This is a genomic window from Massilia phyllostachyos, from assembly GCF_021044825.1.
In the GTDB taxonomy this organism is placed as follows: Bacteria; Pseudomonadota; Gammaproteobacteria; order Burkholderiales; family Burkholderiaceae_D; genus Telluria; species Telluria phyllostachyos.
The window spans coordinates 1-56,902 of the sequence record NZ_JAJNOC010000011.1 but is presented as its reverse complement, the minus strand read 5'-3'; the positions used below and the strand labels follow the sequence as shown (position 1 = coordinate 56,902).

50 protein-coding genes and 1 tRNA gene (1 of these 51 cut by a window edge) are annotated in these 56,902 nt (G+C 67.7%); 31 read left to right on the top strand and 20 right to left on the bottom strand.

Features of this window, described 5'->3' with window-relative positions:
* On the top strand, positions 1-1,473 hold the 3' portion of the coding sequence (locus LQ564_RS23085; RefSeq protein ID WP_231060467.1) for a penicillin acylase family protein. The gene continues 927 nt to the left of window position 1, outside the view; only the last 1,473 of its 2,400 coding nucleotides appear in the window; its start codon lies off the left edge, out of view; it ends in the stop codon at positions 1,471-1,473.
* 96 nt (positions 1,474-1,569) lie between these two features.
* Here LQ564_RS23085 and LQ564_RS23080 read toward each other — a convergent pair whose 3' ends face one another.
* The 5 genes from LQ564_RS23080 to LQ564_RS23060 form a co-directional block, all read right to left on the bottom strand.
* The gene (locus LQ564_RS23080; RefSeq protein ID WP_231060466.1) at positions 1,570-3,684 is read right to left on the bottom strand and encodes a putative bifunctional diguanylate cyclase/phosphodiesterase; all 2,115 of its coding nucleotides are present in this window, start codon (positions 3,682-3,684) and stop codon (positions 1,570-1,572) included.
* Between the two features lies 1 nt (position 3,685).
* The gene (locus LQ564_RS23075; RefSeq protein WP_231060465.1) at positions 3,686-6,529 is read right to left on the bottom strand and encodes a hybrid sensor histidine kinase/response regulator; all 2,844 of its coding nucleotides are present in this window, start codon (positions 6,527-6,529) and stop codon (positions 3,686-3,688) included.
* 344 nt (positions 6,530-6,873) lie between these two features.
* Complete coding sequence (locus LQ564_RS23070; RefSeq protein WP_231060464.1) at positions 6,874-7,911, bottom strand: S41 family peptidase; 1,038 nt, start codon at positions 7,909-7,911, stop codon at positions 6,874-6,876.
* Between the two features lie 116 nt (positions 7,912-8,027).
* Positions 8,028-8,234, bottom strand: coding sequence for a YbdD/YjiX family protein (locus LQ564_RS23065; RefSeq protein ID WP_231060463.1), 207 nt, complete (start codon positions 8,232-8,234; stop codon positions 8,028-8,030).
* Positions 8,234-10,300, bottom strand: coding sequence for a carbon starvation CstA family protein (locus tag LQ564_RS23060; protein WP_231060462.1), 2,067 nt, complete (start codon positions 10,298-10,300; stop codon positions 8,234-8,236). The genes LQ564_RS23065 and LQ564_RS23060 overlap by 1 nt, the downstream gene beginning before the upstream one ends.
* Before the next feature lie 208 nt (positions 10,301-10,508).
* On the opposite strand from LQ564_RS23060, the gene LQ564_RS23055 reads away from it, so the two are divergent.
* The 6 genes from LQ564_RS23055 (at position 10,509) to LQ564_RS23030 (ending at position 16,728) form a co-directional block, all read left to right on the top strand.
* Positions 10,509-11,873: a cache domain-containing protein gene (locus LQ564_RS23055; RefSeq protein WP_231060461.1), complete on the top strand. Its 1,365-nt coding sequence runs from the start codon at positions 10,509-10,511 to the stop codon at positions 11,871-11,873.
* Positions 11,870-12,514, top strand: coding sequence for a response regulator (locus LQ564_RS23050; RefSeq protein WP_231060460.1), 645 nt, complete (start codon positions 11,870-11,872; stop codon positions 12,512-12,514). The genes LQ564_RS23055 and LQ564_RS23050 overlap by 4 nt, the downstream gene beginning before the upstream one ends.
* 92 nt (positions 12,515-12,606) lie before the next feature.
* Entirely contained in the window at positions 12,607-13,776 is a 1,170-nt protein-coding gene (locus tag LQ564_RS23045; protein WP_231060459.1) for an HDOD domain-containing protein, read from the top strand.
* On the top strand, positions 13,769-15,829 hold the full coding sequence (locus LQ564_RS23040; protein WP_231060458.1) for a putative bifunctional diguanylate cyclase/phosphodiesterase: 2,061 nt from the start codon (positions 13,769-13,771) through the stop codon (positions 15,827-15,829). Before LQ564_RS23045 ends, LQ564_RS23040 begins: the two co-directional genes overlap by 8 nt.
* Positions 15,830-15,877: 48 nt before the next feature.
* A tRNA-Ser gene (locus LQ564_RS23035) sits at positions 15,878-15,967 on the top strand.
* A gap of 155 nt (positions 15,968-16,122) precedes the next feature.
* Positions 16,123-16,728, top strand: a complete 606-nt coding sequence (locus LQ564_RS23030) for a type IV toxin-antitoxin system AbiEi family antitoxin domain-containing protein (RefSeq protein WP_231060457.1) — start codon at positions 16,123-16,125, stop codon at positions 16,726-16,728.
* Between the two features lie 127 nt (positions 16,729-16,855).
* Here the strand turns inward: LQ564_RS23030 and LQ564_RS23025 are convergent, their stop codons facing one another.
* From LQ564_RS23025 to LQ564_RS22970, 12 genes are all read right to left on the bottom strand, one after another.
* The gene (locus tag LQ564_RS23025) at positions 16,856-17,749 is read right to left on the bottom strand and encodes an STM4011 family radical SAM protein (RefSeq protein ID WP_231060456.1); all 894 of its coding nucleotides are present in this window, start codon (positions 17,747-17,749) and stop codon (positions 16,856-16,858) included.
* Complete coding sequence (locus tag LQ564_RS23020) at positions 17,743-19,122, bottom strand: STM4012 family radical SAM protein (RefSeq protein ID WP_231060455.1); 1,380 nt, start codon at positions 19,120-19,122, stop codon at positions 17,743-17,745. Before LQ564_RS23020 ends, LQ564_RS23025 begins: the two co-directional genes overlap by 7 nt.
* Complete coding sequence (locus tag LQ564_RS23015) at positions 19,119-19,955, bottom strand: STM4013/SEN3800 family hydrolase (RefSeq protein ID WP_231060454.1); 837 nt, start codon at positions 19,953-19,955, stop codon at positions 19,119-19,121. Before LQ564_RS23015 ends, LQ564_RS23020 begins: the two co-directional genes overlap by 4 nt.
* A complete protein-coding gene (locus LQ564_RS23010; RefSeq protein ID WP_231060453.1) occupies positions 19,945-21,048 on the bottom strand; it encodes an STM4014 family protein in 1,104 nt (367 codons plus the stop codon). The genes LQ564_RS23015 and LQ564_RS23010 overlap by 11 nt, the downstream gene beginning before the upstream one ends.
* A gap of 28 nt (positions 21,049-21,076) precedes the next feature.
* Positions 21,077-21,991, bottom strand: coding sequence for an STM4015 family protein (locus LQ564_RS23005; RefSeq protein ID WP_231060452.1), 915 nt, complete (start codon positions 21,989-21,991; stop codon positions 21,077-21,079).
* A gap of 141 nt (positions 21,992-22,132) precedes the next feature.
* The gene (locus tag LQ564_RS23000) at positions 22,133-22,546 is read right to left on the bottom strand and encodes a hypothetical protein (RefSeq protein ID WP_231060451.1); all 414 of its coding nucleotides are present in this window, start codon (positions 22,544-22,546) and stop codon (positions 22,133-22,135) included.
* Positions 22,547-22,579: 33 nt separating this feature from the next.
* Positions 22,580-23,479, bottom strand: a complete 900-nt coding sequence (locus tag LQ564_RS22995) for a hypothetical protein (RefSeq protein ID WP_231060450.1) — start codon at positions 23,477-23,479, stop codon at positions 22,580-22,582.
* 38 nt (positions 23,480-23,517) lie between these two features.
* Entirely contained in the window at positions 23,518-25,038 is a 1,521-nt protein-coding gene (locus LQ564_RS22990) for a T6SS phospholipase effector Tle1-like catalytic domain-containing protein (RefSeq protein ID WP_231060449.1), read from the bottom strand.
* Positions 25,039-25,114: 76 nt separating this feature from the next.
* Entirely contained in the window at positions 25,115-25,903 is a 789-nt protein-coding gene (locus LQ564_RS22985) for an SGNH/GDSL hydrolase family protein (protein ID WP_231060448.1), read from the bottom strand.
* 424 nt (positions 25,904-26,327) lie between these two features.
* The gene (locus LQ564_RS22980) at positions 26,328-26,978 is read right to left on the bottom strand and encodes a PAAR domain-containing protein (protein WP_231060447.1); all 651 of its coding nucleotides are present in this window, start codon (positions 26,976-26,978) and stop codon (positions 26,328-26,330) included.
* A 15-nt stretch (positions 26,979-26,993) separates the two neighbouring features.
* Positions 26,994-27,656, bottom strand: coding sequence for a hypothetical protein (locus LQ564_RS22975; protein ID WP_231060446.1), 663 nt, complete (start codon positions 27,654-27,656; stop codon positions 26,994-26,996).
* Entirely contained in the window at positions 27,653-28,327 is a 675-nt protein-coding gene (locus LQ564_RS22970; RefSeq protein ID WP_231060445.1) for a T6SS effector amidase Tae4 family protein, read from the bottom strand. The genes LQ564_RS22975 and LQ564_RS22970 overlap by 4 nt, the downstream gene beginning before the upstream one ends.
* 205 nt (positions 28,328-28,532) lie before the next feature.
* Between LQ564_RS22970 and LQ564_RS22965 the strand changes: the two genes are divergently transcribed.
* Positions 28,533-29,303 (top strand): alpha/beta fold hydrolase, encoded by a 771-nt coding sequence (locus tag LQ564_RS22965; protein ID WP_371873536.1) that lies wholly within the window; start codon positions 28,533-28,535, stop codon positions 29,301-29,303.
* Positions 29,304-29,310: 7 nt separating this feature from the next.
* Here the strand turns inward: LQ564_RS22965 and LQ564_RS22960 are convergent, their stop codons facing one another.
* On the bottom strand, positions 29,311-30,231 hold the full coding sequence (locus LQ564_RS22960; protein WP_231060444.1) for a LysR family transcriptional regulator: 921 nt from the start codon (positions 30,229-30,231) through the stop codon (positions 29,311-29,313).
* Between the two features lie 108 nt (positions 30,232-30,339).
* On the opposite strand from LQ564_RS22960, the gene LQ564_RS22955 reads away from it, so the two are divergent.
* From LQ564_RS22955 to LQ564_RS22940, 4 genes are all read left to right on the top strand, one after another.
* On the top strand, positions 30,340-30,666 hold the full coding sequence (locus LQ564_RS22955) for a nuclear transport factor 2 family protein (RefSeq protein ID WP_231060443.1): 327 nt from the start codon (positions 30,340-30,342) through the stop codon (positions 30,664-30,666).
* On the top strand, positions 30,663-31,442 hold the full coding sequence (locus tag LQ564_RS22950; protein ID WP_231060442.1) for an SDR family oxidoreductase: 780 nt from the start codon (positions 30,663-30,665) through the stop codon (positions 31,440-31,442). Before LQ564_RS22955 ends, LQ564_RS22950 begins: the two co-directional genes overlap by 4 nt.
* Positions 31,443-31,470: 28 nt before the next feature.
* Complete coding sequence (locus tag LQ564_RS22945) at positions 31,471-32,457, top strand: GMC oxidoreductase (RefSeq protein WP_231060441.1); 987 nt, start codon at positions 31,471-31,473, stop codon at positions 32,455-32,457.
* A gap of 152 nt (positions 32,458-32,609) precedes the next feature.
* Positions 32,610-34,052, top strand: coding sequence for an HD domain-containing phosphohydrolase (locus LQ564_RS22940; RefSeq protein WP_231060440.1), 1,443 nt, complete (start codon positions 32,610-32,612; stop codon positions 34,050-34,052).
* On the opposite strand, the gene LQ564_RS22935 is transcribed toward LQ564_RS22940, so the two are convergent.
* Together LQ564_RS22935 and LQ564_RS22930 are read right to left on the bottom strand one after the other, a co-directional pair.
* Complete coding sequence (locus LQ564_RS22935) at positions 34,049-35,140, bottom strand: sensor histidine kinase (protein ID WP_231060439.1); 1,092 nt, start codon at positions 35,138-35,140, stop codon at positions 34,049-34,051. The genes LQ564_RS22940 and LQ564_RS22935 overlap by 4 nt on opposite strands.
* Before the next feature lie 153 nt (positions 35,141-35,293).
* The gene (locus tag LQ564_RS22930) at positions 35,294-37,816 is read right to left on the bottom strand and encodes a chemotaxis protein CheW (protein WP_231060438.1); all 2,523 of its coding nucleotides are present in this window, start codon (positions 37,814-37,816) and stop codon (positions 35,294-35,296) included.
* A 339-nt stretch (positions 37,817-38,155) separates the two neighbouring features.
* Between LQ564_RS22930 and LQ564_RS22925 the strand changes: the two genes are divergently transcribed.
* The 19 genes from LQ564_RS22925 to LQ564_RS22835 all read left to right on the top strand — a co-directional run.
* The gene (locus LQ564_RS22925; RefSeq protein WP_231060437.1) at positions 38,156-39,289 is read left to right on the top strand and encodes a TRAP transporter substrate-binding protein; all 1,134 of its coding nucleotides are present in this window, start codon (positions 38,156-38,158) and stop codon (positions 39,287-39,289) included.
* Positions 39,290-39,483: 194 nt separating this feature from the next.
* Positions 39,484-40,062, top strand: coding sequence for a TRAP transporter small permease subunit (locus LQ564_RS22920; RefSeq protein WP_231060436.1), 579 nt, complete (start codon positions 39,484-39,486; stop codon positions 40,060-40,062).
* Entirely contained in the window at positions 40,059-41,966 is a 1,908-nt protein-coding gene (locus LQ564_RS22915) for a TRAP transporter large permease (RefSeq protein ID WP_231060435.1), read from the top strand. The genes LQ564_RS22920 and LQ564_RS22915 overlap by 4 nt, the downstream gene beginning before the upstream one ends.
* A gap of 233 nt (positions 41,967-42,199) precedes the next feature.
* Positions 42,200-44,038 carry a sensor histidine kinase gene (locus LQ564_RS22910; RefSeq protein ID WP_231060434.1) on the top strand — a complete coding sequence of 613 codons (1,839 nt, stop codon included), beginning with the start codon at positions 42,200-42,202 and terminating at the stop codon, positions 44,036-44,038.
* Positions 44,035-44,424, top strand: coding sequence for a response regulator (locus LQ564_RS22905; protein ID WP_231060433.1), 390 nt, complete (start codon positions 44,035-44,037; stop codon positions 44,422-44,424). The genes LQ564_RS22910 and LQ564_RS22905 overlap by 4 nt, the downstream gene beginning before the upstream one ends.
* Positions 44,425-44,434: 10 nt before the next feature.
* Complete coding sequence (locus LQ564_RS22900; RefSeq protein ID WP_231060432.1) at positions 44,435-45,949, top strand: HD domain-containing phosphohydrolase; 1,515 nt, start codon at positions 44,435-44,437, stop codon at positions 45,947-45,949.
* Positions 45,946-47,973, top strand: coding sequence for a GspE/PulE family protein (locus LQ564_RS22895; protein WP_231060431.1), 2,028 nt, complete (start codon positions 45,946-45,948; stop codon positions 47,971-47,973). Before LQ564_RS22900 ends, LQ564_RS22895 begins: the two co-directional genes overlap by 4 nt.
* 16 nt (positions 47,974-47,989) lie before the next feature.
* Positions 47,990-49,129, top strand: a complete 1,140-nt coding sequence (locus LQ564_RS22890) for a type II secretion system F family protein (protein ID WP_231060430.1) — start codon at positions 47,990-47,992, stop codon at positions 49,127-49,129.
* Between the two features lie 123 nt (positions 49,130-49,252).
* Complete coding sequence (locus LQ564_RS22885) at positions 49,253-49,825, top strand: prepilin-type N-terminal cleavage/methylation domain-containing protein (protein WP_231060429.1); 573 nt, start codon at positions 49,253-49,255, stop codon at positions 49,823-49,825.
* Positions 49,826-49,843: 18 nt separating this feature from the next.
* Positions 49,844-50,398, top strand: a complete 555-nt coding sequence (locus LQ564_RS22880) for a pilus assembly FimT family protein (RefSeq protein ID WP_231060428.1) — start codon at positions 49,844-49,846, stop codon at positions 50,396-50,398.
* Positions 50,395-50,823, top strand: coding sequence for a hypothetical protein (locus LQ564_RS22875; RefSeq protein ID WP_231060427.1), 429 nt, complete (start codon positions 50,395-50,397; stop codon positions 50,821-50,823). The genes LQ564_RS22880 and LQ564_RS22875 overlap by 4 nt, the downstream gene beginning before the upstream one ends.
* On the top strand, positions 50,820-51,299 hold the full coding sequence (locus tag LQ564_RS22870; RefSeq protein ID WP_231060426.1) for a type II secretion system protein: 480 nt from the start codon (positions 50,820-50,822) through the stop codon (positions 51,297-51,299). The genes LQ564_RS22875 and LQ564_RS22870 overlap by 4 nt, the downstream gene beginning before the upstream one ends.
* Positions 51,296-52,198: a DNRLRE domain-containing protein gene (locus LQ564_RS25975; RefSeq protein ID WP_231060425.1), complete on the top strand. Its 903-nt coding sequence runs from the start codon at positions 51,296-51,298 to the stop codon at positions 52,196-52,198. The genes LQ564_RS22870 and LQ564_RS25975 overlap by 4 nt, the downstream gene beginning before the upstream one ends.
* A 2-nt stretch (positions 52,199-52,200) precedes the next feature.
* The gene (gene pilM / locus LQ564_RS22860; protein ID WP_231060424.1) at positions 52,201-53,313 is read left to right on the top strand and encodes a pilus assembly protein PilM; all 1,113 of its coding nucleotides are present in this window, start codon (positions 52,201-52,203) and stop codon (positions 53,311-53,313) included.
* The gene (locus tag LQ564_RS22855) at positions 53,306-53,965 is read left to right on the top strand and encodes a hypothetical protein (protein WP_231060423.1); all 660 of its coding nucleotides are present in this window, start codon (positions 53,306-53,308) and stop codon (positions 53,963-53,965) included. The genes pilM and LQ564_RS22855 overlap by 8 nt, the downstream gene beginning before the upstream one ends.
* Positions 53,962-54,543 carry a GspMb/PilO family protein gene (locus LQ564_RS22850; RefSeq protein WP_231060422.1) on the top strand — a complete coding sequence of 194 codons (582 nt, stop codon included), beginning with the start codon at positions 53,962-53,964 and terminating at the stop codon, positions 54,541-54,543. Before LQ564_RS22855 ends, LQ564_RS22850 begins: the two co-directional genes overlap by 4 nt.
* Positions 54,540-54,944 carry a hypothetical protein gene (locus tag LQ564_RS22845; RefSeq protein ID WP_231060421.1) on the top strand — a complete coding sequence of 135 codons (405 nt, stop codon included), beginning with the start codon at positions 54,540-54,542 and terminating at the stop codon, positions 54,942-54,944. The genes LQ564_RS22850 and LQ564_RS22845 overlap by 4 nt, the downstream gene beginning before the upstream one ends.
* Positions 54,945-54,946: 2 nt before the next feature.
* Entirely contained in the window at positions 54,947-56,287 is a 1,341-nt protein-coding gene (locus tag LQ564_RS22840; protein WP_231060420.1) for a type II secretion system protein GspD, read from the top strand.
* 76 nt (positions 56,288-56,363) lie between these two features.
* Positions 56,364-56,902, top strand: a 539-nt coding sequence (locus LQ564_RS22835; RefSeq protein WP_231060419.1) for an IS607 family transposase, incomplete at its 3' end; no start/stop codon positions are given.

Genomic DNA, 56,902 nt, shown 5'->3' with positions numbered 1-56,902 from the left:
GGCCAGCGCCGCATCGCCGGCGTCAGCCTGCCGGGCGCCCCGCCGACCGTCATCGCAGGCAGCAACGGCCAGGTGGCCTGGGCCTTCACCAACAGCTATGCCGACCTGATCGACCTGGTGGCGCTGGGGCGCGACCCGGCGCGTCCCGGCCAGGTGCGCCTGCCGGGCGGCTGGGAAACCCCGCTCAGCCACGTCGAGACGATCGCCGTGAAAGGCGCACCGGGCGAACGCTTCGTGGTGCAGGACACCTCGCTTGGCCCGATCCGCAGCATCGGCGGACGCGACTACGCGATGCACTGGGTGGCGCACGACGAAGCCGCGGTCAATATGCAGCACCTGAAGCTGGAGGCGGCCGCGAACGTGGAGGAGGCGCTGGCGATTGCCGCCGTCGACGGCATCCCGGCCCAGAACATGGTGGCCGGCGACGCGGCCGGCAATATCGGCTGGACCATCGCCGGCACCCTGCCGGCGCGCGCCACGCCGGCGTTCGCGGCCACCTTCCCGCTCGCGGGCGAGGCGCCGACCTGGAGCGGCCTGCTGCCGGCCGCGCGCTATCCGCGCATCGTCAACCCGGCGGACGGGCAACTGAGCAGCGCCAACAGCCGCCAGCTGATGGGCGAGGGCGCGGCCGCGATCGGCGACGGCGGCTTCGACATCGGCGCGCGCCACCGCCAGATCGCATCGAACCTGCGCGCGCTCGGCGCCCAGACCGGCGTGCGTCAGGTGTTCGAGGTGGCGCTCGACGACCGCGCCCTGTTCATCGCACCCTGGCGCGAACGCGCGCTGCGCGTGCTGGATGCCCGCGCGCTGCAGGGCCAGCCGCGGCGCGCCGAGTTCCGCCGCCTGCTCGAGCAAAGTTGGGATGGCCGCGCCAGTGTGGACTCGGTCGGCTACCGCCTGGCGCGCGGCTATATGTGGGCGCTGCACGATCTGTTCTACGGCGGCGCCGCCAAGGCCATCACCGCGCTCGACCCGAAGGCGCCGGTCGCCGGCACCACCCGCTGGCCCGACGTGGTCGCGCGCCTGCTCGATGCGCGTCCCGCCGGCTGGCTGCCCGCGGGGTATGCCGACTGGCGCGCAGTGGAACTGGCGGCGGTGGACCGTGTCATCGCGGACCTGACGCGGGACGGCGCGCAGCTCGCCGAAGCGAGTTGGGGCGCGCGCAACACGGCGGAGATCGCGCATCCGGTCAGCCTCGCGGTGCCGGCGCTCAAGCCCTTCCTCGCCGCACCGGCCGACCGCCTGCCGGGCGACGCCAACATGCCGCGCGTGGCGGGGCCGAAGTTCGGGCAGTCGGAGCGCATGACGGTGTCGCCGGGGCGGGAAGAGGAGGGGCTGTACAACATGCCGGGCGGACAGAGCGGGCATCCGTTGTCGCCGTTCTTCCTGGCGGGGCACCGGGAGTGGGTGAAGGCTGAGCCGGTGCCATTCTTGCCGGGTAAAGCGAAATACACGCTACGCTTCAAACCGTAGGGTGGGCGGTCCTCTGCCCACGCGTTCAACCAGCCGATGAATAGCTGTATCGTATGATCATCGTGTATTTGGACGCGTGGGCGGGGACCGCCCTCCCTACTTGGCCGGCAGCAGCGGCGCTTCCAGCATCCCCGTAATCGCCTCCGCACTCGACGGATGCCCCAGGTAGTAGCCCTGCACCATATCGCAGCCATACTGCTCGAGCAGCAGCAGCTGTTCGCCGGTTTCCACGCCCTCGGCCACCACCATCATCTTGAGCCCGTGCGCCATCGCGATGATGGCGCGCGTGATCGCCGCGTTCTCGGAATCCTGCGGCAGGCCGTTGATGAAGCTGCGGTCGATCTTCAGCGCGCGCACGTCGAACCGTTTCAGATAGTTCATCGACGAGTAGCCGGTGCCGAAATCGTCGATCGACAGGAACACGCCGATGCCGCGCAGCCGCTCCAGCGTCACCAGGGTCGCGCGCGCATCGTCCATCAGGGTGCCCTCGGTCAGCTCCAGCTCCAGCAGGCGCGGTTCCAGCCCCGCATCCAGCAGCGCCGAATGCACCATCTGCGACAGGTTCTCGTCCTTGAACTGCTTGGCCGACAGGTTCACCGCCATGCGCAGGGTGCGCTGGGCCTGGCGCTGCCAGACCCGGGCCTGGCGGCAGGCGGTGCGCAGCACCCATTCGCCGATCGGGACGATCAGGCCGGTCTCCTCGGCCAGCGGGATGAACTCGGTGGGCGGCACCAGGCCGCGCTCCGGATGGCGCCAGCGCACCAGCGCTTCGACGCCGACGATCTCGGAGGTGCGCACGTCGCGCTGCGGTTGATAGAGCAGATACAATTCGTCGTTCTGCAGCGCCTTGCGTAGCCCGACTTCGAGCTTCACGTGGCTCATGATCTGTATGGTCAGCGAAGAGCTGTACAGCTTGGCGTTGTTCTTGCCGCAGTTCTTGGCGTGGTACATCGCGGTGTCGGCGTACTTCAGCAGCGAGCCGCAGTCGTCGCCATCCTCGGGGAACAGCGAGATGCCGATGCTGGCGGTCACAAAAATCTCGTTGCCCTCGATGAGGAAGGGCCGCCGCATCGCTTCTTTTACACGCGTGGCGACGTTCAACGCATGCTCGACCCGCTCCAGGTCCGGGATCAGGATGGTGAATTCGTCGCCGCCCAGGCGCGCCAGGTTGGTGGCGTTGTCGCCGCGCGAGACCAGGTCGCTCGGGCGGGTGGTCTCGCGCAGGCGCTCCGACACCATCTTCAGCAGCTGGTCGCCGGCGTTGTGGCCGAGCGTGTCGTTGATGCGCTTGAAGGCGTCGAGGTCCATGAACAGCACCGCGAACTTCTTGTTGCCGATCTTCGAGCGCTGCAGCTCGCGCTCCAGCGTTTCCAGGAAAGCCTGGCGGTTCGGGATGCCGGTCAGGCTGTCGCAGTAGGCCAGGCGCCGGATCTGTTCCTCGGCGCGCTTCCTTTCACTGATGTCGCGCACCAGGCCCAGCACCTGGGAGGCGCTGGTGGCCACCAGGCGCGCCTCGAAATGCTGGGACTCGCCGCAATGTTCGAGTTCGTACTCGACCGAGCGCACCTGCTGGGTCGCCAGCACGGCGCGCATCTGCTCGATCATGCGCTGGGCGATCTCGGGCGTCAGCACGTCGGTGATGTGCTTGCCGACGCAGGGCTGCGGCTGCGGCGACATGCGGCCGCGCCCCGGGCGTTCGTTGCCCGGTTCGTAATCGAGATAGAAGCCGTCGCGGTCGAGCCGGAAGAAGGTGTCCGGAATCGCCGCCAGCACCGCGCGGTTCTGGGCGTCGGCGATGCGCAGGCGGGCGATCGCATCGCTGGCGCGCAGCACGTAGAGCACGCGGTGGCCCAGGATCGGCCAGTTGATCGGCTTCGACACGAAGTCGGTGGCGCCGGCCTCGTAGGCGCGGGTGACGGCTTCGATGTCGTCGCCGCCGGTGACCATCACGATCGGCGCCGCCGCGCCATCCTGCTCGGCCCGGCGGATCGCCTCGGCGGCCGCGAAGCCGTCCATGCGCGGCATGTCGACGTCGAGCAGGATCAGGTCCGGGCTGTGTGCGGCCGCGAGCTGCACGGCCTCGGCGCCGTCCACCGCCTCGATCGCATCCAGCCCAACCTGGGCCAGCATCTCGAGCATCAGCAGGCGCATCACCGGGTCGTCGTCCGCGACCAGGACCGTTCCGCGCTTCGGGGGAGAAGAGGCTGGCATTCTAGGTTTCCTTTTCGAGCATGGCGTGAAGCGACTGGCGGACCGACTGGAATTCGCGCTCCATGTCGGTGAGGATGCGCCCGGCGCCAGTGACGGACTCCGCGCGGCCGAGTTGTTCGAGTTCCTTGCACAGCGTGGCCAGGTGGGCGGCGCCGACGTTGGCGCTGGCCGACTTCAGGCTGTGGGCGACGCGGCGCACGCTGCCCGCGTCCGCGCCGTCGATCGCCTGGCGCAGGGTGGCGAGGTGGCGCGGGGTGTCGCCCATGTACGCCGCCACCACCTTCTGCACCAGGGCGTCGCCGCCGTCGCGGCTCAGGGCCCGGATGTTGTCGAGCGCCGCGCGGTTGACGGCGTCGCGCCGGATGACTTCCACCGCTTCAGGCGGCAGGCGCGGCGGCGCGCGCAGCGGCGCATCGTCGTGGTGGCTGGTGGCGGCCATCGCCGCCCCCACCCAGCGGCCGATCACGGCGGCCAGCTGCTGCTGGGTGAAGGGCTTGGACAGGTAGTCGTCCATCCCGGCCGCCAGGCAGGCTTCGCGGTCGCCCTGCAGCGCGTTGGCCGTGATCGCGATGACGGGCAGGGTGCGCGCGCGGCCGGCTTCGCGCTCGTGGCGGCGGATCGCGCTGGTGGCGGCGAAGCCGTCCATCACCGGCATCTGGCAATCCATCAACACCGCGTCGAATGCGCCGTGGCGCACCGCATCCAGCGCTTCCTGGCCGTTGCGCGCGCAGGTCGCTTCGATGCCCAGGCTTTCCAGCATCGCCTTGGCGACTTCGACGTTGACCGGATTGTCCTCGGCCAGCAGCACGCGGCGGATGCGTGCACGCGCAGGCGGCACGTCGGGAAGGGCAGGCGCCAGTACGGGCGCCGCGGCGTGAGCAGCTACAGGCATCGGCGGCGCATGCAGGCGCGCCGCGCAGGCCGCGAGGCAGGCATACAGGTCGGCCCCGCGCGCCGGCTTGACCAGCTGGTAGGCGACGCCGGCGGCGCGCCGCTGGGTCGGGTCGGCCGCCTGCGCTTCGGGACTGAGCAGCACCAGGTGGGTGGCGCGCGCCGCGGCGTCCGACTTGATCGAAGCCGCCAGCGCCAGGCCGCTGGTGTGGGTCAGTTCCATGTCGAGGACGGCGGCGTCGTAGGGTTTGCCGGCGCGCGCGGCGCTCAGGATGCATTCGTAGGCCGCGGCCGCGCTGGCGGCGCCGTCGGCCTGGGCGCGCCAGGCGCGCAGCTGCTCGAGCAGCTCTTCGCGGCTGTTCTCCGCCTCGTCCACCAGCAGCACGCGCAGGCCCTCCAGGGTGTGCTGCTGGTGGCCGGGCGCGCTCGGGTCGACGCGGCGCTTGTCGAAGCTGACCGTGAACCAGAAGATCGAGCCCTGCTTGGGCGCGTTGTCAACGCCGATCGCGCCCTTCATGAGTTCGACCAGCTGCTTGGAAATCGCCAGGCCCAGGCCGGTGCCGCCGTAGCGCCGCGTGGTCGAATCGTCGGCCTGCGAGAAGGCTTCGAACAGGCGCGCCCGCGCCTCGCGCGAGATGCCGATGCCGGTGTCGTGCACTTCGAAGCGCAGCATGACGGACTGCGTGTCTTCGCCGGCCACGCGCACTCGCGCCAGGATCCGGCCCTGGTCGGTGAACTTGATGGCGTTGCCGAGCAGGTTGGCCATGATCTGGCGCAGCCGGTTCGGGTCGCCGCAGATCGCGACCGGGATGTCGTTGGCGATGTCGAAGTCGAAGCCGATGCCCTTGTTCGCCGCCTGCGGCGTGTAGACGTTGTGGATGTCGTCCAGCAGGTCCCACAGGTTGAAGTTGATGTACTCGATGGTCAGCTTGCCGGCCTCGATCTTCGAAAAATCCAGGATGTCGTTGATGATCACCAGCAGGTGCTCGCCCGAGCGCTTCACCAGGGTGGTGTAGTTGCGCTGCGCCTCGGTGAGGTTGGTCGCCAGCAGCATCTCGGTCATGCCCAGCACGCCGTTCATCGGGGTCCGGATCTCGTGGCTCATGGTGGCAAGAAAAGCGCTCTTAGCGCGGCTGGCCGCTTCGGCCGCGTTCTTGGCCTTTTCCAGCTGCCCGGTGCGCACGCCGACCTGGCGTTCCAGCTCGTCGCGGTGGTGCAGCAGGGCGGCGCCGCGGTCCTCGATCTGGGCCATCATGGTGTTGAAGCTGTCGATCAGGATGCCCAGTTCATCGGTGCGCTGGTGGGCGATGCGCAGGCTGTAGTTCTGGCTGCTGGAGACTTTCTGGGCGGCCGCGATCAGCTTCGTCACCGGCTCGGCGATGCTGCGCTTGAAGCGGCCCGCCATCGCCACCGACACCAGCAGCGAAGCCATCATCGCCAGGCTCATCACCGCCAGGCCGGCGAGGATGTCGATCCAGGTGTTCACCAGGTCGGTCTCGATCATCACCACGCCCACCTGCAGCTCGCCGTCCAGCACCGGCCGGTACAGGCGCATGCTGCGCGACAGCAGGCGCTGGCCTTCGCGGTTGGCGGCGGCCAGGCCTTCGGCGTCGACGTGTTCGAGCGGCTCGGCTTCCCATTCACCGTCCGACGGGTAGTGGGCGAAGGGCTGGCCGTGGCGGTCGTACAGCACGGCGCTCGAGATGTCGCGCTTGGCGGCCAGGGTCGACAGGGCGGCGACGGCGCGCTTGCGGTCGCGCAGCACCAGCTGGTCCGCGCTGGTGGCGCCGATCACCTGGGCAAAGGTGGCCAGCTGCATCGCTTCGTCCTTGCGATGGTTGGCCACCGAGGTCGCGGCGAAGGCGGCGAACACGAAGGCCAGCGCGGTCGCGGTCGACATCAGCGAGATGATGGTCAGCTTCTGGTTCAGGCTGGAGCGCTCGAAGTTCGGCATGCTGATCCCGCAGGCACGGCGGAGCAGACCTGCAACGGACGAAGCAGGGCCTCCTTTGCGGAATGCAAATTCCCGCAAGAAAAAAATATACGGTCAGGGGGGAAGGGGGGCGTTGAGGGAGGTCAACGGGGTGTCTGGGGGAATTGTGGCGTCAGGCACGCTGCGTACCACTTCCTACGTCTTCACTGATAACGGTTGATCCGTCATCCCGGCGAATGCCGGGATCCAATTTCCTACGCAAGCCGCCACCGCTTGCGTGCACCCACCAACGTGACGCAACGAAATTGGGTTCCGGCCTTCGCCGGAAGTCGTAGGCGCCAGTGGCGCGTACGACGGTTTTTCGGTTAGTGGTTTATGGAAGCGACCAGCGGGGTACTCTCGCGTAACCGGCGCCGCATCAAGTCCTTGGCCACCGCAAGCGTCCGATCCCGCGTCGTTGCAACATCCGGCTTCACCCCCGTGCCTTCCCAATTGGTGCCGGTAATCGGACTGATGCTGCGCTGGTTCGGTATCGACGCATAGAAATGTCCTCCGAGCGGATAGATCTGGGTGGGATGCGCGCCGCCCCAGGTCGGCTCGCCAATCACGGTGGCCCGTTTCAAGGCCTGCATCGTGTACGCGACATCCTCGCCGGCGGAGCCCGTGCCGGAATCCACCAGGATCATGACCGGCTTCTTGCCGCCGTAGCGTGGTCCGGCAAGCTCCTCTTGCGTCCAGTGCTGGATCGTGTTGCCGGTATCGCGTTCCCAGATATCGTTGAGGCGGGTGCGGCGGTCGACGAAATAGCTGATCAAGTGCGGCACCGCTTGCGGATCGCCGCCGCGGTGCCCGCGCAGGTCCATGATGAGGCCCTCAGTGCCGGCAAGTTCATCCATCGCTTCGGCGAATTTTTCGCGCATGAGTGAAGCATGCGGGAAGCTGGAGATCTTCAGGTAGCCGATCTTGTCGCCCAAGCGACCGACCAGTTCGACGCCACGGTCTGCCGCCGGGCGGCGCTGCACCAGGCGCGTGAGGAAGTCGAGGTCCGGCGCAGGCCCCTCCGCTTCGTCCGTCATCGCGGGATGGTAGCCCACCTTCATGTGCAAATCCCTGGCAACATCATGCAGGTCGGCCGTGAGCTGTTTCGCCAGCCGATAGCCGTTGTCGATGCCATCGTACCTGCCTTCCTGCTGGCGCCGCTGCAAGACCGCTGCCATCTGCGTGGCCTTGTTGGGAAAGACATAGTGCGCGTTCAGCTTCGCCGCCAGGGCGTCGATCGTCTTCGCCCGCATCGCGCGATCGAGCACGGGTTCCGGGTCCGGCCGTACGGCTGATACGGCGGCGACGGCGCCGCATATGGCGAGGACAATCAAGGACAGTTTGACAGCCGATTTCTTTTCCATGCATTGAGAGTAGCACAACTATTTCCATCTGGTAGCATTTTTCATTGCTATCCGCATCTCCTCCCGCCAAAGAAAAGGGACGCCGCAGCGTCCCTTCCCGGTTCAATGCGCCGCCATCAGCAGCACGTCGCCCGCTTCCCGCCATACCTCGCTTCCTGGCGCTCGCGGAAGAACTCCTCGTACGTCATCGGCGTCTGGTCCGGATGCGTCCTTTCCATGTGCGACACATAGGTGTCGTACTCGGGCAGGCCGACCATCAGGCGCATGCTCTGCCCGAGGTACTTGCCTGCCGTTTTCCCGGCTTCGAGGAGGTCGCTGAACATCACTGCACCTGCGGATTCGGCATGGCGACGTACGGGGTCTCCCTGGCGGTCGGGCCGCCTTGCTTGCGCGACGCCAGGATGGTGCGCACGCCGTAGAACAGCACCGCCAGCACCACGATGATGAAGAAGCCGGCCAGGGTCGCATCGACGTAGTCGTTGAAGATGATGCGCTCCATCTGCTCGACCGTCTTGGCCGGCGCCAGCACCGTGCCGGCATCGTGCGCGGCCTGGAACTTGTTGGCGTGGGCCAGGAAGCCGACCTTCGGATCGGCCGAGAACACCTTCTGCCAACCGGCGGTGAGCGTACAGGCCAGCAGCCAGATGGTCGGCACGATGGTGACCCAGGCGTACTGCGCGCGCTTCATCTTGAACAGCACCACGGTGCCCAGGGTCAGCGCGACGGCGGCCAGCATCTGGTTGGCGATGCCGAACAGCGGCCACAGGGTGTTGATGCCGCCCAGCGGATCGACCACGCCCTGGTACAGGAAGTAGCCCCAGGCGGCGACGCACAGGCCGGTCGCCAGCAGGTTGGCCGGCAGCGAGTCGGTTTTCTTGAGCGACGGGGCGAAGGCGCCCAGCAGGTCCTGCAGCATGAAGCGGCCGGCGCGGGTGCCGGCGTCCACCGCGGTCAGGATGAACAGGGCCTCGAACAGGATCGCGAAGTGGTACCAGAAGGCCATCATGGCCTGGCCGCCGACCACGTTCGACAGGATGTGGGCCATGCCCACGGCGAGCGTCGGGGCGCCGCCGGCGCGCGAGATGATGGTGTGCTCGCCGACGTCCCTGGCCATCTGCTCCAGCAGTTCAGGGGTGATCACGAAGCCCATGTTCGATACCGCCAGCGCCGCGCTCTGGGCGGTGGTGCCGAGCACCGCGGCCGGGCTGTTCATGGCGAAGTAGACTCCCGGGTCGATGGTGCTTGCCGCGACCAGGGCCATGATGGCCACAAACGATTCCATCAGCATGCCGCCGTAGCCGATGAAGCGGGCGTGGGTCTCGTTCTCGATCATCTTCGGCGTGGTGCCAGAGGAGATCAGGGCGTGGAAGCCGGACACGGCGCCGCAGGCGATGGTGATGAACAGGAAGGGGAACAGGTTGCCCGACCACACCGGGCCGGTGCCGTCGATGAACTTGGTCACGGCCGGCATGCGCAGGTCCGGCGCCACGATCACGATGCCGATCGCCAGCGCCACGATGGTGCCGATCTTCAGGAAGGTCGAGAGGTAATCGCGCGGCGCCAGCAGCAGCCACACGGGGATCACGGAAGCGACGAAGCCGTAGCCGATCAGCATCCAGGTCAGCTGGGTGCCGGTGAAGGTGAACATCGGGCCCCAGGTCGGCGAGTCGTGCACCCACTGGCCGCCGATGATGGCCAGCATCAGCAGCACGAAGCCGATGATCGAGACTTCGCCGATGCGGCCGACGCGCGCATAGCGCGAGTACAGGCCCATGAACAGCGCGATCGGGATGGTGGCCATCACGGTGAACGAACCCCACGGCGAGCCGGTGAGCGCCTTCACGACGATCAGCGCCAGCACGGCCAGGATGATCACCATGATCATGAAGGTGCCGAGCAGCGCGATCAGGCCGGGGATCTCGCCCATCTCGGACTTGATCAGGTCACCGAGCGAGCGGCCGTCGCGGCGGGTCGACATGAACAGCACGATGAAGTCCTGGACGGCGCCGGCGAAGACGACGCCGGCCAGGATCCACATCATGCCCGGCAGGTAGCCCATCTGGGCCGCCAGCACGGGGCCGACCAGCGGGCCGGCGCCGGCGATCGCGGCGAAGTGGTGGCCGAACAGCACGTAGCGGTTGGTCGGGACGTAGTCCAGGCCGTCGTTGTACTTGTAGGCCGGGGTCTGGCGGGTCGGATCGAGGCCGAGCGCCTTGTAGGCGATGTACTTGCTGTAGAAGCGGTAGGCGATCAGGTAGACGCAGACCGCCGCGGCGACGATCCAGATCGCATTGATGGTCTCGCCGCGCTTGACCGCGACGTACCCGAGCGAAAAGGCGCCGAGGATCGATAGCGCGATCCAGCCGAGCATGCTCGACATTCGTTTCATGGTGCTCCTCCGAGGATGGAATTGTTGTGGCCCGCATCGCGACAGCCTCTGCGGGCGGATTTCTGGACAGGCTACCTGTGAGTATGTTGCATGATTATCAGCACGACAAGCGCATGATTACGGAGGCGCTGCGTAATAGTACGTATGCGGATGAGTTGGCCCGGGCTTAAAATGCGCATTTGGTTTTTACCGCCGTCCGGCGCAATACATGAAACTCCGGCAAAAGGTCATCGTCCTGGCCATCGCCCCTCTCATCGTCGCCCTGTGCGCCATCGCCCTGTTCGTGCGCCAGCAGGCGGTCGACCTGGCGCGCCAGCAGCGCGCCACCATCCAGCGCGCCTACCTGGCCAGCAAGGAGGCCGAGCTGCGCCACTACGTGGCCCTGGCCAGCCAGTCGATCGGCCACCTGGTGCAGTCGGGCCGCAGCGACCCGGCCACGCGGGAGGAAGCCATGCGCATCCTCGGCTCGCTCAGCTTCGGCGACGACGGCTACTTCTTCGTCTACGACATGAAGGGAACAAGCCTGATGCACCCGCGCCAGCCCGAGCTGGTCGGCACCGATATGTGGAACTGGACCGATGCCAACGGCGTGCCGACCATCCGGCGACTGATCGAGCGCGCGCAGAGCGGCGGGGGCTTCCACCGCTATATGTGGGAAAAGCCATCCTCGCACCGCCCGGCGCCCAAGCTCGGCTACGTGGTGCCGGTCGCGAACTGGGGCTGGATGATGGGCACCGGGATCTACCTCGACGACGTGGAGAGCGCGCTGGCCCAGATCGACGCCCAGCAGTCGCGCAATATCGACGAGACCCTGCTGTGGATCGCGGGCCTGGCGATCCTGGTCTCCTGCGCGGTGGCCGCCGGCGGCCTGGTATTGAACCTGCGCGAGCTGCGCGTGGCCGACGCCAAGCTGAAGGCCCTGGCCCAGCGCGTGGTCGACTCGCAGGAGCAGGAGCGGGCGCGCCTGTCGCGCGACCTGCACGACGGGATCAGCCAGGCGCTGGTCTCCGTCAAACTGCAGCTGGAAGCCGGCATCATCCGCCTTGGCGGCGACGGCGCGCAGCAGCAGGCCGGCAAGGAAGGGCTGGAGCGCACGGTGGAGCAGGTGAAATCGGTGCTGGGCGAGGTGCGCCGCATCTCGCACGACCTGCGTCCGGCCCTGCTCGACGACCTGGGCCTGGCCCCGGCGCTCGATTACCTGGCCAGCGAAGCGGGCCGCCACAGCGGCACGCCGGTGCGCTTCCGCGTCGAAGGGGCGGTGGACGCGCTGCCCGAGACGGCCGGCACGGTGCTGTTCCGCATCGCCCAGGAAGCGCTGACCAATGCCGAGCGCCACGCCGGCGCGCGCATCATCGACATGTCGCTGGCGCGGCGCGGCCGCTGCCTGACCTTGACGATCCAGGACGACGGCGCCGGCTTCGACGCCGACAAGGTGGCCGGCCACCCGCAGCGCGGCATCGGCCTGCGCAATATGATGGAGCGGATGGAAGCGATCGGCGGACGATTCGCCATCGCTTCCAGCGCCCAGGGCACCCGCGTGGTGGCCAGCATCGACCTCGAGGAACACGCATGAGTGACGCGGACATTTCTATTTTGCTGGTGGACGACCACCCCCTGGTGCGCGACGGCCTGCGCGCCCGCCTGGAAGCGGCGCCGCGCCTGCGCGTGGTGGGCGAGGCCGGCTCCGCCGAAGAGGCGCTGGAGCAGGCCGGCCTCCTGCAGCCCGACCTGGTGCTGATGGACGTGAACATGCGCGGCGGGAGCAACACCAGCGGCATCGAAGCCACCGCGCGCCTGCTCGAGCGCTACCCCGACATTGCGGTGCTGATGCTGTCGATGCACGACCGCCCCGAATACGTGACCCAGGCGATCCAGGCCGGCGCGCGCGGCTACGTGCTCAAGGATGCGCCGGGCAAGGACATCGTGCTGGCGATCGACACCGTAATGGGCGGCGGCATCTACTACAGCGCCGCCCTGGCGCGCCAGCTGGCCAGCCCGCCGGCGGCCTCCACCGGCGTCGGCGAGGGCCTGACCGCGCGCGAACAGGAAATCCTGCGCTTCATCGCGGCCGGCCAGTCGAACAAGGGCATCGCGCGCGAGCTCGACCTGTCGGTGCGCACGGTCGAGACCCACCGCCTGAACATCAAGCGCAAGCTCGGCATCGAGGGCCAGGCCGAGCTGATTCGCTATGCAATACAACATGCGGGGCTATAAAGTCTGTATGTAAGTGTCCTCGGGGCAATACAAGTGTTGCTTTCTCGTAAGCACTACAATAAGATTGACTGAATATCATTGATACACCTGTCATGGCCGAGTTCGACCACAATGCATTTCCGCTGGTAGCAATCGATCCGGTCGCCAATGGGCAGAACGAATGGGTGGCGCTGTGCCTGCGGGTGCCCGCTGGTCCGGGCATGCCGCAGCGCCTGCAGGCGGTCTTCGGCACGCCCGACCTGCTGGCCGCGATCGCGCCGCTCGACGGCCTCCTGATGCTCGACGATCCGCACGCCCTCACGCCGCCGGTGCTGGCCCTGCTGCCCGCCAACCGGATCGGCTTCGTGGTCGCTGCAAGCGCGCTGGCGCAGGACGGCGTGGCGCGCCGCCTGGCCGAACTCCATGAATTCGGCTACCGCATCTGGCTCGACGGCGCCGTACCCGAAGGCGCCAAGGCGCCGGCGGCGCTGCGCACCGTCGCGCGCGACTGCAGCCTCGACGCACCGCCGCCCGGCCGCCTGGTCGCCCTGTTCGGCCCGCACCTGGCCACCCGCGTCGACAGCGCGCAGCGCTTCGGCGACTGCGAGACCTCCGGCTTCGACTGGTTCAGCGGCGACTATCCCTATGACCCCGTGCTCGCGGCGGAGGGCGGCGACGGCAGCTCGCGCAAGCGCATCCTGACCTTGCTCGGCCTGCTGGCGCGCGACGCCGACTCGCGTGAACTGGAGAACCAGCTCAAGCAGGACCCGGCGCTGTCCTTCCACCTGTTGAAACTCGTGAACTCGGCGGCCTTCGCGGTCAGCACCCAGATCACCAGCTTCAACCAGGCCATCAGCCTGCTCGGACGGCGCCAGTTGCAGCGCTGGCTGCAGCTATTGTTGTATGCGCGCCAGCAGCCCGACGGCCTGCCAAATTTGCTGCTGCCGCTGGCCGCGCGCCGCGGCGCCCAGCTGGAAGCCTTGTGCAAGGAAGGAGGAGGGGAGCGCGACGACTGCGACCTGGCCTTCATGACCGGCGTGTTCTCGTTGCTGGACCGCCTGCTGCAGATGTCGATGCAAGACATCGTCGCGGAGCTCTACCTGCCGGAGCATGTGGAAGACGCTCTGTTGACGCGCGCCGGAGAACTGGGAAGCTGGCTGCGGCTGGCAGAGATCCGGCCGTCGGAGGCGGACCTCGCCGACGCGGGCGTCAGCCCCGGCGCCTGGTGGCACAGCCAATTACACGCCTATCACTGGGCAATTCAGGTAGGCCGCAATGTCTGACGTGCACGCACTGGTCCCCGCCCATACGTCGCTCGACTTCGTCGGCGCTTCCAGTGCAGTGTGCGATGCGGTGCTGCGCCTGCGCGGCGACACCCTGTACGCCGCCCTGGGCGGCGCGGCCGCTGGCCTGCTGGACAGCGCGCGCGGCCGCTTCCTGCCCGGCGCCGCCGTCGCCGCCCCCATCGCCCCCGGCCCGGTGCTGCGCCAGGTGGTGGCGGGCGTGTCCGAGCAGTTCGGCTTCTACGAGGTGGCGGGCCGCCCCAGCTACAGCGCCGAGGATGCGCGCCTGCTGGCAGGCCTGGCGCACCTGACGGCATCGCTGATGCAGGTGCACTCGCTGGCGCAGCGCTCGACCCACGCCTATGCGCAGATGGAAGCGCAGCTGGCGCACCAGTCGCAGATCCTCGACCAGATCCACGAATCGGTCCTGACCATGGACCAGATGGGCTACATCACCAGCTGGAACCGCGGCGCCGAAGAGCTGTTCGGCTACACGGCGCTGGAAGCGATCGGCCGCAACATCCTGTTCCTGTACGCGGACGAAGACGAAAACGAGGACATGCCGGATGCCTTCGCCGAAGGCGGCGGACGCATGATGGAAGTGAAGCGCCGCAAGAAGTCGGGCGAGGTGTTCTGGGCCAGCCTGTCGCTCTCTCCCTTGCGCGACCTGGCCGAGCGGCCGATCGGCCTGATCGCCTATCTCACCGACATCACCGAACGCAAGCAGGCCGAGGAACAGCTGCACCACCTGGCCTATTACGACGAACTCACCGGCCTGCCGAACCGTACCCTGTTCGCGCGCCTGGTCGACCAGGCCCTGATGGTCGCGCAGCGCAACGAGGCTTCCGGCTGTGTGCTGTTCATGGACCTGAACCGCTTCAAGCGCATCAACGATACCCTGGGCCGCCGCATCGGCGACGAGCTGCTGCGCCAGGTCGCCCAGCGCCTGCGCGACACCTTGCGCGACGAGGACGTCGTGGCGCGCCTGTCGGGCGACGAATTCGCGGTCGGCCTGTTCGACATCCGCCAGCATTTCGAAGCGACCACGGTGGCCCAGAAGCTGCAGCTGGCGCTCGACGCCCCCTTCCTGATCGCCGGCCACGACCTGCGCGTGGGCGCCAGCATCGGCATCAGCGTGTATCCGCAGGACGGCAGCGATGCCGAGACCTTGCTCGGCCTGGCCGACATCGCGATGGAGCGCGCCAAGCAGGCGGCCGCCAATCCGGACCGCAGCGTGGCCTTCTACAGCCAGGACATGAACCAGGGCATGCAGGAGCGCATGCGCATCGAATCCGGCCTGCGCCAGGCGCTGGGCAACGGAGAGCTGATCCTGTACTACCAGCCGAAGTTCGAGATCGGCAGCGACCGCATCGTCGGCGCCGAAGCGCTGGTGCGCTGGGTCCACCCGACCCGCGGCATCGTGCCGCCGGGGGAATTCATTCCGCTGGCCGAGACCACTGGACTGATCGTGCAGGTGGGCGAGTGGGTGCTGGAGCAGGCTTGCGCGCAGGCCGCGATCTGGCAGCGTGCGGGCGTGCCGCCGTTCCGCCTGGCGGTGAACGTGTCGGCGCGCGAGTTCACGGCATCGCTGCCGGAGCGTGTGGCCGATACCTTGGCGCGCTACCAGCTTGATCCCTCTTGGCTGGAGCTGGAGATCACCGAGAGCACGCTGATGCACGACTTCGAACGCGTGACGGGGATCATGGACCATATCAACACGCTTGGGGTGGCGCTGTCGCTGGACGATTTCGGGACCGGGTATTCGAGCTTGTCGTATCTGAAGCGCTTCCCGATCGATACGCTCAAGATCGATCGTTCGTTCACGACCGGGATTCCGGCGGACGGCAGCGACTGCGCGATCGCGGGGACCATCATCAGCATGGCGCGCCAGCTGGGCTTGCGCGTGATCGCCGAAGGCGTGGAGACCGTGGAGCAGCTGGACTTCCTGCGCGAGGCGGGGTGCGATGAAGTGCAGGGCTACCTGTACAGCAAGCCGCTGCCGCCGGTCGACTTCGAGCGCGGCCTGCGCGAGAACTGGTTGCTGGTGGCCTGATTGTCCTGACCGGCGTTGATGATTTATGTATAATGCCAGCTCTTCACAGGAAGCGTGGCCGAGTGGTTGAAGGCAGCAGTCTTGAAAACTGCCGACGGGGGAACCCGTTCGTGAGTTCGAATCTCACCGCTTCCGCCAAGCATACTGAACAAGAGCGCCACGTGCCGGAGCTCTTTTCATTCCGCCGGTCGTAACTCTGCGAGCAATACATCAGAAACCGGTCTGAAATGCACATCTCAAACAAAATGTCGGCAAATATAAATAAATGCCGATGTTTTGTGTAGATTGGCTTCATGAGTCAACAAGCCGAACAAATTCTTGAGCTCGCCCGATCAAAAGGCATACTTCGCACACGAGACGTGGACAGCGTCGCCCTACCGCGAGTGCTGCTGGCATCGTTGACTGATGAGGGACGGCTTCTCAAGCTCGGTCGAGGCCTCTACACATTGCCCGACCGCGCTGCGTCCGAGCACGACAGCTTTGCGGAGGTCGCCACGCGTAGTGAAAACGGGGTCCTATGTCTGTTCTCAGCGCTGCGCTTCCACGATCTGACCACGCAGCAGCCGTCGGACGTGTGGCTCGCCATACCGCATAAAGCCCGCGCACCGCGTTTCGACTATCCGCCAATCCGGATCGTTCGCATGTCCGGGTTGGCAATGACCGAAGGCGTCGAAACTGCCGACGTCGGCGGCGCCCAGGTTCGGGTGTTTGGTGTGGCGAAGACGGTTGCTGACTGCTTCAAGTTTCGCAACAAGATTGGTCTTGATGTCGCGCTCGAAGCCCTGCGCGAAGCCTGGAACGGAAAGCGTACGACGATGGAGGAGTTGTGGCGCCACGCGGAGATCTGCCGAGTAGCAAATGTGATGCGCCCCTATCTGGAGACGGTAGCGGCAGCATGAAATCAACAGGATGAAACCTCGATAAGCGATGCGGCGACTAGACCGTACAATCGCCGCATGATGTGCGGAGATTAAAAATATATCTGGCAGCGGTGGTCCTTACCTCTGAGCCAATGGCAGCGAATGCTTAGCGTGCGAGCACTGGAATCCGCGCCAGCACGCCATCATCGAAATCGTCGTAGAACGGCAAATCACGCCGATGCGCATAGCCGATATAACAGTCGCACTTGAAACGCGGGCAGGTGCGCTCCTGCAGGATCATATCGAGCGAGTCGACATATAAATTGCCGAGTCGCTCCGGCAGAAAGTGGCACCGTCGCAGCTCCCCATCGCCATCGACCGACAACACCTCGGCGCCCGCCCGGCAAGGCTTGCCGCGCGACGGCGCTGGCCGGCGGTTATACGCGAACCATGGATCGACCCCATCGAGCCATTGCAGGTCTTCCTTCCCGTAATAGCCAGGCCCCCGCCGATCGAAGGCATTGAGCCAGACGTAGCGGTGCGAAGGCAACTCAGCACGCAGTGCACGGATCGCCTCGAAATGCTCGCGCATTGCCACCACCCCGACCGAGTACTCGACGCCCAGCCGCTCCAACCGCCGGCAGCGCTCGAGAAACCGGTCGAGGGTCGTCTGGTCCGGATGATAGGTACACCACAGGCTCACCTTCGCCTGCTGCGCATCCTCCAGCCACCCCAGCGGCCCCGACAGATTGGTCTGCAGCGCCACCCTGTGCACATGCGGCATCTGCGACAAATCCCGGATCGCGTCCCGATAATGCCGTCGCACCAGCGCCTCGCCCCACGGCGTGAACAGCACGCTGATCGGCCGCTGCTGCCTTCCGACCCAGTCCACGAAGCGCGCCACCTCGGCCGCATCCTGCCGCAGCCTGGCGCGGCTATCCTGCCGCTTCGCGAACGGACAATAATGGCAATCGTAATTACAGCTCTCCAACGTGCCCCGGTACAGCAGCGACAACACCGGCTGCGCTTCCAGTGCCGGCGTCGGAACCATCGCTAGCATGCCGGCGCACCTTCGGCCATCAGCGCGCGCACCGTGTCCGACGCCAGCCACGGCCCGATCGTGTCCGCATACGCATAGCCGCGATCGTTCAGGCGCAGCATGCCGGCCTGCGCATCGACCAGCCCGAGCTGGTCCAGCTCCAGCAACTGCGGCAGGTCCTGCAGACAGTCGCTGCCGAAGCGCTGCCGGTAGCTCGCCAGGTCCAGTCCCGGTTCCGTCAACAGTGACTGGATCGCGTAGCGCCTGCGCTGGTCTTCCGCCCCGAGCGCGAAGCCGTGGCGGGCCTGTGCGAAGCCTGCCGCATCGAGCGCCAGGTAGTCCTCGATGATGTCGATGGTGCCGCTGCGCCCCACCGCGTAATCGGTCGCGTAATGCAGGCGCTGCGTATAGCTGCGCGCGCCGGCGCCGAGGCCCACCATGCCGTCGTTCTGGCAGCAGTAGGAGGGGCCGTCCTGCTGCGGCGCGTGCGGCGCGCGGAACATGCGCATCGATACCTGCTCGTAGCCGCACGCGCGCAGGTGGTCGCGCGCCGCCTCGTACAGGGACAGGCGGCTGTCGCCGGCCGGATTGAGCATCACCGGGTCGAACGAGGTGGCGCCCTGGCGCCGCGCGACCTTGCCCAGGCCCGTGTGCGGGCGCACGTACAGCGGGTACAGGTACAGCTCCTCGGGCGCGAAGGCGAGGGCGCTGTCGATCGAGGCCAGCAGGCTGGCAACCGTCTGGCCGGCGATGCCGTAGATGAGGTCGAGGTTCAGGGTCGGAAAGCCCGCCGCGCGGATGTTGCCGATGGCGCGCTGCACGACATCGTTCTGCTGCGGCCGCGCCAGCGAGCGCATCTCGTTCGCGGCGAAGCTCTGGATACCGAGGCTGACGCGGTCGATGCCCATGCTGCGGCACACGGCAAGCCGTTCTGGCGTCGCGGTTTCCGGCGAGGCTTCGATGCCGGCCGGTGTCGCCTGCAGGTCGATGCCGAGGATGTCGCGCGCGCCTTCGAGCAGGGCTTGCAGCTGCGCGGGAGAGAGGTAGGTCGGCGTGCCGCCGCCCATGGCGAAGCGGGCGAACTGGCGCTCGCCGAGCACCGCGTCGAGCGCGCGCATCTGCAGCAGGACTTGCGCCACATAGCGCTCGACCAGTTCAGGCGACGGACGCGCCATCGCGAACAGGTTGCAGAAGCCGCAGCGCATCTCGCAAAAAGGGATGTGGATGTAGGCGAACAGCGCCGAGCGGTCCTGTTCCGCCCACAGCCGCGCCAGGGACTCGGGCTGCGCCAGCGGGCGGTAGGCCGACTTGTGCGGATAGGAATACGAATAGGCCTGGTAGGGCGTATCACGCATGCGCTGGGCGAGCGTGCCGGCGAGGTCGGACTGGTTCACGATGTGCCCCCTTCTGGTTGATCGATGAAGAAATGCGCGTACGGGACGGTCCACACGCTCTCGTGCGCGACGCGGTGGCCATGGTAGCCTTCTTCGCCATAGGCGCTGCCGTGGTCGGAGCAGGCGATGACGAAGGTCGGCGCGCGGCCGGCGCAGGCGGCCAGCAGCGGCGCCAGCGCCCGGTCCACATAGCGCAGCGCCGCCGCATGGCTGTCGAGGTTGTCCTTCCTGCAGCCGGCCAGGTAGCCGCGGTTCGGATAATGGATCGCGGCCACGTTGAGGAACAGGAAAACGCGCTGCCCGCCTAGTTCGCGCAGGCGCTGCGTCGCCAGCGCCACCTGCAGCTCGGTCGAGCGTCGATGTTCCACGCCCAGCACCGGCTTCCAGTGGCTCTCGTCGAACATGTCGGGCAGGACGCAGCCGAGCGGCGTCTGCTTGTTGAAGAAGCCGACGCCGCCGATGCAGATGGTGCGGTAGCCGGCCTCGCGCAGGCCGGCGACGATGCTCGCCTCCTCGAACACGCGGGTATGCGGCGAGGTCGTCTCGCTGCCGCGAAAAGCCGTGGCGAACAGGCGCGCGTGGCGTCCCGGCGCTGCGGGCGTGGGCAGGAAGCCGGCGAAGAAGGCGTGGTGCGCCGCATACGTAAACGTGGCCGGGCTGTGGCGCCGCTCCCAGCCGTCCGGCGGCAGGTAGCGCCCGAGCACCGGCAGTTCGCCGGCCTCGTACAGGGCTTGCGCGACGTCGTAGCGCAGCGTGTCGAGCGTGATGAAGACGATGTCGTGGCTGCCGACCACGGCGTTCATGTCGGGGATCGTGGCGTGGTCAAGCTTCATGGCGGACGAATGATTGCAACTGGCCGGCATAGCTGTCCAGGCCATCGTGAAGGAGGCCGGGCAGCAGGTCGCCGAAGGCGTTCGCTTCCAGCACATGGGCCTTGCCCTGCCTGGCGACGATGTCCAGGCCGATCACGTGGCTGGCCGGGAAAGCCGCCGCCGCGCCGTGCGCCGTCGCCGTGAGCGCGGCGCGGTCGGCGCTATCGAGCAGCGCGTCGACGTCGGCGCGGCGGTTATCCAGGTGCAGGTTGGTCATCATCGACGCGCCCACGCGCGCGACCCGGTGCGCGGCCTGGCCGCCGATGGTGAGCACGCGCACGTCGTAGTGCGCCATGCCGTGGCGCGGCTTGGGCAGCCAGCCTTCCAGATACGCTTCCTGGGCAGCCAGCAGGTCGACCAGCTGGACGATGTCCGCGTGCCTGTCATAGCGGCGCAGGCGCTTGACGTTGTAGACGACCGAACCGGCCAGGTGCGCCGAACTGGTGGTCTGTTCGGCGCCGCGCCCATTGCGCCGGTAGGCGATCACGCCGGACGCACTGGAACCGTAGCGCGCCTTGATGAAGACCCGGTCCAGACGATGCTCGTCGAGCAGCGCGCGCAAGTGGTCATAGCCTTCCACCAGTCCGAACAGCCGAGCCACCGGCACGCCGTGCGCCTGCAGATGCTGCTGGCAGCGCAGCTTGTCGGTCATCAGGAGCAGTTCGTGCGGCGCGTTCAGCACGCGCACATGGGGCTGGCGGGCGAGGAGGGCGGCGACGGCTTCCATGGCGCGGGTGAAGCCCTTGAACCAGGCGGCCGACAGCGACAGTTCTCCGTGTTCGGGCGCGCGTGGCGCGGGAAGGCCGAGCGCTGCGCAACCGTTGGTGAGCAAGGCGTGGTGCAAGGTAGCGTCGTCGCCGGGCGATTCGATCTTCAGCACGCAGGGGCGGGCCACGGCGGCGTCGAGCAGCGCCGGCCTGGCCAGCCAGTCGCGCCACTCGATCACCTGCGCCGGCGCCAGGCCGAGCGCCGCGCGTGCCGCATGCATCAGGCGCACGCGCTTGCCGGCGCCGACGCCGAGCAGCACGAAAGGCAGCACCGCACCTGCCGTCATCTGGATTGGAGCCTCGCGAATAAACGTCTTATTCGCCGACCGCGACGTAGCGGAAGTCCTCGCCGTCCTCGTCCTGCGCGTCGTCCAGCACCACCTGGCACGGCAGGGCGTTCAGCTCGGCCTGCAGCGCTTCGGAGATGTAATGGTGCGACAGGTCCAGGCGCCGCAGTGCGCGCACGTGCGGGCTGTCGATCAGCGCACGTGCGCCGACATCGCTGATCGTGCCCAGCGACAGGTCGAGCGTGTCGAGCTGGCGGATCGGCTCGTGGCCGGCCAGCCACTGGGCCAGGTCGTCGGCGATTTCGGAATCGCGCAGGCCGAGGTATGCCAGCGACGGCGTCCAGAGCGCGTCGGCGACGCGGCGGTACAGCGCGACGTCGCCGGAAAAGCCGTAGTCCTCGGTGCCGAGCCACAGTTCCAGGTGCGCCAGCTGCGGCATCGACGACCCGGCCAGGGCCTCGGCCACGCTGTCCGGCAGGCCGCCGGATTCGATCGTGAACGAACGCAGCGCCGGGTGCGTGAACGGCGCGAAGGACAGGCCGTTGGCGCCGCGGATGCGCAGCACTTCCAGCTGCGGGAAGGCGTTCAGCAGGGGAGCGTAATCGCCCTGCACGATCCAGGAAATCTCGCACTCCTCATACGTCATGTCGCCGATGAACAGGGCGCGTAGCCCGGTCAATGCCGGCGCGCGCGCGACCAGCGTGGCGATCAGTTCATCGGCGCCGGCCTCGTAGGGCTCGGCCCACATGCCGATCACCAGCGCATCCAGCTGCGCCGGGTCGATCTTGCCGAGGAATTCGTCGATCAGGTCCGTCATCTTCCGGCTGTCGTCGTACTCGAGGGCGAGCCGGTAGACATGCTGCCCGATGTCGGGCGTCGTGCCGCTTTCGTAGTTGCGCAGCGGTTTGTCGAAAAATGTCTCGGTCGGCTCTGAAATCGTCACGGCATGTCCTCAAGGTTTGGCTGCCGGCGCCTGTTGCGGCGTCGGCAGAATGGCAATCTGGTCGATTGAACGGTGCGGCGAATGGTCCGTCCACTATACAGAAGAGTGCCTTGCCAGGGCAATGCAGCGTGGGTGCCTGGCTTACCTTTCGGTGAGTTTCTCGCGTGCGTCCTTCACGCCTTTTGCCGCCGTCAGCATGGCTTTGGCATCGCGCGACAGGATGGCGCCTCCCAGCGACACGACCTGCGCCGCAAGGTCGATGATTCCCTTGATCGTTTCGATCCTGCGGATGGCTGCCGTGGCCTCTTCGAGTTCGTGCTTCAGATCCTCGACACTCAGGTCGGCATCCCGGACTGCGAGCCGGATGGCGCCGCAACGCAGCAGCGACGCCAGGCGGTCGAGCCGGGCTTCGCCATCCTCACGAATTTCGCTGGCTTGGGTGGGGGTGAGCCAGGAATGGCGGACCCGGTATTCGTACAGCGCGATCGACATGGCCGTCACCCGATCGGCCATGTCGGCCAAGTCGTCGGCACTCAGTTGTTCCAGTTGCGGCATGATCGTTCCTTTCGAGGTTGGGGTATGCGCTCGTCAGAGTGCGCTGGCAAGTTTTCGGCGCAAGGCCCGGACTTCTTTTGCCAGTGCGCTCAACTGTTCTCGCAATGCTTCGTCTTTCGGCTGGTCGAGCTTGGCCAGCAATGTCGCCCGCGTCGCCAGCACTTTGTCGATCGACGCTGTGTAGTTGGCGGCCGCCTGTTCACGTTGATTCACTTTTGCCCTTTCCTCGGCAAGCGATATCATCATCCAGCGCGCAGCCAGCGGTTCCCGTGCTTCGATAGTGGGAAGCGCCGTGCTGATAGTGACGTCGATGACCTTGATCTGATTTGCCAGCATCGGCCGATAGATGCGCTCGGTATACCAGCGCAGCACGCCCGCCGCGGCATTCAAGCCTTCTTCCTGGGCGAGCAGCTCGCGGATCGTGCTGCGCGCTGCATGCTGGGTGGCCGCCTTGCCGAGAAACTTGCCAAGACCGATGATGGCGCCCGCCTTGTCCGCAGGTACGATCGCATTTCCCTGCTTGTCCTTCAGACCGGCGACTGCTTTCTCCAGGCCGTCGAATTCATCCTGATAATCGGGCAATTCGTCGCTCGTCAGTTTCACCAGCGTTTCCGCATACTGTTCGACCAGCATGGCAAACGGCAGCAGCAGCTCGGCTGCCTCGGCGTCTGCTCCGCAGGCCTGGCTTTGGCGTTGCGACAGCCCGGTGAGTTCGAAGCGGACCGGGGCTGGCATGGTGTAGTCTTTCAACACCTGCTGCGCATGGCATGACGCGGTGGTCGCAGAGGGCATGAGGGTAAATGCCGCACCCACCTGACGCGTCTCGTCGCCGAATTTCCTGACCGGCTCCAGGCTGCCGCAGCCAGGCAGCATGACGGCTGTGAGCAGGATGGCGAAGGCGATGGTCCAACGGCGCGTCGAAAGGTGTGGCATGTGGTCTCCTGGTGAAGGAAATGAAGGGCGGGCATGGTTCAGACGCTGACCTTGAGCGTCACATATCCCTTGTTGTTGGCATAGCAGTTGAAGGCATCATTCGAGTAGGCATAGAAGTAGCCCGAGCGCTGCGGCCGGAACCTGCAGCCCTCGCCGATCAGGAAGGCTTCGTGGGCCTCCGGCACCCCGTTCACCTCGCCGCGCCCGTTGGCCACCGCACCCACCAGGCTGAACCAGGGGAAGTTCTTGTGCCGCGCGGTGAAGCGCAGGCGCCGGTTCGGATTGCCCAGCAGCTTCTGGAAGCCGGTCTCGATCTTGCCGAGGAAGTCGCCGGCGACGTGCCCGAGTTCGCCGAGATGGAACTTGCCGTCCTGGCCGCCGCCGGGGCCGCAGGGCACCGGGCCGTCGACCCACTCGCCCGTGGCCGAGAACACGTATTCCCGGCCGGCCTCGAGCCAGAGCCCGGTCGGGTTCCACTGCTGGCGCGCGAACACGGTGATCTCGGTGGCCTGCGCGCCGGGTGCGACGTGCGGCTGGCGGTAGGGGTACTGGTGGATCGGCGGGTCTTCGTGGCGCTGGCGCGCCGAACCATGATACAGCTCGGGGTGCTGGCGCATCGACGGCACGTTGCGTGGCTGCGTCGGCAGCATGCCGAACAGGCCGGAGCAGGAGTCGTGCAGCATGTCGTGGTAGTCCGGCGTGATTTGCGCCAGGATGCCGCTATTGAAGGCGAGGCCAGCCAGCTTGGCTTCGTCGATCATCCACTTCAGCGCGCCGTCGGCCAGGCCTTTTTCGCGGTAGCCGCCGCCGACGTCGGAATGCACGCCGGGGAACCACAGCTGCTTGAGGTCGGGGTGGGCGTTGGTCCACAGCGTCGGCTGGAAGGACTTGCGGACCTCGTCCATCGCCAGCGCGTGGCGCGCCGTGGCGACGTTGTCGCTCAATTCGGTGTCGTGGAACAGGTGGTCGTCGGGGTCGTCCAGCAGGTCGAGCACGCCGAGGTCGTCCGGGATGCCGAGGGCGCCGACGGTGTCCCACACGCCCAGGAAGCGGATCGGGACTTTGTCGTCGCGCCGGTTGTGGAAGTAGTCCTCGCCGATGGCGGCGCGGATCTGCCCCAGGTCGCCCTTGCCCCGGTACACGCGGTGGTACAGCTGCCCGATCGCGTCGTAGACGGCGGCCGTGCCTTTCTCGCGCCCCAGGCTGCGGGCGTCGAGCAGGCCGGCGCAGTTGATGAAGCCGACCACGCTGCGCGCGGTATAGGCGCCGCGGCTGAAGCCGAACAGGCAGATGTCGTCGTCGCGCTGCGGGTCGTACTGCTGGCACAGCCATTCGTAGGCGCTCATGATGTTGCGCGACAGGCCGGTGCCGGTGCCGCCGCCGATCATCCGGTCCCACCACGATTCGCCGGTGCCGACGCCGGGATGGTAGTACACCAGCTGGCCGGCGCCGCGATCCAGCGCGTTGGCGATCCGCACCACATTGGTGGGGGCGGCGACGCCGCCGTCCTGTTGGTCCGGCGTGTTCCAGGTGCCGTCGCAGCACACGATGAGTTTCATGAGGGCCTCTATTGGTCGACGTGAAGGCGGGCCGGGGCGGCCCGCGCAGGATGAAAAGGGTGATGAGGGCGCCGTCTCAGCTCATGCGCAGCTGGTCCAGCACCGGCTTCCAGTGGCGCTCGGCGATGCGCCTGAAGCCGGCGGGGGTGGGGTGGATTTCGTTGGCCCACTCATTGTTCTCGAGCGTGCGGCGGCTGTCGATCAGCAGCACGTGCGGATTCACGGCCGCCACGCGCTGCAGCATCTTCGTGAATTCGTCGATCAGGTGGCAGGTGCAGGAAAAGCGCAGCAGCTCCGGCACGCGGGCATTCACCAGCGCCGGCAGGAGCCAGCCGCTGCCGTCGCCGAACACCCCCTTGCCGGATGGGTAGGCGTAGTCGTAGTTGTGCAGGACGATCGTGGCCGCCGGGTTGTGCAGGCGGATCTGGCTGATCAGGGTGGTGTAGCTCTCCGCGGTCTTGGCCATCAGCCATGGCAGGGTGTTCGGCTCGCGGCCGGTCCGGAAGCATCCGGGCGCCGTCTCCTCGGCGCTGCAGTTCTGCTTGAGGAGGGGACGCAGGTCGCTGATGCCGGCGAAATCGTTGCCGCCGCCGCTGATGAAGACCGCCGACAGCGTGTCGCCGAACATGTTCAAGGTATGGCGGACCGTCTTCGCATACTTGCCGTGTACGTAGTCATAGGCTTCGGCGCCGTTGTTGCCGACCGCGTAGATGTGGTGGTCGTCGTTGAGCATGCCGCCGACCTGGTTGATCAGGGAGCCGCCGGGGAAGGGATACCAGAACCACGAATCGCCGATGGCCAGGATCGAGGGTTGCACGCTGTCCGCCTGCATGCGGGCCAGGTCCCAATACACTTTGTCGCTCATGATGCAGTCCTTTCGTGAAGGTGACGCACGATGAAAATGGGCGAGCGCATCCGCGATACCGGGCGGTATCGTCGGTGCTTCGATGAAGACGGGGGAGGCGCCTCAGGGGCGCAGCGGGAGGCGCCGCCGCGCCGGGGGCGCGCGTTCGCAATGAAGGTGAGAAGGTGGCGCCGAGGCCGTCGGACGCGGCAAGGGCGCGATGGGACGCGCGTGCGCGGTCCGGCTCGAATGCATGATCCGTTTCATGGAAATCCCCCCAGTCAGCCGCGCTGCCGCGGCATCAGGACCATCTTGGATGTGATCTGTGCGCTTTCTTGTAGTCTTGTGATTGCAATCAAAAGATTACAGTAAACCTTGTCACTTATATCAATGAATTTTTTTAAACGAAGAGGGGGATTCGATTGCAATTCAAGTGTCGGAGCGGTCAGGCGAAGGTGCCGATCTCGACCGTTTTACCGCGGAACACATTGTTCAATGTGGCCTTGCCGTCGGCGCCGACGGTCGCGCTCAATTCCAGCGCCGGTGCGTTGTCCGCGAGTTCGCTGTCGTCGTCGTTCTTGATGACCACGACCGCCGTTTCGCCGGGCTGGTAGTTTTCGGTCTCGAGGTGCAGGTTCAGGTCGACGTAGTGGCGCGACACGTCGCTGACCGGCGTTTCATCAGGGCCGTAGGACCAATAGATGCGGGTGATCTTTTTGGCGGGCGCGTCGTCCGCCGCTTCCTGCCCGGCCGGTTCGGAGGCCAGCGCCTTCGCCGCGGCCGGCGCCAGTGCCGCGATCGCGGCAATGTTGGCGGCAGCGCCGCCGCCCGCCCATTCGACCGTGTCCGTGAATTGCGAGGGAATCAGCGCCGCGCCGCAGGACGTCTTCATGCCGGCCACGGCGACGCCCTTGCCGTAGAGGGTGGTCGTCAGCACGCCTTCGACGATCGGGTAGTCGCCGCCGCATCGCGGGCAATGCACCTTGTGGCCGATATAGGAAATCGGCTTGCCGTGGCAGATATCAGTGATCGACCCTTCGATCACCGTGCCGCCGTGATCGGTCCGGTCGCCTTGCCGAATGATTTCTCGTCCCATATGAACTCGCGATGGCTATTTGAACGGGTTGTCCGACTTCGGAATGCAATGCGGCCGCGCCCCTTCGTAGGTCTTGCCCGCCTTGCTGCCGGGCGATGCGCAGACCGCCTTCATGTCGGGCAGCCTGAAGCGCCTGCGCACGGCGCCATCCGGGCCGAGCGCCACGCCGTCGCCGTCCACCAGCATGCTGTCCTGGCATTCCGGCTCGGTGCAGACCGACACGCATTCCTGGCAGGCGATCGCTTCGCCCTTGGCGAACGGCTGGCACTGGGCGTAGCCGGCCGGGACGACGATGCGGAAGTCGCGGCTGTCGAAGTAGCCGCAGCGCGGCGCCGTCGCCCGTCCCGGTGCGGGCGGAGCGTCGAAGCGCCCGATGCCGCCTTCCGCATCCGGGTAGTCGAAGTCGCCGGCATGGCGGATGCCCGGCACCACGACCCGGCCTTGCCGGTCGAGCGCCACCAGTTCGCGCGGCTCGCTGATCACGGCGGTCGCGTGGCCGCTGCGGTCGAATCGCAGCTGCTTGAGGTACTGCGGCTTGAGCCGCCGGCCGCCCTTGTCGGCCGCAAAGCAGCTCGCCGCCCATTCGACGGTGGCGCCGTCGACCGCGGGGCAGGGGGCCGCCATGGCGGGGGCGCCCAGCAGGAGGGAGACGAGCAGGAGGCCGATACGCAGCATCATTTCAGCTCCCAGAACTTGACCGAGGCCACCTGGACCAGCGCCTTCGTGCCATCGACACGCTCGTTCAGCTGGGTCAGCCAGAAGTAATAGGTATTGTTGGCGGGGCTATCGTGCCCGGTCGCGTAGGCCAGGGATGTCGCCTTGCCGTCCCACAGAGTGAAGTGGCCGGACGCGTCGCCCCAGCCGGTGACGTTGAACACGACGATGCCGTTGCGGCCGGCCAGCCTGGTGTCGAGCCACGCTTGCGCCAGGCGCCGGCGTTCCTTGTACTTTTCCTGCATCGCCGGCACGTCGTTCGTCATCGAGGCCGGGATGACCGGCAGGGTCAGTTCCTCGTCGGCGCCCTTGAACTGCCTGGACAGGTGCGCCTTGAGGTCGGTGACCCGGATCCAGTACAGGTAGCCGTCGCCGCCCGTGATGCCGCCGCCGCTGCTGGGCGCCGGGCCCATTCTGAGTCCGCTGCGGTTGAGCGCATACGACATCCGCACGGCGCAGGTGTTCTGGTAGGCCGGGTGCTCGTACAGGCGCCTGAACCTGCCGCCGATCCTGTTGTCGTACAGGTCGGCGGTCGTCACGTTCTTGTCCGGGTAATGCCGGCTCATGTCGGCCCACGAGGGCCGGCGCGCGGTGACGGTGGCGGAGACGCCCGGGGCAGTTGCGGTGATTGCCAATTGTTGCCTCCAATCAAAGAAGGAATACTATCAAACCTCCATCGACCCAGCCGCCCGGTTGGCAATCGTGCGCGACCATCTATCGCTTTTTCGGCAGGGCGGGCCGTGCCCTCGTACGGGGCGTATCGGTTATTCGACCGATACCGCGATGACGACGATCTCCCTAGACTGGCTTCATTCACCCACCAGCCCCGAGGAGATCGCCATGACCACCACCTTCGACACCGCGCTGCGCATGCTCGCCGCCGCAGCAGCCTTCGCCGCCGGCACCACCCACGCCGCGGCGGCCGACACCACACCTTCGGTCGTCATCGTCCACGGCGCCTTCGCCGACGGTTCCGACTGGTCGAAGGTCATCCCGCTGCTGCAAGCTGAGGGGGTGAAGGTCACCGCCGTCCAGAACCCGCTCACGTCCCTGGCCGACGACGTCGCCGCTACCCGCCGCGCCATCGCGGCGCAGCCGGGCAAGGTGGTGCTGGTTGGCCACTCCTGGGGCGGCACCGTGATCACCGAGGCCGGCCAGCACGGCAAGGTCGCCAGCCTGGTCTACGTCGCCGCTTTTGCCCCGGACGCCGGCAAGTCGACCGCCGAGACGGGCGAGGGCTACCCCGCGGCGCCCGGCAGCAAGCGCTTCGTCGCCGATGCGGACGGTTTCCTGAGCCTGCCCGAAGCGGCCATGCGCGAAGACTTCGCCCAGGACGTGCCGGCCGCGCAGGCCGCCGTCATGACCGCGACCCAGGGGCCGATCCAGGCCAAGGCCTTCGCCGACAAGGTCAGCCACGCCGCCTGGACCGCGAAACCGTCCTGGTTCATCGTCTCCTCGCGCGACCGCATGATCGATCCGGGCCTGCTGCGCGCGATGGCGAAGAAGATCAAGGCCACCACCACCGAGCTGCCTGCCAGCCACGTGCCGCAGCAGTCGCGTCCCGCGGACGTGGCCCGGGTCATCCTCGCCGCCGTCGCCGCTACCAGGTAAGGCGCCGCTACTCCTCGCAGCGGATATCGAAGGCGCCTTCGCCGGCGAGCAGGGAGACCTGCTCGATCAGCGCGCGCATCTTCGGCTGGTGCTGGGTGCGCATGGGGAAGTAGAGGAACAGGCCGGAAGTGTCGGGAACGAATCGCGTCAACACCCGCACCAGCCGTCCCGCGTCCACGTCTTCCTTGATCTCCAGGTCCGGCAGGTAGGCGATCCCCAGTCCCTGGCGCGCCCATTCGGCCAGCATCTGCGTGTCGTTGGCGCTCAGATGGGCGTCGATATCGAGCAGCAGCTCGCCATCCGTACCGAGCAGGCGCCAAGCCGGCAGGCGGCTGGCGGTGTTGAAGCGGTAGCGCAGCGCCTGGTGCCGCAGCAGGTCGCGCGGCTGTTCCGGCCGGCCGGCTTGCTTGATGTAGGCGGGCGAGCACACCAGCGACCATGACAGCGGCCGGCTGAGACGGATCGCCACCATGTCCTGCGCCACCGCTTCCCCGAGCCGGATGCCGGCGTCGTAACCGTCGTCGACCAGGTCGGCCAGGCCGTCGTCCAGCGACAGATCGGCACTGACGTCGGGGTAGGCGGCGCGCATGCGCGGCACCAGGTGGCGCGCCACCAGGAAGCCGAAGGTGCGCGGCGCGGTGATGCGCAGGTGGCCGGACGGCCGGCTCTGGTGGCGCGACAGCTCGCTGAAGGCGTCGTCGATCTGGCCGACGGCCGGCCTGAGCGCCGCCTGCAGGGTCGTTCCCGCCTCGGTCAGCGCCACGCTGCGGGTGGTGCGGACGAACAGCGCGACGCGGTGCTGTTGTTCCAGCGCGCGCACGCCCTTGCTGACGGCCGTCGGCGTGATGTTGAGGCGCCGGGCGGCCAGGGTGAAGCTGCGTTCCTCCGCCACGGCGAGGAACAGCCGGATGAGATCGAGGGAACTCATGTCATTCGATTGTGAACTGCAGGTTCATAGCGCATGTCCATTATGGTGCTTTTTCGCAATGATGCCAGAACCTAGACTGACTGCTCACTTTCTTTTCTGGAGACCGACATGAACCGACTGCCTCAGCCCATCGCCGACTTCGTCGCCGCCAACAACGCCATGGACCCGCAACGCATCGCGGCCGCCTTCAACCTGGACGCCACCGTCTTCGACGAAGGTCACCTGCGCCGCGGCCGCGACGACATCGCCGCCTGGGCCAGCGACTACGTGGCCCGCTACCAGTCCACGATCGAGCCGACCGGCGTGGCGCAGGCAGGGGACGAACACGTCGTTCGCGCCACCGTACGCGGTACCTTCCCGGGCAGCCCGATCGCGCTCGACTTCCATTTCCGGCTGCAGGGCGACGGCATCCAGTCGCTGGAGGTGACGGCATGAACGCCTGCTCCTTCCAGGGCAAGCACGCCCTCGTCACCGGCGGCACCAAGGGCATGGGCGAAGCGATCGTGCGCCGGCTGGCGCAGGATGGCGCGACGGTGATCGCGACCGCCCGCAACCTCCCAGCCGCGCCGCTGCCCGGCGTGCGCTATCTCGAGGCCGACGTTGCCAGCGCGGAGGGCGCAGCCCGCGTCGCCGATGTGGTGAAGCGCGAGTTCGGCTACCTCGACTACCTGGTCAACAACGTGGGCGGCTCGTCCGCGCCGAGCGGCGGCGCGCTGGCGCTGACCGAGGCGATGTGGGATGCGGCGCTGCAGGCCAACCTGATGTCGGCCGTGCGCCTCGACCGCGCCTTCCTGCCCGCGATGCTGGAACGCGGCGGCGGCGCCATCGTCCACATCACCTCGATCCAGCGCCGCCTGCCGCTGTTCGAGTCGACCGTCGCCTACGCCGCCGCCAAGGCGGCGCTCGCCAACTACAGCAAGTCGCTGGCCAACGAATTCGGCCCGCGGGGCGTGCGCGTGAACAGCGTGGCGCCCGGCTTCATCGAGACCGCTGCGGCGCAGGCGCTCATCGAGCGCATGGCGCTGCACCGCGACGGCAACGCCGACGAGGCGAGGAGCCGGCTCATGGCCTCGCTCGGCGGCATCCCGATCGGCCGTCCGGGCCGGCCGGAGGAAGTCGCGGAGCTGGTCGCATTTCTCCTGTCGCCGCTCGCGGCATCGGTCCACGGGGCCGAGTTCGTGATCGACGGCGGGACCATCCCGACTGTCTAGGCAGTCCCCATCCACGAGGTATCCGACCATGAACACACTCCACCACGACGCCCCCGATGTCGCGCACGCCGTCCGCCGCAACCAGGCCGCGCGCCGCGCCGCGCTGCGCAGCCACTATGACTTCATCGTCTGCGGCGCCGGGTCTGCCGGCTCCGTCGTCGCGGCACGCCTGGCCGAGAACCCCGAGGTCCAGGTCCTGCTGCTGGAAGCCGGCGGCCGCGACGATGTGGCGAGCGTGCGCGAACCCGCGCAGTGGCCGCTCAACCTCGGCACGGAGCGCGACTGGGCCTTCATGGCGGAACCGAACCCGCACCTGAACGGCCGCGCCATCCCCATGAACATGGGCAAGGTGCTGGGCGGCGGCTCGAGCATCTCGTTCGACTGCATCTGGGAATACGCCGCGCCGCAGCAGGTCGGCAGCGGCGGTTCGGAGGCGACGCTGTACTGGAAGAGCGACCCGCGCCTCGATGCGCCCGACATGCTGCATTGCCAGGTCGAGTTCCCGGTGCCGAGCGCGGAGAACGCGGCGCGCGGCGTGCCGGAACACGGCTGGACCATGTTCGCGGGCCTGGCGCAGCCGAAGAGCCGCGGAGAGTTGCTGCTGTCCGGGCCCGATGCGAAGGACGCCATGATCATCCGCGCCAATACCCTGTCCGACCCCGACGACATGCGCGCGGCCCTGGCCAACGTCGCGCTGTGCCGCGAACTGGGCAACGCCCCCGCCTTCGGCCGACTGGTGAAGGGCGAGCGCATGCCGGGCAAGCTCGGACGGGAAGCGATGGAGCAGTACATCCGCAACGGCGCCGTCACCTACTGGCACCAGTCCTGCACCGCGAAGATGGGACGCGATGCGATGTCGGTGGTGGACGCGCGGCTGCGGGTCTACGGCGTCGACCGGCTGCGCATCGCGGACGCCTCGATCATGCCGCGCATCACGACGGGGAACACGATGGCGCCGTGCGTGGTGATCGGCGAGCGGGCGGCGGACCTGATCAGGGCCGCGCACCGCATCTGAGCCATCGACGCCAATCGGCGTCGTTCCGGCGCAGGCCGGAACCCAAGTTGGCAAGCGTCCTGGCAGCGCAAACTTGGGCGCCGGCCTGCGCCGGTGCGACGGTCTCACAGCGGCCTGTTGATCCACCTGCGCTTCTGCTCTACAGTTCAGCAATGCATCCAGACCACACCGTCACCGTCGAAGAAGCCGTGCAAGTGCTGGCCATGGTAGGCGACCTGAGCATGGGCCAGCCCACCGACCAGTCGATCCGGACGGCGATCCTGGCCGAGCGCCTGGCGCTGCAGGACGGCGCGCCGGCCGGCGCCTGCGCCCACGTGCGGCTGGTGACCTTGCTGCGCTGGTCCGGCTGCACCGCCAATGCCAGCGGCTTCACGGCCCTGCTGGGGGACGACGTCGCCGGGCGCGACGCGATGCTGACCCAGACCCTGCCGCAGGGGACCAGGATGAGCTTCACCAGCGTGGCGCCGCTGGCGCGCATCCACTGCGAGGTCTCCGGCGCCATCGCCCAGGCCATGGGTCTGCCGATCGAGGTCGAGACCGGTCTGCGGCGCGTCTGGGAGCACTACGACGGCGGCGGCATGCCGGAGCGCCTGACGGATGCGGACATTCCGCGCCTGGTCTACTACACCAACCTGGCCAGCGACCTGGAAGTGCTGGCGCGCGCCCATGGCATCGAGGAGGCGCTGCGCATGATCGGCGCGCGCGCGGATAAAACATATCCGGCCGCGCTGGCGCGCCTGCTGGCGGCGCATGCCGGAGCGTGGCTGGCCGCGCTGGAGGCGCCGCCCTGTCCGGCGCAGGTTCCGGCCCTGCGCGAGCGCGTCCCCTTGAGCATCGTGGCCGACATGATCGAGCTGAAGCTTCCCTGGCTGCTGGGCTACTCGCGCCGGGTGGCGGGCCTGGCCGAACGCGCCGCGGCGCTGGCCGGGCTGCCGGAGGCGCAGCAGGCTTGCCTGGGCCGCGCCGCCCTGATCCACGGCATCGGCCGCGCCGCGGTGCCGAACGCGGTCTGGCAACGTCCCGGCAAGCTCGGAGGCGCCGACTGGGAAAAGGTGCGGCTGGTGCCTTACTGGACGGCGCGCGCCGGGGTACAGATCCCTTCGCTGCGGCTGGAGGCCACGCTGGCCTCGCACGCCTACGAACGCCTGGACGGCAGCGGCTACCACCGCGACCTCGACGCCGGCACGCTGACCATGGCGCAGCGGATCCTCGGGGCGGCCTCCGCCTACGCGGCCCTGCGCATGCCGCGTCCCTGGCGCGTGGCCTGCGAAGCATCCGAGGCGGCGCGCATCCTGGCGCAGGAAGCGGCCGCCGGACGCTTCGACGTCCAGGCGGTGGAGATGGTGGCCGCCGCCGCGGAAGGCAGCGCGTATGAAGCGGCCAGGCCGGTGGCGCAGCACAGGAAGCTGCTGTCCGAACGCGAGACGGCGGTGCTGCGGCGCCTGAGCCTTGGCGAGAGCAACAAGGAAGTCGCGCGCGCGCTGGGGATCAGCCCCTCGACCGTGCGCACCCACGTCGAGAGCATCTTCCGCAAGCTGGAATGCTCGACGCGCACGGCGGCCACGCTGAAGGGCCTGACGCTCGGGCTGATCTAGCTGCCCACATGGGGACGCGCATCGACCGGCACCTTCACCGTGAAGGTGGTGCCGCGTCCCTCCGCGCTGTCCACGGCGAGGCTGCCGCCGTGGCTCTCCGCCACCGCCTGCACATAGGGCAGGCCCAGCTCCCAGCCCTTGACCCGCACGTCTTCGATGCGCTGGAAGCCGCGGCACATGCGCCGCAGGTCGGCGGCCGGAATCGGCCGGCCTTCGTTGTGGACCGCCAGCAGCATGCTGCCGTCGGCCTGGCTGACCGTCACCGTGATCGCCTGCGCGCTGTCGCCGTACTTGCGCGCATTCGACACCAGGTTCTCGAGCACGCGCTTGAGCGAGCCGCGGCACCACCAGCCCTTCACGGCGTCGCCTTCGACCCGGACCCGCTGCCCGACCATGGGCAGGTCGCCGCACACTTCCTCGATCAGCGCCATGATGTCGACCTGCGCCAGCTGCAAGGTCAGTTTCTGCCTGGCCTCCGAGACGGCGGCGTCCAGCAGGCTCTGGATCATGGCGTCGGTCTCGGCCAGCTTGGCGCTGATGCGCTTGGCCAGGTTGGTGATGCCGGGGTCGCTCGTCTTCAGCTGGATCAGCTGGGCCGATGCGCTGGCCACGTGCAGGGGATTGCGCAGGTCGTGCGACAGGGCGGCGATGAAGGTTTCCTTGGCCTGGCGGCCGACCGCGTCGTAGCCGTGGATGGCGTCGCGTTCGGCGTCCTCGATCGAGCGCCCGATCAGCTCCGCATCGCGCTTGCTCAGGGCCAGGCCGCGTGCGCCGGCGGCGGCGAACAGGACATCGCGGAAGATCTGCAGCTCGTGAATCAGTTCGTCCGGGCCGTAGTCGGACAGCGTGGCCTGTTCGCGGGCGGCGGCGAAGGCGCCTGGCGCGCCCGCCTGCAGCGCATGCGCGATATGGTCGTAGAGCAGGGGCATGGCGGCGGCCAGCGCCGGCGCGCCGAGGCGCTGCGCGGACGGGATCCCGGCCATGACGCGCGCCGACCACTGCGCCAGCACCGCTTCGCGCAAGGCCAGGAAGGCTGTCGCTAGGGCGGAAGTCGGAAGGGGGTGGTTGTCGGCGTCGCTGCTGTCCATATCGACTACGTTGGAAGTAGTAGCCTGTTAAGATGCCGCCAGGAAATACCAATCGCCGGGCGTCATGTGACAGGCAGTCGCAGCAGTGTACGCGCGCCGCCCGCGCTTGTCAGCCGCGATTTGTGACGCGCCGCCCCCGTGCGCCCCGGCCGGCTACGCCATCGCCTGCACCGCCTGCAGGAGGCGCCCGGCGCTGAGCTCCTGGATCAGCAGCTCGCCGCCGTTGGCCTGGATCAGCCCCGTGCACAGGCCGGCCTCGCCCAGGCCGGTCGGACTCGACGCCTCGGGAGCGAAGCGCTGCACCGAATGCACGTCGTCCACCAGCAGCCCGACGGTCGCCGCGGCGTGGCGCACCAGGATTACCTGGCCGTCAAGGCGCGGCGCCGCGGCGCGCTGCGCGAGCAGGGCGGCCAGGTCGAACACCCAGACGAAAGGGCGGCGCCCCTTGTCCGCGTCGACGTCGAGCACGCCGATGCGCGCGCCGCCGGAGCCGGGCGTGCGCTTCACGCGCGCAGCCGGCACGGCCTCGACCACCGCGGCGGCATCGAGCGCCATGAGTGCGCCGCCGGCGTGGAACAGGGCGTAGTCGCGTCCGTGCTCGTGCGCCGTGCGCACCCGCACCTGGCCGCCCTGCGCCGCCAGCTCGGCCGGCGAGCGCTCGGGGCCGAAGGATTGCAGCAGCACCGACAGCACCGGCTGCTCGCGCCCCGGCGTCGAACGGAACTCGCGATAGCCATCGGCGCGCGCACAGGCGGCGACGCAGTACTGGCCGCCGTGCGTCACGATGCGGGCCGCGCGGCCGTGTTCCACCGCCGTGTCGAACAGTTCGCGCGCGAGCGGCAGGATGGCGCCGGCGGGCCGGTGGGAGTCTGTGCCGCACAGCACCCGGCCGTCCGGGCTTACCAGGAATGCGTGCATATTGGCGCGGCCTGCCACGCCGCTCTCCAGCATATTGCGCAGCTCGACGGCGCTGTCGAACACGATGCCGATACCGCCGACGACGCTCGCTTCGCGCTCGGGATGGCGGATCGCCGCGTGGTAGATGAAGGTCGGGCGGCCGTCATAGAGGTTCGACGCGCCGAAGGGCTCGACGTAATGGTCCATCTCGCTGCGCAGGCCGGCCACGGCGCGCAGGGTGTCGCCGGCGATGTGGCTGCCGACGATGTCCTGCGCGCCGGTGCTGGCCACGATCCTGCCGGCGCGGTCGTAGACGACAATGCGGCTGTACACGGTGTACAGGCCGTTGATGTGGTCGAGCAGGTCCTTGAGCCCCGCCTGTTCCTCTTCGCCGCCGCCCGCCAGCGCCTGGCGCAGCTGGCCGGCCAGCGCCCACCAGCGGCAATCGTTGGCGCGCTCGTACAGGCTGCGGTCGAGCATGTCGACCAGCAGCTGGGCGGTGAAGGCGGCGGCCTGCAGGCTCGAGGCCAGCACGGTCTGGTACAGGCCCTCGATCGATTGCGAGAAGGCGGTGTCGCTGCGCTCGCCGGTCTCGGTGATCTGGTCGAGCACGGGGTTCAGGCGGCTGTTGTCGCGGTTGTTGTCATGGATTTCGTTGGCGACGGCCAGGCTGCCCGTGATCTTGCCGTTCCAGACGATGCGCTTGATCGCCTGGGTGGCGCCCAGCACCGAGGACATCAGGGCGTGCAGCGCCGGGTTGAAGGTGTGGGCGTGCGAGAGCAGGCCTTGCAGCATGCCGGGCGCGACCTCGAAGGCGTCGCGGCTGCCGCGGAAGGCCAGGTCGAGCGGCGCCATGACCTGGGTCTTCCAGCCGGCCGGGCCGGGATAGCCCTGGTAGCCACTGGAAGCGAAGGTGCTGACCAGGTATTCGCGGCCCGCGAACATGCGCGTGCTGCCCGCGAGCTGCACCGGCACCCGCACGCCTGGCGCGACCCACAGCGGATCGGCGCTGCTGACGACGCGGTCGTCGGCGTCGAGCAGCAGCATGTTGGCGCGGCCGTCCGGGTCGCCGTAGGCCCGGAAGATCGCAGCGAGCTCGTGCTCGAAGCGAAAGCTCAGCACCAGCACGCCGATCGGCGCGCCGCCATCGGGTGCGCGCATGGCCTGCGAATAGAGCAGGGCGCGCGCCTGGCCGGGCCGCAGGTCGCTGGCGCGGAAGGTTTCGAGGTAGCCGGGGGCCGCCAGGGTGGCGGCGACCAGCGGATCGTGGCTGACGTCGATCCGTCCCGCAGTATCGGCCTGCGCCAGCACCGCGCCGTCGGGAGCAAGCAGCAGGATATCGTCGTAGACCGTGTACTTGTCGCGATAGGCGCCGAGGCGGCGTTCGGCGACAGTGCGGTCCGGCGTCTCGCCGGCGACGAAGCGGCACAGGTCGAGATCGGCCGCGAGGAAGCCGACGTCGGCGGTGCGCTCGAACAGGTTGCGCACCAGGAGGTCGAGCGCGTACTGGGCGCGCGTGGCGGCTTCGCCCAGCACCTGGGCCACCCGTTCGTGGACCATGTTGGCGACCAGGTCGCGCTCCAGCTGCACCAGATCGGTGCGGGTGGCCTGCACCGCGGGCAGCAGCAGGCGGGCTTCGGCGGGGCAGTTCATTTTTGCGGACGCCTCGATCAGGCGCCAGCTCTGGTGCAGTTCGTGCAGCGCCGCCTGGCGCCGCATCACATCCGGCATGTAGGCCAGGAAGGTCTCCACCAGCGGGTTCTCGGGTTCGTGGTTCATGATGTTTGCATAAGAAAAACCCTTTCTTCAAAGCAAAACTTGTGCCATGTGCTTACACGCCGCCAGCCACCGCTAGTTGCATCTTGACACCGCGCAAAAACGCGCCGATGCTCGCGTACGTACATAGCAAATCTCCAAGGAGGTAGCCCGCCGTCAGCCAGTCCCCGCGCTCACCGATCCACCCATGCATCTCATCCGCAGTGCAGTTCCACACAACGAGTGTGTGAAAAAACCGCCAGGGCAAGGCGCCGAGTCGAAGACAGTACGTAAGTACGGCGAGACGAGGCAACGCAGCCATGGCGGAATTTTTCACTCACTCAACGACACAGGAGACAGACGATGAAGAAGGGAAGCAAGGAGTCGAAGCAATCCACCCGCAGGAAGTTCCTGGGCGCCGCCGCCGGCAGCGCGCTGGCCGTCCCGATGGTCGCCGTCGCCCAGACGCCAAAGCAAATGCGCTTCCAGAGCACCTGGCCGAGCAAGGACATCTTCCACGAGTACGCGCTGGATTTCGCGAAGAAGGTCAACGACATGACCGGCGGCGAACTGAAGATCGAGGTGCTGCCGGCCGGCGCCGTGGTGCCCGCCTTCGGCCTGCTGGACGCGGTCTCCAAGGGCACGCTCGATGGCGGCCATGGCGTGATGGGCTACAACTACGGCAAGCAGAGCGCGATCGCGCTGTGGACCTCGGGCCCGGCCTACGGCATGGATGCGAACATGGTGCTGGCCTGGCACAAGTACGGCGGCGGCAAGGAGCTGCTGGCGGAGCTGTACAACGGGATCGGCGCCAACGTGGTCTCCTTCCTCACCGGCCCGATGCCGACCCAGCCGCTCGGCTGGTTCAAGAAGGCCATCACCCGGCGCGAAGACCTGAAGGGCCTGAAGTTCCGCACCAACGGCCTCGCCATCGACATGTTCACGGCCATGGGCGCGGCGGTGAACGCGCTGCCGGCCGGGGAGATCGTGCCGGCCATGGACCGGGGCCTGCTCGACGGCGCGGAATTCAACAACGCCAGCTCGGACCGGGTGCTGGGCTTTCCGGACGTGTCGAAGATCTGCATGCTGCAAAGCTTCCACCAGAGCTCCGAGCAGTTCGAGATCACCTTCAACAAGACCAAGTACAACGCGCTGCCGCAGAAGATGAAGGCGATCATCGAGAACGCGGTGGAGGCGGCGTCGTCCGACATGTCGTGGAAGGCGGTCGACCGCTATTCGAAGGACTACCGCGAGCTGCAGTCGGCCAACGGGGTCAAGTTCTACAAGACCCCGGACGCGCTGCTGCAGGCGCAGCTGGCGGTGTGGGACGAGGTGGTCAAGAAGAAGGGGGCGGACAATCCGCTGTTCCGCAAGGTGGAAGCGTCGATGCGGGCGTTCGCGGAGCGGGCGGTGAAGTGGGACATGGACACCAACAATCCGCGGCGGATGGCGTACAACCACTACTTCGGCCGCAAGGCGCCGCCGACGAAGGCGTAACTAGCATCGACACTACGTCCGCCCGATCGCACCGCTCGCCGATAAACCGTCGCTCCGGCGCGGGCCGGAGCCCAATTTCTGCCTGCGCTACCGATACGCAAGCAACTTGGACCCCGGCCTTCGCCGGGGCGACGGTCTTGAGGGTGGCGGTCCTTCCGGCAGCGGACCGGCCACTCATCGCGACCGGAGCCCCCATGCAGAGCATTCTCCTTTTCGTCGACCGCGTCAGCAGCCTGGTCGGCCAGGCCTTTTCCTGGCTGATCGTGGCGCTCACCTTCCTCATCAGCTGGGAAGTGTTCGCGCGCTACGCCCTGAACACGCCCAATCCCTGGGCCTTCGACCTGATGATCATGATGTACGGCGCCGCCTTCATGACGGCCGGCGCCTATACCCTGGCCAAGAACGGCCACGTGCGCGGCGACGTCCTGTACAGCTTCTTCCCGCCGCGCCTGCAGGCCGGCCTGGACCTGATCCTGTACTTCGTCTTCTTCATCCCCGGCGTGGTGGCGCTGGTATGGGCAGGGTATACCTATGCCGCCGAATCGTTCGCGATCCGCGAGCATTCCACGCTCACCGCCAACGGCCCGCCGCTGTACCCCTTCAAGATGGTGATCCCGCTGTCCGGCGCGCTGCTCCTGCTGCAGGGACTGGTCGAGATCGTGCGCTGCATCGCCTGCCTGCGCGACGGCGCCTGGCCGCCGCGCGAGGCCGACGTCGAGGAAGTCGACGTCGACAAGCTCAAGGCGCAGGTGAATGCGGAGGAGGCGCGATGAGAAAGGAAATCTGGTTCGGCCTGTCGATCCTGGTCGCGATCGTGATCGGCCTGTTCATCCTGATGCCGGCACCAGGCGACATGAGCAACGGCCACCTGGGCCTATTGATGCTGGCGCTGGTGGTGGTCGCCATCATGCTCGGCTTTCCCACCGCCTTCACCCTGATGGGCATGGGCGTGCTGTTCGCCTGGTTCGCCTTCCACAGCGCCGACCCGGACCAGGCGGTGCAGCTGACCCTCGACCTGATGGTGCAGCGGGCCTACTCGGTGATGGCGAACGACGTCCTGATCTCGATCCCGCTGTTCATCTTCATGGGCTACCTGGTGGAGCGCGCCAACCTGATCGAGCGCCTGTTCAAGAGCCTGCACCTGGCGATGGCCGGCGTGCCCGGCTCGCTGGCGGTGGCCACCATCGTCACCTGCGCCATCTTCGCCACCGCCACCGGCATCGTCGGCGCGGTGGTCACGCTCATGGGCCTGCTGGCGCTGCCGGCGATGCTCAAGGCGGGTTACAGCACTCAACTGTCGGCCGGCTGCATCACGGCGGGCGGCTGCCTGGGCATCCTGATTCCACCTTCCGTGCTCTTGATCGTCTACGGCGCCACGGCCGGGGTCTCGGTGGTCAAGCTGTATGCGGGCGCCCTGTTCCCGGGGATCATGCTGGCCGGGCTCTACGTCGGCTACGTGCTGATCATCGCCAAGCTCAAGCCGTCGATGGCGCCGCCGCTGCCGCTGGTCGAACGGGTGGTGGCGCTGCCGGCCTATACCCAGGCGATCCCGGACCTGCAGCGCCGGACGGCCGTCGCGGGCCTGGTGGGCGCGCTGCGCGTGCCGGAGCACCGGCGCACCGCCAGGACCCAGCTGTTCGTCGCGCTGCTGCCGGCGCTGGCCTTTGCCGCCGTCATGGGCGTGAGCTACCGGCTCGTCACGGCGCCAGAGGCGCCGCGGACGGAACTGGTCGAGATGGGAGCCCAGCAGGACGCCGACACCTTCGCCAGCAGCGTGTCGGGCGGACTGGAAGAGCCGCCGGTCGAGGGAGGATTGGAGGAGCCGCCGGTGGAGGGCGCGCCGCCATCCGCCACGGCGCCGGCAAGCGCGCAGCCGGCAGCGGCGGCGACGGCCCCGGCGCCGGTGGTGGAGCCGGTGGCGCGGCCCGCGTCGAAGACGTACTGGATCGTGCTGGCGGCCGGCGTGGTCCTGCTCGGCGCCTTCTACCTGTTCTTCGATTTCGCGCGCCTGGAAATCTTCAAGATGCTGCTCGGCTCCCTGTTCCCGCTGGCGCTGTTGATCCTGGCGGTCCTGGGCAGCATCGTGTTCGGCCTGGCCACGCCGACCGAGGCGGCGGCGATGGGCGCCTTCGGCGGCCTGCTGCTGGCGATCGCCTACCGCCGGTTCAACTTCAAGCTGCTGCGCGAGTCGGCCCACCTGAGCACCAAGACCACCGCCATGGTGTGCTGGCTGTTCGTCGGCTCGAGCATCTTCTCGGCCGCTTTCGCCCTGCTGGGCGGGCAGGAGATCATCAACAGCTGGGTGCTCGGGATGAACCTGACGCCGGTCGAATTCATGCTGCTGGCGCAGGTGATCATCTTTCTCCTCGGCTGGCCGCTGGAGTGGACCGAGATCATCGTGATCTTCATGCCGATCTTCGTGCCGCTGCTGCCGCACTTTCATATCGACCCGCTGTTCTTCGGCCTGCTGGTGGCGATGAACCTGCAGACCGCCTTCCTGTCGCCGCCGGTGGCGATGTCGGCCTTCTACCTGAAGGGCGTGGCGCCGCCGCACGTCACCCTGAACCAGATCTTCCTCGGCATGCTGCCCTTCATGGGCTTGCAGATGCTGGGGATCGTCCTGCTGTACACCTTCCCGGCGATCGGCATGTGGCTGCCGGGCGTCCTCTATAAATAAACCTGCCTTCGTTCCCGCCCCGGTTTTTCGTCATAAACCGGGGCAGGATCTCCATCTGTCGCATCCGCGCGGCAAAATATTGCATGTACGACACTAGAATTCACAATTCGCAATATCTATGTAGAATGTTCTTTGTTCTCAGGAAATTATTCATCTATAGTTCCTGACGCATGCCGACTTCGCTGGCTCTTTGTGCTGATCCAGCGCACGTTTCTCCATTATTAGAACAAAGAATGAAAAACAACCGGCTCGGCATCGTCCTCATCGTCTCGTCCATGACGATCATTGCGCTGATCCTCGGCCTGCTGCTGCAGCGCCAGCATGCGGCGCAGGTCGAGCACGTGCGCATCCAGGGCCTGGGCATGCTGCGCTCACTGGTCGCGCTGCCGGTGGCGACCCTGGCGCCGCCCGAGAACGGTCCGGGCATCCTGAATTCGATCTTCGCCTACCGCGACAGCCCCGACTTCGCCTACGCCGCCATCAGCGCGGCCGGGCAGGGCAACCTCGCCGAGGTGGTCAGCCCCGGCGTGCTGGTGCCGGGCGCGGCGCCACATCCGGCCCTGTCGGGTTTCGCCGAGCGGGTGGTGGCGTCGACCGAGAATGCGCGCAGTATCCGTGAATTCTTCGGCCCCCTCCCCAGCAGCGACGGGCGCCTGCTGCAGGTGCGCATCGGCTACTTCCAGCCCGAGTCCTTGCTGAGCCGGCGCGACCTGCCGTTCTATGGCCTGATCGCGCTCGCCGTGTTCCTGCTGGTGCCGCTGATCCACCTGATCATCAAGCGCGAGATGGCGCCGCTGGCGGCCCTGGGCGAGCAGTTGCGCACCATCGCCGCGAACCAGCCGGCATCTGCCCAGACCCCGGCGCCGGCGCTCGACCCGACCCACGACGTGCGCAGCCTGGTGAACAAACTGCACCGCTACCTCGATGCGGCCACGGTGCGCATCCGCGAGCTGGAGCAGACCGCGGTGGCCAACCTGGCCCAGGGCCGCCTGCTCGAATACGGCAGCAACAAGATGCAGGCCGTGCTGCAAAGCCTGCCCGACGGCCTGATCGTGCTCGATCCGGCCGGCGAAGTCACCTTCGCCAGCGGCAAGGTCGAACACCTGCTGGGCATGACGGTGGACGAGGTCCTGACGCAGCCGGTCCAGGCCTGGTGCCGCGACCCGGAACTGGCCGCCATGCTGGCGCGCTTTCGCAATACCGGCCTCGATACCCGGCGTCCGGCGACAGTCGAATTCACCCCGGCGCAGGTGGCGGACAAGCGCATCTGGGCCACCGCCCAGCCGCTCGGCGGCGAGGGCGGCGCCAATGCCTTCGGCACGCTGGTGGTGCTGCACGACGCCACCCGCGAGCACCTGGCGCGCCAGGCCGGCAACGACTTCGTCGCCCACGTCTCGCACGAACTGAAGTCGCCGCTGAACGTCATCGGCATGTATGGCGAGATGCTGGAAGACGCCGGCGACGACCCGACCCTGCGCGTGGAAGCGATCAATGTGATCCGCGACGAGGTCGAGCGCATGACGTCCCTCGTGAACAACCTGCTCAACGTCAGCAAGCTCGAAATGGGCAATATGCGCCCCGAGCGCCACCGCGTGAAGCTCGACGAGCTGCTGCGCGACGCCTACCAGCAGGCGGCCACGCGCGCCGACGCCGCCGGCATCGCCTTGACCCTGGACGTGCCGCGCGATATCGGCGCGGTGGCGATCGACAAGGACATGTTCCGCATCTCGCTGAACAACCTGCTGAACAACGCCATCAAGTACAACGCCGCCGGCGGCAGCGTGACCCTGTCGGCGCAGGAAGACGATACCGATGTCGTCATCAGTGTGCGCGACAGCGGCATCGGCATGGCGCCGGAAGACCAGGCGCGCGTGCTGGAAAAATTTTACCGCGTGCGCGAGACCGGCCCGGCGCAGCGCGGCGGCCACGGCCTGGGGCTGTACCTGGCCAACCAGATCATCGAGCTGCACCACGGCCGCCTGACGCTCAAGAGCGAACTCGGACGGGGCAGCGTGTTTTCGATCCACCTGAAGAAGATGCCCGAGCTCGTCGAAGGCGCCAACGTATTATGAACAATAACAATAAGAAGGTCGTCCTGATCGTGGACGACGAGGCGCACGTGGTGCGCGTGCTGCGCCTGATGCTGGAACGCGAAGGCTTCGCGGTCCTGTGCGCCAACGACGGCAACGAGGCGCTGGACGTGATGGCGGCGCGCCGCCCGGACGTGATGGTGAGCGACATCCAGATGGCCGGCATGGACGGCCGCACCCTGTGCCGCACCACGCGCGAACGCTATCCCGACGAAGACTTCCTGATCCTGGTGATGACCTCGATGACGGCCGCCTCCGAGCGCGGCTGGGTGCAGGAACTGAACAACGTCGAATTCCTGGAAAAGCCGGTCAGCCCGCGCCAGCTGGCGGCCCGCCTCAGCCAACATTTCAGCGCCGCCGGCGCCTAAGGAACCCACGATGCTCGAGCAGCTGTCGCAAATCGATTACGCCCGCCACGGCCGCTGGCTGCAGCGCGTCACCGGCGCCGGTTACGACCTGGCCGTCTGCGGCCCGGACGGCGCCCTGCTGTGGAGCGCCGACCCGGCTTTCCGTGCCTGGCTCGACACGCTGCGCGGCGCCGGCTTCGCCTGGGCCTGCGACGGCGACGGCATGCAGCGTCACGACGGCGCGGATGCGACGCTGCTCTACAGCCCGGTGCACGGCAAGTCCGCAGCCCTCGGCTACCTGGCGCTGCGCGTGGCCACGCCCGGCGAGGCGCCGATGGCCTGGGACGCGCTTGCCGAGGCGCTGGAAGACGTGGCCGCCGCGATCGCCGACGAAGTGGCGATGCGGCGTGAACTCGACAGCATGGCGATCGAGCTGGCCGAGCGCTACGAAGAACTGCATCTGGTGTACGCGATCGACCGCCAGGTCCAGCAGATCGAACCGGGCGCCGACCTGTTCCGGCGCCTGCTGCACAGCTGGGCCGAGCAGATGGACGCCGACGTCGCCGCCTTCGTCAAGCCGGGCGAGAACCTGTGCGTGCACGCGACCAACCTGAGCAAGCCGATCCACAACCTCGACCTGGTGCTGGTCGAGATGCGCGGCGACCTGTACCGCTTCGCCCATTCCTCGCGCAGCCCGATCGTCATCAACGACAAGGACGACCCGCGCCGCGCCTACATCTTCACCGACCTGCCGTTCAAGCTGCTGTGCTGCCCGGTGATCCACAATAAGTCGGTGGTGGCGATCCTGGTGCTGGTCAACCACGACAACAAGGCCGACTTCTCGAACAGCGACCGCAAGCTCGGCGAGCTGCTGGCCAACCAGCTCTCCGGCCTGTCGCGCATGTACGGCATGCTCAACGAGACCAGCAAATTCAACGAGCAGATGGCGGCGGCCCTGATCGAGGCGGTCGAGGCCAAGGACCCGTACACGCGCGGCCACTCCGACCGCGTGCACCATATCTCGATGGAGATCGGCAAGGCCATGGGCCTGGGCCAGCGCGAGACCGACGATTTGTACTGGGGCTCGCTGCTGCACGACGTGGGCAAGATCGGCATTCCCGACGCGGTGCTGTGCAAGCCGGGGCGCCTGACGGCCGACGAATTCACCTTCATCAAGGTGCACCCGGAGCGCAGCTACGAGATCCTGCGCCACATCGACCGCCTGAAGGGCGCCGTGCCGGGCGCGCGCCACCACCAGGAAAAGTTCGACGGCAGCGGCTATCCGCACGGCCTGCAGGGCACCGACATCCCGCTGGCGGCGCGCATCATCGCGGTGGCCGACACCTACGATTCGATCACCAGCTCGCGGGCGTATCGCGCCGGGCGCAGCCACGAAGTGGCGATGGCCGAGATCCGCCGCGTGGCCGGCGCCCAGCTCGACCCCGCCATCATCGCGGTGCTGGAAGCCGTGTGCGCGCTCGAGCCGGAATGGCTGGCGCGCTTCAACATCGCGCGCGAACCGAAGTTGGCACAAGTGGCCGCATGAACGACAACGCCGTCACCCGCAGCCGCATCGGCTCGATGACCTACCTGGCGCCGTCGATGGCGCTGGTGGCCGACGAGGCGGTCGCCGCCCTGGAAGCGGCGGTGACGGCCTGCGTGGCCCAGCACCAGCTGTCGGTGGTGGTCGACCTGAGCAAGGTGCCGCTGCTGTCCGGCCGCGCGCTGGAACTGATCGCGCGCCTGTCCGGCAAGCTGGGGGCGCTGGGCGGCTGGCTCAAGCTGGCCTATCCGAGCCCGCTGCTGCTCGACGTGCTCTATATTTCCGGCGTGGCCGGCCAGGTGGCGCTGTACGACGCCCCGCCGCAGGCGCCACGCCCGCCGCGTCCCGCGCCGGGCGCCAAGCTGGGCGACATCCTGGTCGAACGCGGCAGCGTGACCGCGTCCCAGGTGGAAGAGGCGGCGCGCCTGCAGGAGCAGACCGGCAAGCGCATGGGCCACATCATGGTCGAGAAGAAGTGGCTGTCCGAGGCGGCGCTGTACGGGGTGCTGGCCGAACAGCTCGACCTGCCTTTCGTCGGCCTGCGCGCCGGCCTGTACGACCCGGCCGCGGTGGCCCTGCTGCCGCGCGAGGTGGCGCGGCGCCTGAACGTGATTCCCCTGTTCGTGATCGACAACGTGCTCACGGTCGCCACCGCCGACCCGCAGGCGATCCACAGCATCGACGAGATCCGCACCCGCACCGGCTGCCGCGTGCGGGTGGTGATGGCGCCGCCGGCCGACATCAACCGGGTGCGCGACGACGCCTACGGCGGCACCATGCCGGACTTCATCCACAGCGCGGCCGACGACCTCGAAGTGGTCGACAACCTGATCCCGGACGACTACACCCAGATCGACGAGATGGCCGGCGCCAGCCCGGTGGTCAATATGGTCAACGCGGTGATCCAGCGGGCCATTCGCGACAGCGCCAGCGACATCCACATCGAAATCTCGCGCAACAAGGCGCGCATCCGCCTGCGCATCGACGGCGTGCTGTACGAAGTCATGTCGCCGCGCGCCGAACTGCACCCGGCCATCGTGTCGCGCCTGAAGGTCATGGCCCATCTCGACATCGCCGAACGGCGCCTGCCGCAGGACGGCCGCATCCAGGTGGTGACGCAAGGCCGCACCGTCGACCTGCGCTTTTCCTCGCTGCCCGGCATCTACGGCGAAAAGGTGGTGCTGCGCGTGCTCGACAAGAACCAGTCGATCCTCGACGTGCACAAGCTCGGCATGAACGAGCATGCTGTCGGCGCCTTCAAGCGCCTGCTGGGCCGCAGCCATGGCCTGATCCTGGTCACCGGCCCGACCGGCAGCGGCAAGACCACCAGCCTGTACGCGGCGATCAGCTACCTCAAGAGCATCGAGAAGAACATCGTCACGATCGAGGACCCGGTCGAATACCAGCTCGACATCATCAACCAGAACCAGGTCAACGACGCGATCGGCTTGAGCTTCCCGAAGATCCTGAAGCATGTGCTGCGCCAGGACCCGGACATCATCATGGTCGGCGAGATCCGCGACCGGCAAACCGCCGAGATCGCGGTGCAGGCCGCGCTGACCGGCCACCTGGTCCTGACCACCCTGCACACCAACGACACCCTGGGCGCGGTGGCGCGCCTGGTCGAGATGGGCGTGGAGCCCTACCTGCTGTCGTCGGCCCTGATCGGCGTGATGGCGCAGCGCCTGGTGCGCCGCGTCTGCCCGGGCTGCAAGACCGGCTATTTGGCGCCGCCGGCCGCGGTGGCGGCCTACCGCTGGCGCGGCGAGGGCAACCTGAAACTGATGCGCGGGCGCGGCTGCCCGTCCTGCTACGACTCCGGCTACAAGGGCCGCATGGGCATCTACGAGCTGCTCGAGATCAGCCCGGAACTGCAGCGCATGATCATCGCGAACGCCGGCAAGGACGCCATGCTGCAGCACGTGAACGCGCTCGGCCACCACGACTTGTACGCCGACGGCATGGACCGCGCCTTCGCAGGCGATACCACGCCGGAAGAGATCGCGCGCGTCGTGAACTCGCTGTAGGGACCGGGAACACGATATGGCGATCGATTGGGATGAAGCATCGGGCGGCGCGGCGGTGGCGGCTGCGCCGACCGGCGCACCGCGCGCCGCGGCCTGGACCAGCGTCAGCATCGGCAAGCCGAAGATCGGCGCCGCCGAGCGCATGCTGTTCACCGAGCGCCTGGCGCTGCTGCTGGAGACCGGGGTGGCCCTGCACGACGCCCTGCGCGCCTTGCACGAACAGAGCGACAAGCCGCACCTGAAGGCGGTCGTCGGCGCGGTCTGCGACGACATCGTGGGCGGCCAGCGCTTTTCGGATGCGCTGCTGAAGCACCCCGAGCTGTTCCCGGCCACCTACATCAACCTGATCGCGGCCAGCGAGGAGGGCGGTTTCCTGGCCGAGGTGCTGGAGCAGCTGGTCGAGATGGACGAGAAGCAGGAGCGCCTGCATTCCACCATCGTCTCGGCCGTGACCTATCCGGCCATCCTGAGCGTGGTCTCGGTGCTGGTGGTGATCTTCATCCTCGCCTTCGTGTTTCCCAAGTTCGCGGTGCTGTTCGCCTCGATCTACGACCAGCTGCCGCTGTCGACCAAGGTGCTGATGGCGGCGAGTACCGCGCTGACCGAGCATGCGCTGGCGGTGGCCGGGACCATGCTGGCGCTGGTCGCCGGGGCTGCGGTGCTGCTGGCGCGCCCCGCCAGCCAGGCCCGGCTCGATCGGCTGAAACTGCGGCTGCCCGTGCTGCGCGACATCTACGCCAAGATCTACCTGACCCGCCTGCTGCGTGTGATGGGGGTGTCGCTGGAGCGCGGCGTGACCATCCTGGCGACCCTGTCCGCCTGCCGCAACGTGGTGCCGAACGCCGCCTTCCAGGCCTTCATCGGGGAGCTCGAAGTGCAGGTGACGGAGGGGAAGGGCATCGCCGCCGGCTTCGCCCAGGCGCCCTTCGTGCCGGCCAGCGTGCGGCAGATGATCGACACCGGCGAAGCCACCGGCACCCTGGGGCGGGTGATGGGGCGGGTGGCGGATTTCTACGAGCGCGACCTGACGCGCCAGCTGAACGCGCTGGCCAAACTGGCCGAGCCCGTGATGCTGCTCGTGATGGGTGTACTAGTTGGGACAATTGTTACTTCGATCATTCTGCCGATCTTCAAAATGTCTCGAGCGGTGCATTAATACAACAAACATTGTCAATTTTCAGAAATTGAGACTGTGTCTATTTTCCCTGTGCGAAATTAACGTACACTTTCCTTTAAGCATAAGTATTTCCTCGTAGATCAATCACCGATGACAACAACCATGAACCCATCCTTCCGCCGCGTGCTTGCCAAGGGCTTCACCCTGATCGAACTCCTGATCGTCGTGATCATCATCGCCATCCTGGCGGCGATTGCCATTCCGCAGTTCTCGAATACCTCGTCGGACGCGCAGGAAGCGGCGCTGGACGCGAACCTGAATACGATGCGTTCGGCGATCGAGTTGTATCGCTTGCAGCACAACAACAGGTACCCGGGTGCGGTGGCGACGTCGGGCGGCACCAACTGCCCTGCGGGAGATGCCGGGACGTCGGCCGCCACCGATGCGGCTAGCCAGGCAATCGCGTTTACTCAAGCGCTCACTATGTACTCGAACGCAGCCGGTCAGACGTGCAAGACCAACCCTGCCGGCGGCGCCTTCGTCTATGGTCCTTATCTGCGCGCGGTCCCTGGCGAGCCAGTGACGCCGTCGACGACCGTCGCCATCGTCAATGATGCGGCCAACGCCATTCCGACCGCGACCACCGGCGGCTGGCGCTTCAACATCACCACTGGCCAGCTGGTCATGAACAGCACCAACGTTGCGCGCGACCAGCGCAAGTACTACGAGCACTGATCCAGTCCTGGCATCACCGTGCGACGCCTGTCCCTCCCCCGGTGCGCCGGCGTCACACTGCTTGAGACCCTGGCGGTGATCGGCATCGTGGCGGCGCTGGCGACCATCGCCGTGCCGTCCGCCGATCCCGCCAACGGCCTGGCCGCCGACGCGGCGGCGCAGGAAGTCGCGCAGGCGCTGCGCTTCGCCCAGCGGGAAGCGATGCGCACCGGCGCGTGGCACGCGGTGAAGCTGGATGCGGCAAGCCAGAGCGTGCGCCTGTACCGCCTGCGCATGCCGAACGCCAGCGTCGAGGACACCACCGTCAAGGTGCTTCACCCGCTCGATCGACGCGACTATGTGCTGTCGCTGGCCGGCAACGCCGGCCGCGGCGTTATGCTGGCCGAAGCCCGCTTCGAATTCGACAAAATCGGCGCCACCAACGTGGTCACCTTCGACCCTGCGGGATCGCCCGTCGGCGTCGTCAGCACCACCGACGTCAAGACGCTGAAAGCTGGCACGGTGCGCATCCGACGCGGCGACCAGGAACGCGTCCTGACGCTGGCGCCGGTCACGGGGCGGGTCAGCCCGTGATCCTCCGCCACAGGCATGCCGGGTTTTCCTATATCGAGGCCCTGGTCGCGGTCGTCCTGCTGGCGCTCGTCGCCGTGCCGGCCGCCGACGCCGTCAAGACCGGCCTCGATGCCTCTCGCATCGCCGCCGCCAGATCGCAGGAACTGCGCTGCATGAAGAATGCGATGGAAACCGTGCTGGCCGAGCCTTACCAGAACCTGTGGAACGCTGCCCTCGGCCGTACCGTGGCGAGCAGCTATTCGCAGGCGCTTGACGCCGCCTGTCCGGCGCGCGAGGTCTTCATCAGCAAGTACAAGCACCTGGTGAACGGGACGCCGCAGTTCGATCCGAAGGGCGACGAGAAAGACCTCGAAGCGGTGCTGCTGTACGTGACCGTATCCTCGCCGCAGAGCAGCTACACCTTCACCACCCTGGTGGCGCGATGAAAAAGCACGCCGGCCTGACCCTGGTCGAGCTGCTGCTCGCCATCGCCATCATGGGGCTGGTGCTGGCGGCGCTGACCGACATGCTGCAATCGGCGACCCGTGCGTCGACCCTGGCCGGCGAAGCCATGGCCCTGCAGCGCGAAGCCGATTTCGCGCTGGCGCGCGTGGCCAACCACATTGCCACGGCGCCGGCCCCGGCATCGTCCATGTGGCCCGGGCTGGACCAGAAAACCAATCCGGAAAACCTGTTCGTCACCAAGTTCGACACGGTCGAGATTTTCGTGGACGGCGCCAGCCGGCTGGTCGAGGCGCAGGGGCCGGAGCGGCGCATCCTGGCCGATTCCGTGCAGTCGCTGTCGATCACCGCCACCCGCAGCAGCGGCGGCGCGCCGCTGGTGCAGGTCGCGCTGAGCCTCGCGCGGGGCGACGCCAAAGCCGACGCCACGAGCGTGGTGCGCCTCGGGAGCATCCGGTGAAGCGCCGCATGCAGGACGGCATCATGCTGCTGCCGGTGGTGCTGGCCCTGGCGGTGGTCGGCGTGCTGGCGTTTTCCATGACCCGCGAAGGCGGCATGGGCGCCGCCGCCGTCGATGCCGACTACGAGATCGCACGCGTGCGCTACCTGGCGGAAGCCGGCGTCACGCTGGCGCGCTGGCAGAACGAACAGGAAGGCTGCGGCAGCACCAAGCGCCACACGGCGCCGGTCGTCTTCCCCGGCGGGCGCGTCACCATCGACCGGGTCGGCAAGGCCCCCAACGGCGTCAGCGTGGACGTGAGCGCGAGCCTGGACGCGGCCACGGCCGGCGCCACGCCCGCCACCCTGGCGCTGAGCCGCGAGGTGCAGATGCGCACCGTGAAAGAGGCCGACCTGGACGAAGACGAGAAAAGCGCCGACACCTATATCGGCAGCGGCGGCGCGACCAACGTCGACAAGCAGTCGAACCTGATCGTCGCCGACGGCAAGTCGCATGCCCTGATCCGCTTCAAGCCGATTCCCGAGCTGAAGGACAGCGTGGTCGCGCGCGCCGAACTGCGCCTCGAACTGGATGCGTCGCCCAAGCTGCTGGGCGCCACCGGCACGCTCACCGTACATCCGATCGAGCGCGAGTGGGACCCGAAGAACGTCAGCTGGACCGCGCCGTGGACGGCGCCGGGCGGCGACGCCGGGCCGGCCGCGGGCAGCGTCCAGCTGCGCACCAGCAGCGAAGAGCTGACCATCCGCATCGACGCGCTGGTGCAGGACTGGGCGTCGGGCGTGCCGGAATTCGGGATGCTGGTCAAGTCCCAGGGCGTGACCGAGGCCCGTATCGACAGTTTCGAAGGCGGCGACGAACCGGAGTTAGTCGTCCGCTACTACACCTTGTGCAAGAAGTGAGCATGAAGCAGATACCGCAACCCTCCCGCCTATTCAGCGCATGGCTGGGCCGCAGGCGCGACGCCAGCGCTTGCGCGCCGATCGGCGTCGACTTCGCCGCCCACGGCCTGAACATGCTGCAGCTGGAAGCTGGCCCCGATGGCCCGCTGCTGCGCGCGGCGGTGTCGCGTCCCTATCCGGTCGAACGCGCCGCGCTGCTAGCCAACCCGCGCGCGCTGCGCGCCTTCGTCGACCAGGCCCTGGCCAGCGCGCCCTTCGCCGGGCGGCGCGTGGTGGCGGCGCTGGCGCCGGGCGACGTGCGCATCCTGCCGCTGACCATCCAGGTCGCGGGCGGGCAGGGCGAAGCCGCGGCGGTGGCGCGCGCCGCGCGCGAGCAGCTGGGCGACGGCGCGGCCGAGCACGTGATCGACTACTACCACGTGCGCACCGCCGACGCCGGACCGGAAAAGCAGGTGCTGGTGGCCGCCGCTCCGCACGACAAGGTGGTGGGCTACCTCGACAGCCTGTGCGGCGCGGGCCTGGACCCGGTGGCGCTCGACATCGGCCCGGCCGCGATCGCGCGCCTGCTGGCCGCCATGCACCAGGACGACTACGAGCAATCGGTCCTGCTCATCAACTTCGGCCAGGCGCGCAGCTACCTGACCGTGATCTGGGGGCGGCGCCTGATGCTCGACCGCGAGATCGAGTTCGGCGAAGAGCAGCTGGTCGGCAAGCTGGCGCAGGCGCTGGCCTTGCCGCCGGAGGTCGCGCTGGCGCTGCTGCGCGAGCACGGCGTCGGCGGCGGCGGGCAAGATGGCGCGAGCGACGTCGGCCGCACCATCCGCGAAATCCTGTACCCGGAATTCGCCGCCCTGGCCGAGGAACTGGTGCGCACCCAGATCTACGTGGCCTCGCGCACCCGCGGCAGTACCCTGAGCCGGGTCTACCTGAACGGCAGCGCGGCGCGCTATGCCGACATCCAGTCGCGCATCGGCGCGCTGGTCAACCTGCCGGTCGGGATCCTCGACCCGCTGGCCGCCTTCGGCCAGGCGCCGGGCTTCGCGGCCGGTCCCGAGCTGTCCCGCGGCATCGCGCTGGCGGCCGGCCTGGCCTTGCGGGAGGAAGACAATGGCTAATATCGACATGATCCCGCGCAGCTACCGCGAGGCGCGCCGTGCGCGCCGGCTGCTGCGCGGCTACGGCATGGCGCTGGCCGGCGTGCTGCTGGCCGGCGCCGCTGCCAGCGCCTTTTTGCACTGGCGCCTGTCGGTCGAGCTGCCGCGCCTGGAAGCGCTGCGCGGCAGCACCGCGCGCCTGGAGGCGGCGCGCACCCACCTGGCCGTGACCCAGTTGCGCAAGAACGCGCTGAGCGAGGACGTGGCCGCGCTGGGCGCGCTGCGCGGGGTCGGCGCCCTGGGCCGCCTGGCCGATGCGCTCGACGCGACGCTCAACGAGCGCGTGTGGCTCGAGCGCATGGTGTTCACGCGCACGCTCGAGCGGATCGAAGGCGCGCCTGCCCTGGACGCATCGGCGCCCGGCCTGGTGCTGCGCGCACGCCCGGCGCCGTCGGCGGCGGAGGGCGTGGCCTGGCGTCTGGTCGACAAGGTCGAGATGGGCGGCGGCGCGCTCGACCACGCGGCCCTGAGCGCCTTCCTCAACCGTACCGAAGCCAACGGGCCGCTGCACGCCCTGCGCTTCCTGCAGAGCAGCGTCGCGACCGGCGAAGAAGGGCAGTCGGTCGCATTCAGCATTGCCGGGCCGCTCGGCCCGGCCGGAGGACAACCATGATGGACAAATTGACCGCGCAGGCGGCGCGGATACCGGCGCGCCAATTGCACCTGCTGCTGGCCGGCGTGCTGCTGGTCGGCGCGGCGCTGCTCTGGACCCATGCGCTGCGCGCGCCGCTGGCCGCGCTGCGCACCGCCCAGGCCGAGCGCATCCGCCTCGAAACCGGGGAGCCGAATGCGGCGCTGCTGGCGGCCCAGCTGAAAAGCCTTGACGGCGAAGTGGCCGCCCTCAGCACCGAACTGGGGCTGGGCGTCAAGCAGCCGCCCGCGGCGCAGGCGCTGCTGGCCCTGAGCGGCGACATCAGCGCGCTCGCCGCCGAACACCGGGTGACCTTGCTGCGTGCCGATCCGGCGGCCGGCGCCCAGACCCTGGCGTTCGAGGAGATCGGCGTGGATGCCGAGGCCAGCGGCCGCTATGCGGACCTGATGGCGTGGCTGGCGGCGGTCGAGACCGCGCGTCCGAACGCGGCCGTGCTGCGCGTCGACATGGGCTCGAAGCTGGACGGGACCGCGGACGACGGCCGCGTCGAGCTGAAAGCGCGCATCGCGCTGTTCACGCCGCGCGCGGAGGCGCCATGACGCGCTTCCTCCTGCTTTACCTGGTCCTTGCAGCGGCGGCTGCCATGGCTGCGGCCGCAGCTGTTGCTGGCGCCGACCCGGTTCCAGTGGCGGCTAACGCGGAACCGATCCGGCGCGATCCCTTCGCGCGTCCGCATGCGGTGCGCGCGGCGGCCCAGGCCGCAGCTGCCGCGGCAGCGGCGCCCGCACCGGCGCCGGAGCCGGTCCTGCAGCTGCGCGCCATCATGTTCAATGCGCAGCGCTCGCTGGTCAACATCAACGGCCGCATCCTGGCCGGCGGCGACGTCCTCGACGAAGCAATGGGCAACTACCGGATCGCCGCGATCCATGAACGCAGCGTCGTGCTGCGCCGCGACGGCGTGCAGCGCATCCTGTCACTCGAGCCGGAAGGCAGACAATAATAATGCATCCCACGATCAAGCCTCTCCTCCTTGCCGCCTGCGCGGCGCTGTTCGCGGGCAGGGTAGCCGCCGCACCGGCCGACCCGGCTCCCGTAGATGCCGCCGTCGCGCCGTCCGGCGCGAATGCAGGCGCCAACGCCGGCACCCTGTCTTCCTTCGTCTTCCGCGACACCCCGATCGCCGAGCTGTTCGAGATGATCTCGCGCAGCGAGCGCATCAACATCATGCTGGGCAAGGGCGTGACGGGCAACGTCGCCGTCAGCCTGTACGACGTCACGCCGCGCCAGGCCATCCACGCGGTGGCGGAGGCGGGCGGCTACCAGGTGCTGCAGCGCGGGACCGGTTATGTGATCGTCAACCCGGCCAGCGCCTTGCCCGACAATACGCCCCCGGCGCCGACCATCGTGCGCGCGCTGAAGGTCGAGTATTCGGAGCCGCCGCTGGTGGCCGAACTGCTGGGCAAGCACGTGGGCCGCAACGGCAAGGTGACCCTGCTGCCGGGGCGGCGCATGGTGGTGGTGGAGGAAACGGTCGAAGGCATGGCGCGCATCGAGGCGCTGCTGCGCGAGATCGACCGTCAGCCCAAGCAGATCATGATCGAAGCGAAGATCCTGGAAGTGACGCTGGACGAGAACCAGAACTTCGGCATCGACTGGACCCGCGTGTTCAGCGCCGACGACGTCAACGTGTTCGGCACCCGCGGCCTCGCTTCGCGCGGCTCGCCCAACTTCTTCCTGAACTACGTCAATCGCAATATCGAGGTCTACCTCAGTGCGCTCAGCAACAAGGGCCGGGTGCGCACCCTGGCCACGCCCAAGCTGATGACGCTCGAGCACCAGGAGGCCAGCACCAATATCGGCGACAAGCTGGGCTACCGCCTGACCACCACCATCAACAACGTCACCAGCGAATCGGTCGAATTCCTCGAGACCGGCATCATCCTGCGCATCCTGCCCTCGGTCGACACCGAGGGCCGCATCGTGATGCGGGTGCGGCCGGAAGTGAGCTCGGGCTCGGTGCTGGGCGGGATCCCGTCGAAGAAGACCACCGAGGTCAACACCCAGTTGGTGGCGAAGGATGGCCAGACCATCCTGATCGGCGGCCTGATCAAGGCGTCGGAGGGCCGGCGCCGGATCGGCATTCCGCTGCTGTCGGACGTCCCGGGAGTCGGGGCGCTGTTCTCGAGCAACGAACGCACCGGCTCCTCGACCGAGACCGTGGTGCTGGTGACCGCCCGCATCGTGGGCGAGAACGGCCTGCTGGAGGACCAGCCAGCGCGGGACAAGGTGATCGAGGCCGAACGGCAGCTGGGCAGCGCCGAACCGGGCCTGCCGCAAGGCTGAGCGGCGGCGCGGGAGCGCCATTCGGGTTTTAACAGTTCACATGTAACTTTTTCATCATTGAGTAGTCATATTCAATATGAGCAAGTTCGTCCCCGTTACCGTTGCCGCGAAAGCACTGGGGGTCTCCGCTAGTACGTTGAGACGCTGGGAAGCTGCCGGCAAGCTCGTACCCGCCAGGACGGAGGGTGGGCAGCGGCGCTATGATCTGGCGTCAACGTACCCGGAGCGCTACCACGGGACCCCCACGCCACGTAGAACTGCAGCCTACGCCCGGGTTTCCAGCCACGATGAACGAGCAGACCTCGAGCGACAGCAGCAGGTGCTGGAATTGTACTGCGCTGCGCAAGGCTGGCCGTTCGAGATCATCGCCGATCTTGGCTCCGGGATGAACTACCACAAGAAGGGGCTGAAAAAGCTGCTCGGCGAGATCCTCGACGGGAACATCGGCCGTCTGGTCCTTGTCCACCAGGATCGACTGCTGCGCTTCAGTGCCGAACTGGTGTTTGCCATTTGCCAGGCGAAACAAGTGGAAGTCGTGATCATCAACCAGGGTGAGGACCGCAGTTTCGAGGAAGAGCTGGCGAGCGACGTATCGGAGATCATCACGGTGTTCTC

What these genes read in the sequence shown, in the direction of transcription:
- LQ564_RS23080 (WP_231060466.1), bottom strand. Translation starts at nt 3,684, where the DNA reads ATGCCAGCCTCTTCTCCCCCGAAGCGCGGAACGGTCCTGGTCGCGGAC.
- LQ564_RS23075 (WP_231060465.1), bottom strand. Translation starts at nt 6,529, where the DNA reads ATGCCGAACTTCGAGCGCTCCAGCCTGAACCAGAAGCTGACCATCATC.
- LQ564_RS23070 (WP_231060464.1), bottom strand. Translation starts at nt 7,911, where the DNA reads ATGGAAAAGAAATCGGCTGTCAAACTGTCCTTGATTGTCCTCGCCATA.
- LQ564_RS23065 (WP_231060463.1), bottom strand. Translation starts at nt 8,234, where the DNA reads ATGTTCAGCGACCTCCTCGAAGCCGGGAAAACGGCAGGCAAGTACCTC.
- LQ564_RS23060 (WP_231060462.1), bottom strand. Translation starts at nt 10,300, where the DNA reads ATGAAACGAATGTCGAGCATGCTCGGCTGGATCGCGCTATCGATCCTC.
- LQ564_RS23055 (WP_231060461.1), top strand. Translation starts at nt 10,509, where the DNA reads ATGAAACTCCGGCAAAAGGTCATCGTCCTGGCCATCGCCCCTCTCATC.
- LQ564_RS23050 (WP_231060460.1), top strand. Translation starts at nt 11,870, where the DNA reads ATGAGTGACGCGGACATTTCTATTTTGCTGGTGGACGACCACCCCCTG.
- LQ564_RS23045 (WP_231060459.1), top strand. Translation starts at nt 12,607, where the DNA reads ATGGCCGAGTTCGACCACAATGCATTTCCGCTGGTAGCAATCGATCCG.
- LQ564_RS23040 (WP_231060458.1), top strand. Translation starts at nt 13,769, where the DNA reads ATGTCTGACGTGCACGCACTGGTCCCCGCCCATACGTCGCTCGACTTC.
- LQ564_RS23030 (WP_231060457.1), top strand. Translation starts at nt 16,123, where the DNA reads ATGAGTCAACAAGCCGAACAAATTCTTGAGCTCGCCCGATCAAAAGGC.
- LQ564_RS23025 (WP_231060456.1), bottom strand. Translation starts at nt 17,749, where the DNA reads ATGCTAGCGATGGTTCCGACGCCGGCACTGGAAGCGCAGCCGGTGTTG.
- LQ564_RS23015 (WP_231060454.1), bottom strand. Translation starts at nt 19,955, where the DNA reads ATGAAGCTTGACCACGCCACGATCCCCGACATGAACGCCGTGGTCGGC.
- LQ564_RS23010 (WP_231060453.1), bottom strand. Translation starts at nt 21,048, where the DNA reads ATGACGGCAGGTGCGGTGCTGCCTTTCGTGCTGCTCGGCGTCGGCGCC.
- LQ564_RS23000 (WP_231060451.1), bottom strand. Translation starts at nt 22,546, where the DNA reads ATGCCGCAACTGGAACAACTGAGTGCCGACGACTTGGCCGACATGGCC.
- LQ564_RS22995 (WP_231060450.1), bottom strand. Translation starts at nt 23,479, where the DNA reads ATGCCACACCTTTCGACGCGCCGTTGGACCATCGCCTTCGCCATCCTG.
- LQ564_RS22990 (WP_231060449.1), bottom strand. Translation starts at nt 25,038, where the DNA reads ATGAAACTCATCGTGTGCTGCGACGGCACCTGGAACACGCCGGACCAA.
- LQ564_RS22985 (WP_231060448.1), bottom strand. Translation starts at nt 25,903, where the DNA reads ATGAGCGACAAAGTGTATTGGGACCTGGCCCGCATGCAGGCGGACAGC.
- LQ564_RS22980 (WP_231060447.1), bottom strand. Translation starts at nt 26,978, where the DNA reads ATGGGACGAGAAATCATTCGGCAAGGCGACCGGACCGATCACGGCGGC.
- LQ564_RS22975 (WP_231060446.1), bottom strand. Translation starts at nt 27,656, where the DNA reads ATGATGCTGCGTATCGGCCTCCTGCTCGTCTCCCTCCTGCTGGGCGCC.
- LQ564_RS22965 (WP_371873536.1), top strand. Translation starts at nt 28,533, where the DNA reads ATGACCACCACCTTCGACACCGCGCTGCGCATGCTCGCCGCCGCAGCA.
- LQ564_RS22960 (WP_231060444.1), bottom strand. Translation starts at nt 30,231, where the DNA reads ATGAGTTCCCTCGATCTCATCCGGCTGTTCCTCGCCGTGGCGGAGGAA.
- LQ564_RS22955 (WP_231060443.1), top strand. Translation starts at nt 30,340, where the DNA reads ATGAACCGACTGCCTCAGCCCATCGCCGACTTCGTCGCCGCCAACAAC.
- LQ564_RS22950 (WP_231060442.1), top strand. Translation starts at nt 30,663, where the DNA reads ATGAACGCCTGCTCCTTCCAGGGCAAGCACGCCCTCGTCACCGGCGGC.
- LQ564_RS22945 (WP_231060441.1), top strand. Translation starts at nt 31,471, where the DNA reads ATGAACACACTCCACCACGACGCCCCCGATGTCGCGCACGCCGTCCGC.
- LQ564_RS22940 (WP_231060440.1), top strand. Translation starts at nt 32,610, where the DNA reads ATGCATCCAGACCACACCGTCACCGTCGAAGAAGCCGTGCAAGTGCTG.
- LQ564_RS22935 (WP_231060439.1), bottom strand. Translation starts at nt 35,140, where the DNA reads ATGGACAGCAGCGACGCCGACAACCACCCCCTTCCGACTTCCGCCCTA.
- LQ564_RS22930 (WP_231060438.1), bottom strand. Translation starts at nt 37,816, where the DNA reads ATGAACCACGAACCCGAGAACCCGCTGGTGGAGACCTTCCTGGCCTAC.
- LQ564_RS22925 (WP_231060437.1), top strand. Translation starts at nt 38,156, where the DNA reads ATGAAGAAGGGAAGCAAGGAGTCGAAGCAATCCACCCGCAGGAAGTTC.
- LQ564_RS22920 (WP_231060436.1), top strand. Translation starts at nt 39,484, where the DNA reads ATGCAGAGCATTCTCCTTTTCGTCGACCGCGTCAGCAGCCTGGTCGGC.
- LQ564_RS22915 (WP_231060435.1), top strand. Translation starts at nt 40,059, where the DNA reads ATGAGAAAGGAAATCTGGTTCGGCCTGTCGATCCTGGTCGCGATCGTG.
- LQ564_RS22910 (WP_231060434.1), top strand. Translation starts at nt 42,200, where the DNA reads ATGAAAAACAACCGGCTCGGCATCGTCCTCATCGTCTCGTCCATGACG.
- LQ564_RS22905 (WP_231060433.1), top strand. Translation starts at nt 44,035, where the DNA reads ATGAACAATAACAATAAGAAGGTCGTCCTGATCGTGGACGACGAGGCG.
- LQ564_RS22900 (WP_231060432.1), top strand. Translation starts at nt 44,435, where the DNA reads ATGCTCGAGCAGCTGTCGCAAATCGATTACGCCCGCCACGGCCGCTGG.
- LQ564_RS22895 (WP_231060431.1), top strand. Translation starts at nt 45,946, where the DNA reads ATGAACGACAACGCCGTCACCCGCAGCCGCATCGGCTCGATGACCTAC.
- LQ564_RS22890 (WP_231060430.1), top strand. Translation starts at nt 47,990, where the DNA reads ATGGCGATCGATTGGGATGAAGCATCGGGCGGCGCGGCGGTGGCGGCT.
- LQ564_RS22885 (WP_231060429.1), top strand. Translation starts at nt 49,253, where the DNA reads ATGAACCCATCCTTCCGCCGCGTGCTTGCCAAGGGCTTCACCCTGATC.
- LQ564_RS22870 (WP_231060426.1), top strand. Translation starts at nt 50,820, where the DNA reads ATGAAAAAGCACGCCGGCCTGACCCTGGTCGAGCTGCTGCTCGCCATC.
- pilM (WP_231060424.1), top strand. Translation starts at nt 52,201, where the DNA reads ATGAAGCAGATACCGCAACCCTCCCGCCTATTCAGCGCATGGCTGGGC.
- LQ564_RS22855 (WP_231060423.1), top strand. Translation starts at nt 53,306, where the DNA reads ATGGCTAATATCGACATGATCCCGCGCAGCTACCGCGAGGCGCGCCGT.
- LQ564_RS22850 (WP_231060422.1), top strand. Translation starts at nt 53,962, where the DNA reads ATGATGGACAAATTGACCGCGCAGGCGGCGCGGATACCGGCGCGCCAA.
- LQ564_RS22845 (WP_231060421.1), top strand. Translation starts at nt 54,540, where the DNA reads ATGACGCGCTTCCTCCTGCTTTACCTGGTCCTTGCAGCGGCGGCTGCC.
- LQ564_RS22840 (WP_231060420.1), top strand. Translation starts at nt 54,947, where the DNA reads ATGCATCCCACGATCAAGCCTCTCCTCCTTGCCGCCTGCGCGGCGCTG.